Source organism: Streptomyces sp. NPDC058291 (assembly GCF_042880855.1).
Taxonomy (GTDB): domain Bacteria; phylum Actinomycetota; class Actinomycetes; order Streptomycetales; family Streptomycetaceae; genus Streptomyces.
In genome coordinates, this window is record NZ_JBHVYK010000003.1 from 118,344 (window position 1) to 173,685 (window position 55,342).

The following is a 55,342-nucleotide window of genomic DNA, read 5'->3' on the forward strand; positions in this document are numbered from 1 at the left end:
ACCGCCCCCCCCCCGGCCGGCCCCCCCCCCCCGGGTCTGGTGTGCCGGCCCCGGGCGGGGGGTGCACCGCCCCCCGACGGCGCCCCCTCGGCGAGCGATCCGGTGGGCGCAGGCCCTGACCGCAACCGGGGGCGTGCCGCGGGACCCTGGGTCAGGCGTCGATGATGACGGGGATGATGAGAGGCCTGCGGCGGTGAGTGCGGAACGCCCAGTTCGCGACGGCTCGGGCGAGGAGTTGTTCGAGTTGGTGCGCGTCCCCGACCCCTTCCTGCGCCGCCGTGGCCAGGGTCTTCTCGATGACGGGGATGACCGACTCGAAGGTCGCGTCGTCGTGGACGAAGCCACGGGCCAGGAAGTCGGGGGCCTCGGCGAGGGCGCCGGTGTCCGCGTCGACGATCGCCACCACCGTGACCACGCCCTCGGCGGCGAGGGTGAGGCGGTCCTTGAGGGAGGCCTCCGTGGCGCCGCCGACTTCCATGCCGTCCACATAGACGTAGCCGGCCGGGACCTTGCCGGTGATGGACGCGCGCCCGTCGACGAGGTCGACGACGACGCCGTCCTCGGCGATCACGACCCGCTCGGGGTCGACACCGGTACGGATGGCGAGGTCGCCGTTGGCCCGCAGGTGGCGCCATTCACCGTGGACGGGCATGACGTTGCGGGGCTTGACGATGTTGTAGCAGTAGACGAGTTCGCCGGCGCTGGCGTGACCCGAGACGTGCACCTTGGCGTTGCCCTTGTGGACCACATGGGCGCCCCATCGGGTCAGCCCGTTGATCACCCGGTAGATGGCGTTCTCGTTGCCGGGGATGAGGGAGCTGGCGAGCAGGACGGTGTCGCCCTTGCCGATGCGGATCATGTGGTCGCGGTTGGCCATCCGCGACAGCGCGGCCATCGGTTCGCCCTGCGAGCCGGTGCACACCAGTGTGATCTTGTGGTCGGGGAGCTTCTCCAGCTCCTTGGTGTTCACGACCAGACCGGAGGGGACCTTGAGATAGCCCAGGTCGCGGGCGATGCCCATGTTGCGGACCATCGACCGGCCGACGAAGGCGACCTTGCGGCCGTGCTGGTGGGCGGCGTCCAGGACCTGCTGGATGCGGTGCACATGGCTGGCGAAGCTGGAGACGATGACCCGGCGCGGCGCGGTGCGCATCACCTGCTCGATCGCCGGGTTCAGCTCACGCTCGGAGGTGGTGAAGCCGGGGACCTCGGCGTTGGTGGAGTCGGTGAGGAACAGGTCCACGCCCTCCTCGCCGAGGCGGGCGAAGGCGCGCAGGTCGGTGATGCGCTCGTCGAGGGGGAACTGGTCCATCTTGAAGTCGCCGGTGTGCAGCACCATGCCGGCGCCGGTGCGGATCGCGACCGCGAGACTGTCCGGGATGGAGTGGTTGACCGCCACGAACTCGCAGTCGAAGGGGCCGAAGCTGCGCCGGTCGCCCTCGCGTACCCGCACCGTGCGCGGCCGGATGCCGTGTTCCTTGAGCTTGGCCTCCAGGAACGCCAGCGTCAGCTTGGAGCCGACGACGGGGATGTCGCGCCGCTCGCGCAGCAGGTACGGCACGCCGCCGATGTGGTCCTCGTGCCCGTGGGTGAGCACCACGGCCACGACGTCGTCCAGACGGTCCCGGATCGAGGTGAAGTCCGGCAGGATCACGTCCACGCCGGGCTGGGTCTCCTCCGGGAACAGCACGCCGCAGTCGACGACGAGCAGTTTGCCTGCGTACTCGAAGACGGTCATGTTGCGGCCGATCTCACCCAGGCCGCCCAGGGCGACGACCCGCAACCCTCCAGCGGGAAGGGGCGGGGCGGGTTTGAGGTCGGGGTGCGGATGGCTCATACCCCTGACGGTACCGGAGAGCGGGACGGGTTGATCCATTGGCCCGGCGGAACGGGGTTTCGGCCGTGGACGCCGCGACGACCGGATCACCCCGACGGACGGCCCGGGCGGTGCGGCGAGGGCGTGGCGTCAGGACCGGCCGGCCCGCGCGGCGGCCTCCTCCAGGTCGGACACGGTCCCCGACATGATCGTCCGTACATGCCGGGTGATGTGCTGCACGGGCCAGTCCCACCACGCGACGGCGAGGAGCCGGGCGACGTCCGCCGCGTCGTAGCGGGTGCGGATCAGCCGGGCGGGGTTGCCGCCGACGATGCCGTAGTCGGGGACGTCGGCGGTGACCACGGCGCCGGCGGCGATGATCGCGCCGTGACCGATGCGTACGCCGGGCATGACCGTGGCGCCGTGGCCGAACCAGACGTCGTTGCCGACGACCGTGTCGCCCCGGCCGGGCAGGTCGGTGATCAGGTCGAAGTGCTCCGCCCAGGAGCCGCCCATGGTGGGGAAGGGGAAAGTGGAAGGGCCGTCCATGCGGTGGTTGGCGCCGTTCATGATGAACCGGGCGCCCGTCCCCAGCGCGCAGTACTTGCCGATGACCAGCCGCTCGGGCCCGTAGTGGTACAGGACGTTGCGCGTCTCGAACGCGGTCGGGTCGTCGGGATCGTCGTAGTAGGAGAAGTCGCCGACCTCGATCAGCGGCGACGTCACCAACGGCTTGAGCAGAACCACGCGCGGGTGCTCGGGCATCGGGTGGAGCACGGTGGGGTCAGCGGGAACGGGCGGCATCGCGGAGGCGGTTCCTCTCTGGGCCCTAGGGCGACAACTGTCGCGTTAAGATGCTGGCACGGCTTGCCGCCTTGATCAACCGGATACTCATGGCCGATGACAGACGAACCGGACACCACGGCGGACCGCCGTCCGGGCGGTCGCACCGCCCGCATCCGCGCCCAGGTCCTCGACGCGGTACGCGCCGAACTGGCTGAACGCGGTCATGAGGGACTCACGATGGAGGGTGTCGCGACACGGGCCGGAGTGCATCGCGCCACGGTGTACCGGCGCTGGCGCGATGTCGGCGGCCTGCTCGTCGACGTGATCGACGCGGCCGGCGAGATGGACTGGCAGCCGCCGGACACCGGCTCGCTCCGCGGCGACCTGACGGCCCTCAACCAGGAGATCCAGGAGTCCCTGCTGGTCCAGCCGTCTGTCGCGGTCGCGCTGATGGCCGCCTCGTTCCACTCGGAGCGGGCCGCACAGGCGCAGACCCGGCTGTGGACACACCGGTACGCCCAGTGCGAGATCCTCGTCGAGCGCGCCGTCGAGCGCGGTGAGGCGCCCTCACAGCACACGGACGCGCGAAGCCTCCTGATCGCCGCCACGGCGCCGCTCTACCACCAACTGGTGCTCCTGCGGCTCGATCCGGACCCGCGACTCCCCGAACGAGCCGCGGAAGCGGCCGTCCTGGCGCTGCGCGCGGGCGCCTTCTCCGTCCGCCGGGACGAGAGCGTGTGATCGAGGGCCCTTCCGCGGACGCGGCCACTGCCCGGGCACGTCCCGACCCGGCCGCCGGCGGCTGCGGGGGCATCCGCTCCGCGCCGCTGGGCTCGGACCGGGGGGCGCGGAGTCCCCGCAGACAGGAGTCCCCGGAGACGGTGGCCGACGTCGGGGCAGGGGTGAGTGGGGCGGGCCGGCGGCCGGGAGGCGGCACGAGCGTGCAGGGAAAGACAGCCGGGCCGGTCGACCGGGGCCCCAGTCGGCCGGCGGCCGGCGCAGGGGAAACGCGCGCCGGAGTCCGCGCGGCACCGCGCAGCCAACCTCCGGCCGGCCTCGCCCGGTCAGCGCCCCAGGGCGTTGGCCAGTTCCTTCTTGCTCATCGACGAACGGCCGTCGATGCCGCGCTTCTTCGCCTCCGCGTAGAGCTGGTCCTTCGTCGGTCCCTGAGCGCCGCGGTGCGACCGTTCACCGCCGCGCTGCGGAGCGGACTTCGGGTCCTGGGTGGACGTCTTGCTCGCCGTCTTCGACTCGCCGGAGCGCGCACGTTCCTTGTTCACCGTGCGGGCCGCGATCTCCTTCGCCCGGCCCTTGCCGGCACCGCGCTTCTCGGCGCCCTCCTTGATGTGCTCGTACTGACGCTCACGCTTCGCGTTGGAGCCCTGTGGCATGTCGTTCTCCTTTCAGCTGGGCGCGGCCGTCCCGCCGCGCCGGCTTTCCGGTTGACTTCCTGCGTACCCGCCGTCCGACGATCCTCACTCGGATGTCAGCCGCGTCGGTCCCATCTGAAGCGGGGGCGCCGGGGTCTGCGAGCAGACGGCCACCGAACGGATGAGGGAACGCTCACCGCGCGCCTGCGGTGAGACACGTCCAGCGAGGTCGAAAGAACGCCGCCCGTGCAAGGGTCACGGACGGGGATGCAGCGATGACCGCCGCGACACCGCCGCCCCCGCCCGCAGCACAACGGGAGCCTTCGAACGCGTCGAGGCCACGACGGGTACAGGGGTGCTCTTTTGCGTTTCGCCTGGCCGTGTGAAGCTGCTGGATCAAACGGACCACGAACGGCCCGCACGACGCACCGACGGACCGGTGCCGCCAGGGAGGATGAACGCCATGACTACCGCGACGCTCCAGTACGGTCTGGTCTGGACCGACCGCGACGGCGTGCCGCAGGCCTCCGCCGGCAGATACGACAAACCCGCCGCCAAGCGCCGGCGTAAGGCGCTGAAGGAGACCGGCTGCACCCGCGTCGAGATCGTGCCCGTCCGGCCCGGCGAACTTCCCGAACCAGCGGCCTGACCGGGCGATACTGGCCTGGTGAGCGAGAGCGAGCGGCAGACGGGCCGGCGCTTGGAGCGGGTGATCCTTGAGTTGCTGGAGCGCCGCGGCCCCGGCAGGACGATCTGTCCCTCGGACGCCGCGCGGGCGGCGTACGAGGGGGACGACGACGGTTGGCGCGAGCTCATGGAGCCCGCTCGCCGCGCGGCTCGCCGCCTGGTCGCGGCCGGCGAGGTGGAGATCACTCAGGCCGGCCGCCCCGTCGAGCCGACGACGGCCCGGGGTCCGATCCGTATCCGTCGCGTCCGCTGACGGAGCGCCTGTCCGCGGAACTCGGCCGACTGTGGGCGGCTCGCGGTGGCGCGGTGGCCTGACGGAACCCGAGACGGTTCGTTTCAGGCGCCGACGCCGTGATACCCGGTGGTTGTCTCGCTTTTCGCACCAGGAGGAGCCATGGCAACAGGAGAAACGGGATTCAGCGACGTCATGTACGACCTCGTGTCGGTGCAGTACCACTCGTTGAAGGCCGGGCACGACTACGGCCAGTACGTCCGCGACGCGGAGAACGCCGGTAAGAAGGAGATCGCCGAGTTCTTCCGCAACGTCATGGAGCAGGACTCGGAACGTGCGGCCCGGTGTCACCGGTTCCTGGCCGAGCTGTCCGGCACGGAGCACGCCGGCCCGGCCGCCGACTGAGTGACCACCGCCCCCTCGGCGGCGCTCCCCGAGGGGGCGGCGGCGCGCCGGCGGCCCGCCCAGCCTTGAGTCGGGTCATGGCCATGCCGATGGACGCGTTCCGACGGTGAGACCCTCGTCGTCGAGCTGGATCTTCCGGGCGTGGCCCCTGAGTCGATCGACCCGGACGCCGAGCGCAACGTGCTGACGGTCAGGGCGGAACGCCGTCCGAGCGCCGACCCGGACAGCGAGATCGTGATCGCGGAGCGGCCCACCGGCTCCTTCAGCCGTCAGCTCCTCCTCGGCGAGACCCTGGACACCGAACGCGTCGACGCCGCCTAGGAGGCCGGTGTGCCGCGGTTGCGCATCCCGGTCGCCGAGCAGGCCAAGCCTCGCAAGATCGCCATCGGCGGCGGCGACTCCAGCAAGGAGATCAGCGGCTGAATCCCTGCTCCCGGTCGGGCGGTAGCCCGGAGCCGCGGCTGAATCCCGATCTCGCTCACCTGACGCCGGCCGCGGCGAGGAGCTCCGCCGGAAAGGGACCGGATGCTGTGCGGGCTCTCCTCACGCCCGATCTCCTCCGGGCGCTCTGGCGTGACGTCTTGACGGGCGCGCGGTCCGTCAGTTAACTCACGGCGTGAAGTAAGTGCTGAGTGACCTATGTGAGCCGAGGGAAGGTCCATGCCGAGAACCGCTCTGCTCCTCTCCACGACCCTGCTCTCCACCGCCCTGCTCGCCGCCGTGCTGACGCCGACGGCGTCCCAGGCCGCCGACGACCCCGCGCCCGTTCCCGTCGACCGTTTCGAGGGGGAGGTCCCCTTCGCCTCCCAGCCCGCCGAGGGCATTTTCACCTGGGGCGGAGACGGCGACGACCCGCCCGCCCTGCAGCTGACCGCCCGCGCCGACGCCCCCGAGGGCGAGAAGGTGCTCACCGGCGCCTACGACATCAGCGGCTACGGCGGCTTCACGCACGACTTCGCGGCCGACCGGCCCGCCCACGACTGGTCCGCCCGCCGCGGCATCCGCCTGTGGTGGGAGGGCCAGGACTCCGGCAAGAAGATCCCCTTCGAGATCAAGGACGGCGGCGCGAACGGCGAGGCCTCCGAGCTGTGGACGACGTCGTTCACCGACGACTTCACCGGCTGGAAACAGGTCGAACTCCCCTTCACCGGCTTCGCCTACCGAACGGACTACCAGCCCGTCGGTGGCATCGACCACGTCCTCGGGCTCACTGGGATGTGGGGGTACGCCGTCACGCTCCCCGTCGGCGTCAAGGGCCGTTTCGCCATGGACGACGTCGAGCTGTACGGCAGGGCCGACCAGGCGCTGCGGGCGAAGGTGACCACCGACGCCGCCGTCTACCCGGTCCGCGAGGGCGGCACGGCCACCGTCTCGGTCACCGTCGCCACCACCGGCTCCGCCCCCCTCGACGAGCCGGTGACCGTCGCCTACGCGACCACCGGCGGCACCGCCGACCCCGGCCGGGACTACACGCCCGTCACCGGAACGCTCACCTTCCCGGCCGGAACGGCCTCGGGCGCGACCCGCACCGTCAAGGTCCGCACCCTCCGGGACACGACCGGCGAGCCGGCCGAGACCGTCCCGCTGCAGCTCACGGTCACCGGCGCCAAGGCCCCCGCCGAGACGCCGCAGGTCGTCGTCGACGCCAACGGACTGCCCTATCTGGACGCCAGGTCGCCGGTGCGCAAGCGGGTCGCCGACCTCCTGTCCCGCATGTCCCTGGAGGAGAAGGCGGGGCAGATGACCCAGGCGGAGCGCGGGGCCGTGGGGGAGGGGGCCGACGTCACCGCGTACCAGCTCGGCTCGCTGCTCTCCGGCGGCGGCTCGACGCCCACGCCCAACACCCCCGAAGCCTGGGCCGAGATGATCGACGGCTTCCAGCTCCGCGCGCTGGCCACGCGGTTGCAGATACCGCTGATCTACGGCGTCGACGCCGTGCACGGCCACAACAACCTGGTCGGCGCCACGATCATGCCGCACAACATCGGCATCGGCGCGACCCGTGATCCCCAACTCGCCCAGCGCACGGGCGCGGTGACGGCCAGTGAGGTCCGTGCCACGGGCGTCCCGTGGGACTTCGCCCCCTGCGTCTGCGTCTCGCGCGACGAACGCTGGGGCCGCTCCTACGAGTCCTTCGGCGAGGACCCGGCCCTCGTCGAGTCCATGGAGACCGTCATCCAGGGGCTTCAGGGCCGCGCCGACGGACGGGACCTGAAGAACGACGACAAGGTCCTCGCCACCGCCAAGCACTTCGTCGGCGACGGCGGCACCGAGTACGGCTCGTCCACGACGGGCACGTACACCATCGACCAGGGCGTCACCAAGGTCACCCGGCAGCAGCTGGAGGCCGTCCACCTGGCGCCGTACCGCACCGCCGTGGACCGGGGCATCGGCACCGTCATGCCGTCGTACTCCTCGCTCGACGTCCTCGGCGACGGACAGGGCCCGGTGAAGATGCACGCCCGTGCCGACATGATCAACGGCGTGCTGAAGGGACGCATGGGCTTCGACGGGTTCGTCATCAGCGACTGGAACGCCGTCGACCAGCTCCCCGGCGACTATCCGTCCCGCGTCCGCACGGCGGTGAACGCGGGCGTCGACATGATGATGGTCCCGTACGGCTACCAGGACTTCGCCTCCACCTTGATCGGCCAGGTGAACGCCGGGCAGGTGAGCCGGAAGCGGATCGACGACGCCGTCTCGCGCATCCTCACGCAGAAGTTCCGGCTGGGACTGTTCGAGCACCCCTACGCGCGGACGGACAACGCCTCGAAGATCGGCGGCGCAGCGCACCGGGCCGTCGCCCGCCAGGCGGCCGCCCAGTCGCAGGTCCTGCTGAAGAACAGCGGCGGGGTGCTCCCGTTGAGGAAGACGCAGAAGGTCTACGTCGCCGGGTCCAACGCCGACGACCTCGGCAACCAGACCGGCGGCTGGACGGTCACCTGGCAGGGCGCCTCCGGCACCCACACGCAGGGCACCACGATCCTCGACGCGATGCGCGAGGATGGTGACGTCACCTACTCCAAGGACGCCTCCGCACCCACGGCCGGCTACGACGTCGGCGTGGTCGTCGTCGGCGAGACCCCGTACGCGGAAGGGGTGGGGGACGTCGGCAACGGGCACTCGCTCCAGCTGTCAGCCGCCGACCGCGCCGCCGTCGACCGGGTGTGCGCGGCCATGAAGTGCGCGGTGCTCATCGTCTCCGGACGCCCCCTGCTGGTCGGCGACCGGCTCGGCGCGATCGACGCCCTGGTGGCGTCCTGGCTGCCGGGCACGGAGGGCGACGGCGTGGCCGACGTGCTGTACGGGAAACGGCCCTTCACCGGCCGGCTCCCGGTGACCTGGCCCCGGTCCGAGGCCCAGCTGCCGATCAACGTCGGCGACACGTCGTACGATCCGCAGTTCCCGTACGGCTGGGGCCTGACGACCCTGGCCAAGACGCCGACGGGCGGGGCGGCCACCCTGCGCGCGCTCGGCGTCGCGGCCGCGGCGGCCGAACGGGCGGGATCCGACCGGGCCGGCCGCGCGCTCGTCGCCCGGGCTCGGCTGATCGTCCAGCAGAAGGTGGGCGCGGACGTCACGGCGGCGGTCGCGAAACCGTTCGCCGACGCCGATCACCTCTCGCTCACCGGACGGTACGCCGAGGCCGTCCGCAAGCTGGCCGAGGCCTACCGGGCCGCCTGAGAAACCGCCGTCCGCACGACCGGTCGTGGGAGGCTTCGGGCCGTATCGCCTCGGACAGGGGCGCCGTACGGACCCGCAGCCTCCCACTCCATCGCTGACCGCTGCCGCGATGCGTCCGACAGATCGCAGCAGACGCAGGCGCAGACGCAGACGCAGACGCAGACGGTGGCGTCTCCGGGCCGCGAAGGCGCCTGCCCGGCGGGCGATCCGGGCCGGTCAGCCGGTCGTGGGCGGCGTCCCGCGGACCCCACACGGGAGCCCGAGGGCGTGATGAGGCCTCACGGCATCATCTCGTACACCCCCGACAGAGCCTCGACGCGCTGCCAGACGCGCTCCGAACGCGCCCCGTCGACGACCGGACGCCGGACCGCGCCGAGCGCCCAGACCTGCTGCTCCTCGGTCGCGGAGTCCTTGCCGTGCAGCTCGACGGCGTGCGCGGAGAAGTCCCGCACGAGGACGGCGAACAGCTCGTCGAGGACGTCCTCGTCGAGGCCCGCGAGGGCGGCCTGCTCCAAAACCAGCTGCCCGTGGACGACGAGCGCGAAGAGCTGGCCGACGGCGAGGAGCAGGTCGAGGTCCCGGCTCTGCTCCTCGTCGGGCGCGGCCGTGAGCACGAAGTCGCAGAGCGCGTCGGCCTGTTCCCGGAACCGGGCCACGTTGGACAGGTGGGCGTACGCGTCGAAGGCCGGCCGCCAGTCGTGGAAGCGCACCGAGCCGAGGCCGCGGGCCGGGCCCTGGCGGAAGAGGAAGACGTCGTCGGCCGCTTCGATGCGGGGCGCGACGGGCTCGTACGCGACCGGGTCGAGGAGGTGGTTGCGCATGAACTTGAGGATCAGCGCCAGGTTGACGTGGACCGTGCCCTCCAGCTTCGGCAGGCTGCGGATCTCGACGGCGGCCTGGGCGAAGTAGTTGTCCTTCTCGAAGCCCTTGGCGGCGATGACGTCCCACATCAGGTCGATGACCTTCTCGCCCTCGGTGGTCACCTTCATCTTCGTCATCGGGTTGAAGAGGAGGTAGCGGCGGTCGTCGGGGCCCGCGGTGCGGAAGTAGTCGACGGCGCGGTCGCTGAACAGCTTCATGCCGACGAGCCGGACGTAGGCGTCGGTCAACTCGCGCCGCACGTGCGGGAAGACGGTGACCGGACGGCCGTAGAGGATGCGGTTGTGCGCATGGGTGACGGCCTCGTACATCGCGTGCTCGCAGATGCCGATGGAGGCGGTGCACAGGTTGAACTTGCCCACGTTGACCGTGTTGAGGGCGGCGTCGAAGGCGGCGCGGCCGGTGTGCAGCACGTCCTCCGGGGTTACGGGATAGTCCTCCAGGCGGAACTCGCTGACGTACTTCGACGAGTCGACGACGTTCTTGACCAGGTGGTAGGCCGGGTGCCGGCTGTCGGCGGCGAAGAAGACGTACCCGTCGGGGCCCTCGACGTCGGTGCGGCGGCCGAAGACGGAGACGAGCCCGGCGGCGTTGCCGTTGCCGATGTAGTACTTGGAGCCGGTGGCCCGGAAGCCGCCCGCGCCGTCGGGCTCCAGGAGCATGTCGGTGGAGTAGATGTCGGCGCCGTGCGCCTTCTCGGACAGGCCGAAGCCGAACACCTCGCCCTGGTCGAGCAGTTCCGCCGCACGGGCGCGGGCGGCGGGGTTGTCGCTCTGCCAGACGGGGCCGAGGCCGAGGATGGTGACCTGCCACGCGTACCAGTAGTCCAGGCCGTAGAAGCCGAGGATCTCGTTGAGGGCGGCTATGCGCGCGGTGTCCCAGCGCTTGTCGTCCTCGCCCTCTGCGGCGGCCGAGGAGACCGTGAGGAAGGTCGCGAAGAGCCCCTCCTTGGCGGCGAAGGCGAGGAAGTCGCCGAGCCAGGCGCGGGTGCGGTAGTCCTCGATCAGCCGCCGCCTGCCCCGCTCCTCGAACCAGTCGACGGTGGCGCGCAGCAACCTGCGGGTCTCCGGGTCGAAGTGCGCGGGGTCGTACGTGCGCGGGTTGAAGAGCAGCGTGTCGGCCATGGGGGCCGCCTTTCGGCTGGGAGGGGTGGAAGGGGTGGAAGGGGGAACGGGTACAGATGCCGGCGCCTGCTCGGACACCGGACACGCGTGGACGCGGATCCGGGGGCCTGCCCGGCCGGTCAGCGACCGCTGCCGAATCCGGCGAGCGTGGCGAGGACGTCGTCGAGCCAGGCGATCATCATTCGCTCGTACGCGATGCCGCCACGCAGCACGACGTGCTGGAGCTCGCGCTCGGCGTCGAGCGGACCGTCCGCCGCGGGCTCCCCGAAATCGCGGACCTCGCCCGCGAGGTAGTGGGCCAGGCGGTCCGTGTGGGCCCGCCGGTGCCGCTCGACCTCAGTGATCAGGGCGGCCGGATCATCGAAGGCGGCGCCCCGGACCTTGACCGCCAGGTCGTGCCGCACGCTCTCGGGCTCGGTCGCCTCGTGGAGCCATGCGGAGAGCGCGGCCCGCCCCGGCCCGGCGACGGAGTACTCCTTCTTGTCAGGACGCCCGGACTGCGGGACGTCCCGGACGTCGACCCAGCCGTCGCTCGCCATGCGCTTGAGCACGCGGTAGATCTGCTGGTGGGTGGCGGTCCAGAAGTAGCCGATGGACCGCTCGAACCGCCGGGCCAGCTCATAGCCGGAGCCCGGCTTCTCCAGCAGGGAGACGAGGATCGCGTGCTCGAGCGCCATGCCCACGATCCTCCTATGCACCTCGTTGCATAGCAACGCCGCAGCCGTGAGACACGGCTCACCCGATTCCGGTCGCGCAGCTCACCGCCCAACTCCCCGGGAGGCCGGTTCCGAAGACGACGACGTCCACGCCGGCGCGCCGCGTTCCGCGCGATGTCACAGCATCTCGAAGTCCTCGTACTCGAACCCCGGAGCGACGATGCAGGACACCAGGACCGGCTCGTCACCGGCTGGTTGCGCGGTCTGCCAGACCCCGGCCGGAACGAGAGACTGCGGCTGCCGGCCACGCTCGACGTCGGGCCCCAGCACAGTGGTGGCCGCTTCCTGCGGAGCGGCTCCGCTGCCACCGAGCCGCAGTGTCAGCGCGCCGCCCCGGTGCCACAGCCACAGTTCGTCCGAACGCACCCGGTGCCAGCGGGACACCTCGCCGGGGTGGAGGAGGAAGTAGATGCCGGTGGCGAAGGGGCGTGGCCCGGCGTACCCGTCGGGAACGGCCGTCGGCCCGGTCCGCCACGTCTGGCGAAACCACCCGCCCTCGACATGCGGCTCCAGTCCAAGATGTGCCACCAGCTCGGAGATCTCACTCATGAGCAGACATGCTGACGCATGACCCCCTTGGGGGGCACCCCCTGTAGGGCTCCCCGTGCTCGCGGTCGTCGACATACGTCGCCCGCCTCGGGGAGCAAGTACGACGTGCGCATCAACGCGTGCTACAACCGCGGCGACTCCGACGTCACCGACTGGAAGATCTACAGGGTGTAGAGCCGTCCACGGCGCCACCCGTCCACGGCGCCACCCATCCACGGCGCCACCCGTCCACGGCGCCACCCGTCCACGGCGCCACCCGTCCACGGCACCACCCGTCCCCGGGCCGGACGCCGCCCGGGGTGGGGTGGACCTGCCTGAACAGGTTCGAAATTTCGGTAACTGTTCGGAAAGTAGCGGCTGCCGCGGGCACCTGAGGCGCGGTGGTATCGGCCGCTACGTCTGCGAAGTCGGCGCAGTTCCGGTAGCCGAGCATCGTTCACCCGCACGGTCGGGCCGTTCCATCGGCTTGACCTGCGGATTATCCGCCACCTGGCGGGCGAATGTTTCGGTGTGGTCAGCGAATCATGCGACAACTATTGACGCCGTTCACTCGTTCCCTATCATCCAGATTGCTCGAGTAGTCGATTGCCGTTCGATATGCCGAACTCGCCAGGGTCGCCGACGTGCGACCGGAACCGCTTACTCAAGGACGACGAGGTCCCTATGCGCAGACGAAGTTCCAGTCGCAGGCATCTGTCCGTGGTGTTCGCAGCCCTGGCGGCGATCCTGGTCGCGTTGGCGGCGACGCTCGTCGCCAACCCGGCTCAGGCGGCCACCAGCGGAGCCCTGCGCGGCGTCGGGTCCGGCCGGTGCCTCGACGTGCCGAACGCCGCCCAGACCGACGGCGCTTACCTGCAGATCTATGACTGCTCGGGCGGGACCAACCAGCAGTGGACGCTGACCGACAGCAACCAGTTGACGGTGTACGGCAACAAGTGCCTGGACGTTCCGGGTCACGCCACCGCGGCCGGTACCCGGGTGCAGATCTGGGCCTGTAGCGGCGGTGCGAACCAGCAGTGGCGGGTGAATGCCGACGGCACGATCGTCGGCGTGGAGTCCGGGTTGTGTCTGGACGTCGCGGGTTCCGGTTCGGCCAACGGCACGGCGGTGCAGATCTGGACGTGCAGCGGCGCCGGCAACCAGAAGTGGACCGGCCTGTCCGGCACGTCGACCCCGCCGGGCGGATCGTGTTCCCTTCCGTCGACCTACCACTGGACGTCGACGGGTGCGCTGGCGCAGCCGGCGAACGGCTGGGCCGCGCTGAAGGACTTCACCAACGTGACGTACAACGGCAAGCACGTGGTCTACGCGTCGAACGTGTCGGGATCGTCGTACGGCTCGATGGCGTTCAAGCCTTTCACCAATTGGTCGGACATGGCATCGGCCGGCCAGACCGGGATGAGCCAGTCCACGGTGGCGCCCACCCTGTTCTACTTCGCGCCCAAGAACATCTGGGTGCTGGCGTACCAGTGGGGCGCTTGGCCCTTCATCTACCGCACCTCCAGCGACCCCACCAACCCCAACGGCTGGTCCGCGCCGCAGCCGCTGTTCACCGGCGGCATCCCCAACGCCGCCCCGATCGACCAGACCCTGATCGCCGACGACCGGAACATGTACCTGTTCTTCGCCGGTGACAACGGCAGCATCTACCGGGCGAGCATGCCGATCGGCAACTTCCCGGGCAACTTCGGCTCGTCGTACACGACGGTCATGAGCGACACGGTGAAGAACCTCTTCGAAGCGCCGCAGGTCTACAAGGTCCAGGGCCAGAACCAGTACCTCATGATCGTCGAGGCTCGGGGCGCCGGCGAGCAGCGCTACTTCCGCTCGTTCACGGCCTCCAGTCTGAGCGGTTCGTGGACCCCGCAGGCCGCCAGCGAGAGCAACCCCTTCGCGGGGAAGGCCAACAGCGGCGCCACCTGGACCAACGACATCAGCCACGGTGACCTGGTCCGCAACAACCCTGACCAGACCATGACCGTCGACCCCTGCAATCTGCAGCTCCTCTACCAGGGCAAGTCCCCCACCGCGAGCGGTCCCTACGACCAACTGCCGTGGCGGCCGGGCGTCCTCACCCTGAAGCGCTGACGCCCTCCCCTCGCGGAACCCCGGCCGTCATCGGCCGGGGTTCCGTTCCGACGAGGGGCAGGCAGGGCTTACCCGAAGGAGGAGACGCCGGGTGGCACGGTGGCGCACAGGCAGGTGCGTTGCGACGGTCGATGGGTCCGAACGCTGCGGCGCCGCACCTGATGGAGCCTTCTGTGCGCAGTTCTCGTCTCGTTGACGCTTCTCTGGCCGGGGCCCTCGTCTCCGGTCTCGCCGTCACTGCCGGGGTCCCGGCTTCGGCCGTGTCCGCCGCACACGCCGGGGCGGATCGGTCCGCGCCGGCGGCTCGTGCGAAGGGCCGGACGCTCACGCTCCCCGCGCCACGCGGCCGGTACCCCACCGGCGAGTCGAGTTTCCGGCTCGTCGACGCCGCACGTGGAGAAGAACGCCGGATCGGCGCCGCCGGCGTCGGCCATCAGTTCTTCGGCCTGGGCGAGGACGCCTTGTGACTCGCGGCGGTCGTCGAGGCCGTTGAGCGACAGCACGTCGGATGCGAAGACCTCCTCGCCGACGAGGTCGAGGACCCGCGGGTCGGCTCCCAGGCACTGTTGGTGACCGGGCGGCCCGGACACCACGTCACCGCGACGCCGGAACTCCTCCAGTGCCTCCGGCACGGGAACGCGGGAGTGATCCATCAGTTGCCTCCTCCTGAGCTGCCGCGACGCAGTCAGCAAGCGCGCAGCCTGGGTGTGTGCCTACCGAAGCCGAGTTGCACGGGCGGGCCCGCACCGAAGCGCCCGGCCGGAGGCGAGGCCCCGGCCGGGTCGCCGTCCGCCACCGGAGTGAAGTGTCCGACCGGCGTGAGGTCGGCCCGGCGCGCGTGGCAGGTATCCGTGCGAGGTGGCCGAGCCGGCGGAGCGCTGGACCGGTCCGGCCGCCCTCCGGCCTCGGAGCGTCAAGGAGTGGAGAACGCATGGGACACGGCGGGAACGTCATCCAGGAGCTGACCACGGACCATCGGGAGGTGGACGAGCTCTTCGCGCAGATCGAAGCGCTGCCGGGGGCCGACCCGCAGCGACGCGAACTGGCGGACCGGCTCACCATGGAGCTGATCCGGCACTCGGTGGCTGAGGAGGAACACCTGTACCCGACGGTGCGCCGGTACGTCGACGGGGGAGACGACCTCGCCGACAAGGAGATCGCCGACCACGCCGAGGTCGAGCGCATGCTCAAGGAGCTCGAAGGCTGCCGGCCCGGGGACGGGACGTTCGACACGCTGATCCTGCGGCTGAAGAACTCCGTCACGGCCCATGTCAGCGACGAGGAGAACCGGCTCTTCCCGATGCTGGCCGACGTCTGTTCCCCCGACGCTCTGGAGGAGCTCGGGGAGAAGGTCCGCTCGGCCAAGCGGCACGCTCCCACACGCCCGCACCCGTCCGCGCCGGACACCCCGCCCGCGAACAAGATCCTCGCGCCGGGCGCCGGCATGGTGGACCGTCTGCGCGACATGCTGACCGGGCGCGGCAAGCAGGACTGACAGGAACAGGACTCACGGAAACAGCACTCAGCGGAACAGGACCGACGGAACGGGGCCGGCAGGGCGGGCTCGGCGCCGACGACCGTGTGACATCACGGTCCGGCGCGCCTATTGACCGCACATGGGCGAAGGTCGGCGTCGTCGGTGTGCGGCCCCGCTGCGGCGGCGTCCGACCGGGGCCGCCGGCCGTTGCCGGAGCGCCGGGAGGCTTCCACACGCCCTGCCCCGGCAACGGTGCGGGCCGGCCCTCGTCCTGGCCGGAGTCGTCCTGGGACGGCCCACACGCGCAGGACCACGCCGTGCGGGTCCGGCCTCTCTCCCGCCTGCGCCCGACAAGCAACCCGTCCGTGAGTCCTCCACCTGTAATCCTCTGTGAAGGATCAGGGGGAGAGGGAGAGGGAGGGGGAGGGGGAGGGCGGGGGTACTGGCGGCGGGACGCGACGGCCGCAGGGCCGGCCGGTATGCCGTCCGCGTCGCCCGGTCAGGCTGCGAGGCCGCGAGGATGAAGAATGGGTGACGGCACTCTCCTCACCCCGTTCACCGGAAGGCCCGCAGACCATGAGCGACCGACGCGACCGCTGGGCCGAACTGACCGGCGGAGAGGGGGGAGAGGAATACGCCCGACGGTTCGCCCGGCTCGCCGAGTCGGGCCACGACGTCCACGGCGAGGCCGCCTTCTGCGACGCGTCGGTGAGACCGGCCGCCCGGATCCTCGACGCGGGCTGCGGCACCGGGCGCGTCGCCATCCGGCTCGCCGAGCTGGGCCACGTGTGCACGGGCGTGGACGTCGACCACTCCATGCTCGCCGTCGCCCGCCGTGAAGCCCCGGCGCAGGAATGGCTCCACGGCGACCTGGCCCACCTGGACGACCTCGGACTGCACCCCGGCTTCGACCTGGCCCTCGCGGCCGGAAACGTCGTCCCCCTGCTGGCCCCCGGCACCGAACCGGCCGTCGTGCGGCAACTCGCCGCCGTGCTGCGCCCGGGCGGGCTGCTGGTCACCGGCATGGGACTGGACGCGGCACACCTGCCGCTGCCGGAACCGACGGTGACGCTGGAGGACTTCGACCACTGGTGCGCCGAGGCCGGACTGATCTTGCGGCAACGCTGTGCCGCCTGGTCCGGCGCCCCCTACCGGCCAGGCGGCGGCTACGCCGTCAGCGTCCACGCCCGCCCCGCCGCCTGACCACTGCCGACCATCGCTGTGCCCCGGGGCGGGCCCGATCCGAACGGTCGGCCGATCTGCGGGAAGCGACGACCGCTCGACGCGGGCGCGGGCGCGGGGGCGCGGGTGCGGACGGTGGTGCGGGAGAGGCGGGTCAGCGCAGTCCGGCGAACAAGTCGTTCTCGGGCACGGCCGCCCCGGTGGCGTCCTGGACCCGTACGAAGGTCTCGACGCCCATCAACTCGGTGAACCGCTCCTGGCCCATCTTGAGGAAGAAGATGTTCTCGCCCTGGCTGGCGTGCGCGGCGAGCGCATCGAATTTCTGGCGTCCGAACGCACTGGTGTCCACCCAGGTGGTGATCTCCTCGTCGGGGAGCCCGATCTCGGCCAACGCGGCGGCCTCCGCGGGATCCGGCTCCTGCCCGGGCGCACCGAACTCGCGCATGATCTCGCCGAACCGCTGCATCATCGAGCGGGGCATCGTGGTCCAGTACACCTTCGGGGTGAGTCCGGTCATCGCCAGTGCCGCCGTCGTGATGCGGTTGGCCTGGATGTGGTCGGGATGGCCGTAGAAGCCGTTCTCGTCGTAGGTGACGACCACGTCGGGCTGGTAGTGCCGCATGAGTTCCGCGAGTCTGGCCGCGCTCACCTCCGTGGGCGTCTGCCAGAACGATCCGGGGGCGTCGTTGGTCGGCCAGCCCATCATCCCGGAGTCGGGGTAGTCCAGCATCTCCAGGTGACTGATCCTCAGAACCTCGCAACTCGCCTCGAGTTCCTGACGACGCATCAAGGCGACGGCCGCCGGATCGTGCCCGGGATCGCCCGGCTTGACGCCCTCCGGTCCGTCACCGCACCCGCCGTCGGTACATGTCACGAGAACCGTGCGGATGCCCTCCGCCGCGTACCGGGCGAGGACACCTCCGGTTCCGGTGGCCTCGTCGTCGGGGTGGGCGTGTACCGCCATGAGCGTCAAGGGCCGGTCATTCATGAGACATCCTCCTGTGGGAAAGCGAAAGGGGCTCGGTCGCGATCCGCGGCGGGCGAACAAGCGGTCGCCTTCTCGAAGCACCGCGGTGCTCAAGCCCATCGACACCCTCCCATACGCGCGAGCGGGGGCCTGCGGAAGGTCGGACATGCCGACCCCCTCGATCCCCCCGGCGTCGGCCCGGCCCGGCGGCGCCCAGCCCGCGCGAGACGCGCCGGGCGTCTCGCGCTTGCGGTTGCAGCGTTCTGCGGCGACGGCGTCCGGGCGTCGCGGGTGTGCCGGGACGGGTCGAAGTTCTTGTGCGCCGACCCCACGGCCCGACCCGCCGCCGCGGCGGGCCTCGGCGAGTGCGGGGTCGGCGAGGACGGGCACCTGATCCGGGCGCTGCTCGCGCATCCCGCCCCCAGGGTCCGCGCCTGCGCGGTGGCGGGACTTCGGGCGCTGGAAGCGGTGCGCGTCGACGACGTGCCACCACTCCTCGACGACCCGTCGCCGGCAGTGGTCCGCCAGGCGGCCGTGGCCCTGCTGCCGTGGGCCGACGGCGTACCGGAAGAACTGCTGCGCGGGCTCCTGGCCGAGGACCGTCCACGTCACCAGCGGATTGCGGCGATCCGGCTGCTGCGGGCGGCCGGAGTGCACACCTGAAGCTCGTCGTCGACGGAACGGCGGGCGACGGTGGCCGCCCCCGCGCTGCTCTCCTTGCGAACACCAGCCCCGTGGAGGTGTGCGCTCGCGGCCTCGACCGAGGCAAGTGACCCGCGACTGAGGGTGTTGCTCGACGTCGCGCGCGACCGACCTGTGAGGAGTGTCAGAGGTGTGTGGCAGCATCCGCGGCATGACGAGCACCGAGACGAGCCGCGGATTGGACCTGTTCCGAGAGGGGGACTTTCCCTTCTACACGCTGACCTTCGTGCGGGACCTGCCCCCCGCCGAACTGCTCACCCGGATGCGGGTGGATCCGGAGACTTTGGCGCTTCGCGACGCCGCGGGCCTGTCGGACGACTTGGGCGACGACCTTTTCGACGACGAAGAACCGGTCGTGACCAGCGGCGTCGACGGCTCGTGGGCGTGGGCATGGGAGCAAGGCGGTATGCACGGACTCGACGAAAGAATGCTGAAGGGCGTCTCCGCGGGCACTGAGGCCGTCGTGCTCCACTACAACGAGAAGCCGATGCACTGGTTCAAGTACGCGGTCGGCGGCGAGGTCGTCGTCGACTTCCACACGCTCCAGGCGATCGAGCCGACCGGGCAGGACCCGGCAAGACTCGCGGACATCATGAGGCCCCTTGGGCTCGTCCCTGGCGAGGTCGCGCCTCTTCACAGCGTCCTGGCGCTGGCAGAGAACGCTTTTGACATCCGCCTGAGGCGCCTCGACGAGGTCGACGACGAGCGGTGGAGCGGCAGGCTGCTTCCGTTGCCGGAGTGAATGCCTCTCGCGGCGCCCGTGACGGAGGTGTTTCAGCGGGGGTCCCACGTGGTGACGCTGTCTGGCCGGTGCTTCGCACGGCCGGCCCTGGCGTCGCCGTCGGCGTGGCTGTCGCGTGTCGGGCGGGACGTGGCCTGTTGACCCTCACACCGTGTCAGGCGCTGAACTCGGAGACATCATGTTGGGCCGAAGCCCTGCCGGACGACTACCGGGCGGCGTGGGAACCGATCAAGGGCCGCCTCGACTTCTTCGAGGGGGGCGTCGCCGCGGGCAAGGGCATCTTGGAGATGGTCGGCGACGGCGTCGCCGCGTTCCGCGACGACCTGGTCAAGGACTCTCGCACCTATGCGGACGTCTATCAGGAGTCCATCAGCGGGGAACCCGGCACGACCGGGAAGTGACGCCCGCCGCCCCGTGCCGGTAAGCGCGGTCGCCGACCGCCCGGTGCGGCCGGTCCCGGTTTCGCGGCTTTGTTACTCACTTTCGGGTGATGGTCTGCACGGCGGCCCGGGTGTCGTGGTGTGGCGACCCGGGGTCAGGCCAACTGGGGCAAGGGGGAAGGCGCCTGGCGGCACGTCAACTGCAAGCCCTTCAGATAGATGGAGAATGCAGCCGAGGATCACGGAAACATGGACAACCGGTAACACAGTCCATCTTTCCTCCCCACTCCGGCACGATGTGGGCAGGGTGAGTCAGTGCGGCCGGCCCGGCCGCCACCCGCACACCGCACCTCCCGTCAGCGTCCGAGAAGGCCGTCCGGGGGAGGCTGCCCGCACCGTCAGGGGGACTCTTGTCCGCTTCTGTCACCGCCCGTCGTCTTACTGCCGCCGCGCTTGCGGCCGGGGCCATGGTCTCGACCGCGACGCTGCCGGCGTCCGCGGCCGACCACGACCGCGCGCACGGCCCGAGGGTGGAGATCTCAGCCGTCGTGTACGACTCCGCGGGACGCGACGACCACTCCAACCGCTCGCTGAACAAGGAGCGGGTGCAGCTCGTCAACCCCACTCGGCACTGGGTCGACCTCGACGGCTGGACCCTCGCGAACCGGGACGGCCACGCCTACACGTTCCACCACTACCGTCTGGCCGCCCGCACCACCGTCCGCATCCACACCGGCCAGGGCGATGACACCCGCGGCGACCTCTACCAGAACCGCCGCGACTACATGTGGGACAACCACGCTGACACCGCAACCCTGCGCGACAACCGCGGCCGCCTCATCGACGAGTCGACCTGGGGGCACCACCGCCACTGACGCGCACGTCGCACGGGCGGCGCGGAGCAGCTGACCGGCATACCCGACGGGTGCGGGTCCGGCCAGACAGAGCCCGGCGGAGTCGGACCGTCGCCGCGGTCGGATCGCGGCAGCGGCGGCGGAACGGCTACGCGATCCTATGACCCGTCGAAGGCGGCGACGGCTTCCGTGACGAAGGGCGGATCCGTCAGGAGTGACCTGCTCCGCTCCCCACTCCCTGCACGCCTCGGCCGTCCTCCGCTGTCGCGGTCGCCGGCGCGTGCCCTGTCGCGCCTCTTGGAGGTTCACGTGCCCATCGCCCCGGAGACGGCTTTCACCGTCGGCGGCGCAACCTACCGACTCACGGCCGACATGGTTCGGGCCGCCGCCGCTCGCCTGGCGCCCGCCGATTCAGCCGACCCGCATCCCAACCGCAGCTGGTACGCCCTCGTCGGCACCCATCTCTACTACGTGGTCGACCTGGTGGCCGAGGCCGCGGGGGCCGGGGAGGTGCCGGTGAAAGCGGCTCGTCTGTGTCTCGCCGAACTCGCTTTCCCGGTCTTCGCGCTGGGCTGGAACACGCTGCTGACCAAGGGGCATCCCGGTCACACCGGCTGACTCCGGTGCCGCACCCGATCACGAGGCGTGCAGGCGCTCCGGATGGGACCATGTGTCGTTACGGACGTGATCCCTCAGAGCCCCAGCCGCGTCGAAGAGGGGTGGCGCGCGGTTCGCGCTGACGGACGTGTCCGTCCTGACTGCTCGAAGCGGCCTACGCCGAACCGCGCCTGCGCCAGTTGTTCCCCTGGACGGGAATGGGAGAGCTGCACTTCAGCCGTTGCGCGGAGTGGCCGTGGGCATGGGACGTTCCGTACATCCAGCCTGCCATGGATGGCGCCTATCGGGTCTCCGGCCCCCTGCGCAGCGAGACCGTGGGCCCGCGACGGCTCACCAGGCTGTCGCGATGGTGGTCGGTGAAGGCCCCGCGCGCGGCGTCGAGTCGTCGCCGGACGACGGGGGCGGCGCCGTCGTCGCGGACGGCGGCCTCGTGCCGGCCGCCGCCCGCCCTGCCGGCCCTGTGCCTGGTGCCTGGTGCCTGGTGCCGGGGAGCGTTCAGGAGACAGCGGCTCGCGCGGTGCAGCTGACGGTGGCCGCGGGGACGCCGCCCGGGGCCGAGGTGGCGGCGATGAAGCCGAAGGCGGCGCTCGCAGCCGGTGCGAGGGCGCCGTTCCACGCGGCGTTGCCGACGGTGGCTCGGCCGTCGGCCGCCGTGGTCAGGGTGCCGTTCCAGACCTGGGTGAGGCGTGCGCCGTCGGCCGCTTCGACGGTCGCGGACCAGCCCGAGACCCGTGACGAGGAGGCGTTCGTCACCGTCACCTCGCCCTGGTAGCCGCCCTGCCAGGAGGAGACCACGCGGAAGGCGGCTCGGCAGGGCTGCTCACCGCCCGGCTCGCCGGGGCCGCCCGGGACGCCCCGGTCGAGGACGGCGGCCAGCGCCGGGTACCAGCGCGCGGCGATCTTCTCGTTCCCCGAGGCGGAGGGGTGAACGCCGTCGTAGGTGTCGGCGAGGGTGTCGAAGCCCGTCCACTGGTCGACGACCGTCACCGGGGAACGACTCGTGCTCACACCCCGGGCCCAGTCGGGGATCCGCGCGTTCAAGGCCGTCACCCGCTCGGCACAACCGGCGCAGTTGGCAGGGTTCATCGGGATGAGCTGCGCGACGAGGATCCTCATGTCCGGGTTGGACGTCCGCATCTGCGTCACCAGCTTGCTGTAGGCGGCGAGGATGCGGTCGGGGGCGATGCTGCTCCAGACGTCGTTCGTGCCGAAGTGCATGACAACGATGTCCGGTTGGGTGGCGGCGAGCCGCGCGGGAAGCAGATCCTGGTCCGCCACGTTGGTGACGAGTTCACCGCCGTGGCCTTCGTTGTCCCCGTCGTGCGCCTGGGCGCAGCCCTGTTGGTTGAGGGTGCCGACGAAGTCGATGTCCGTGTGACCGGAGCTCAACAGGCGGTTCCACAGCAGCGCCCGCCAGCAGCCCGGTGAGCCTGTGATCGAGTCGCCCAACGGCATGATGCGGACCGGGGCCGCGGCGGTTGCGGCGACGGCCGAGGGCGCGAACGCCACGCCGAAGCAGAGCAGAAGCGAGAGCAGAAGAATCCGTGGAGACGGCAGACGTCTGATGCTGTGCATGGTGGTTCCTTCCCTGGGCGATGCCGGAATCGGGGGCGAGGAGTCGTTCGCCGTTGCCCGCTCGGCCCGCGTCAGGGGGTGTAGACGGCCGGGCGGGGCGGTGTCGGCATGTTGCCTCCGATGAAGAAGCTGGGGTGCGGGGGCTGGTTGTAGGCGGTGTTCTGCCAGGCGAGCGCGGTGCGGTACTGGGTGTCGTGGAGCAGCGTGGTGATGCGGGTGTTGGTCTGGTAGGGGGTGCTGTAGATGCGCAGGGCGCGGTTGTCGGTGGTGGGCCAGACGACTTCCTCCCGCCAGTCGCCGAGGATGTCTCCGGACAGGGACGGGGTGGATTTGGTGCCGTTGTCGGAGTGGACGCCCGAGGCCGTCAGGAGGCGGGTGTCGCCGGAGGTGCCGTACTTGTCGATGTGGGTGCCGTCGAGCAGTTCGCGCAGGGTGTCGCCGTCCCACCACGACAGGAAGTTGACGCTGGACGGCTCCCGGCCGAGGGAGACCCCGGTCACGGAACGCAGGGTGGTGTCGGAGGCGGACCAGGCCTCGGCGCCCGGGCTGCCGGCGTAGACGTCGGCGGCGACGCCCCGGCCGTTGTCGGATCCGCCTGCCGTCTGCCACAGGATCTGGCCGGTGCGCGCGTCGGCCATCCAGGAGCCGGGCTTGCCGGAGTCCTCGGACACCTTGAACTCCTCCAGGCCTGCCCGGGCGGGGTCGAGGTCTCCGACGTGCATGGCGTCGCCGTGGCCCATCCTCGTCGTCCACAGGCCGGAGCCGTTGTCGTCGACGGTCATGGCTCCGTAGACGATCTCGTCCTTGCCGTCGTCGTCGACGTCGGCGACGGACAGGCTGTGGTTGCCCTGGCCGTCGTAGCCCTTGCCGCTGTTGGTGGAGGAGTTCGTGTCGAAGGTCCAGCGGCGCGTGAACTGCCCGTTCCGCCAGTCCCAGGCGGCGATGACCGTGCGGGTGTAGTAGCCGCGCGCCATGATCAGTGAGGGGCGGGAGCCGTCGAGGTACGCGGTTCCGGCGAGGAAGCGGTCGACGCGGTTGCCGTAGGAGTCGCCCCACGACGAGACCGTGCCGCGGGCAGGGACGTAGTCGACGCTCTGCATGGCCTTGCCGCTCTGGCCGTTGAACATCGTCAGGTACTCGGGGCCGGACAGCACGTAGCCGGAGGAGTTGCGGTAGTCGGCGGAGGAACTGCCGATCACCGTGCCGGCGCCGTCCCGCGTGCCGTCGGCGGTCTTCATCGCCACTTCGGCCTTGCCGTCACCGTCGTAGTCGTACACCTGGAACTGCGTGTAGTGGGCGCCCGAGCGGATGTTGCGGCCCAGGTCGACGCGCCACAGGCGGGTGCCGTCGAGCTTGAGGCCGTCGATGATCGTGTTCCCGGTGTAGCCGGACTGGGAGTTGTCCTTGGCGTTGGTGGGATACCACTTCAGGACCAGGTCGAGCCTGCCGTCGCCGTCCAGGTCGCCGACCGAGGCGTCGTTGGCCTCGTAGGTGTAGGCGACGCCGTCGGGGGTCGTGCCGCCGGCCGGCGGTGTGATCGGCACGTTCAGGTAGCCGGAACGCAGCTGCAACGCGGTTTCGGAAGAGGCCTGTTCGGCGCCGTTGACCACGGCGCGCACCGTGTAGTCGGCCGATTCCGAGGCTCCGGCGTCGAAGTAGTTCGTCGATGTGTTGAGGGGGGACGAGGTGAGTCTGACGCCGCCCCGGTAGACGTTGAATCCCACGTCGTTCGGGTCGGTGGCCAGCCATCGCCACGACACAAGGTTGCCGCTGCTGGAGTGGGTGCTGGTCAGGCCCCGGTCGAGACGCTCGACCTGGCGTGCGGTGGCCGCGTTCGCGGTCTGCGGCAGTCCGGTGAGGGCAGCGGCCGCCAGCGCGGTGGCGGCCGCTGCCCTGCCGATCAGCCGGTGGGGTGACCAGCGGCCACGTCGCTTGCGTGACGGCGCGTGGGGGTGCCCGGCGGAGTCGGTCACGATGACCTCCGGTGTGTGGGGGAATGAGTGAGCACAGCCCTTGAGGGGAGGGCGGGGGAGTGGCGTGCTCAGTCGGGCGTGGGAACGCTCCCACGGATGCGAGCGTAGGAAGGAGGTGATGCGTCGTCAAGGATTCTGTCCGCGTTGATGGTCGGCCCTGTTGGGATCCGTGACTTCGGCCTTCACGGCCGATTGGCAGCCCCGTGGGCGGCGGGAAAACTGCCTGAGGCGTCTTGGGCGACGTGTGAATCGCGGGGCGGCCGACCCGGTGGTGAAGGCGGCCGTGCCGAGCCGCGCGGGCGGTCGGCGCACCGCACGTGACTGGGTTGCATGGCGCCGGTCGAAACTGACCTCCAGGCGGGTGTTCCGCTCCTCTGTGAGCCGCACCAGCCGCTCCCCGGCGGCGAGTTCGTAGGCGCCGTACGGCGGTTGGGGCGGCCCTCGGCGGGCGCTGTCCAGTGACTCGGCCGGCGCCACCGACAGCTGGTCTCAGTCGCTGAGTGCGACGCGCACGGCGGTGGCCATCACGTCGATGGCGGCTTTTCCTTCCGCTACCGGGCCGGTGTGGGTGAAGTAGTGATCGACTGCCCGGAAGACACGGTGGGCGACCGGAACCCCCGCGGCTTCCAGGGCCTTGGCGTAGGCGTCGCCCTCGTCGCGCAGGCGGTCGTTCTCGGCGGTGATGACCAGGGCGGGAGGGAGTCCGGCCAGATCGTCCGCCAGTGCGGGAGAGACGAGGGGGTCGCCGCGGTCGGCGGGGTCAGGGGTGTAGGCGGCCGTGAAGACCCGCATGAGCTGGGGGCCGAGCAGTGGCTTGGCGATGAGGGACCGTTTGGTGGCCGGGTCGGCGAGCTGGTCGAGCGGCGCGGAGTCGAGGATCTGGAGCCGGGGCGAGAACGTGCCGCTGTCGCGGGCCATGCGGCAGACCGCAGCCGTCAGGTTGCCCCCGGCGCTGTGTCCGCCCACGGCGAGGCGCGAGCCGTCCCAGCCGTGGGCGGAGCCGTTCTCGGCGACCCACGCGGTGACGTCGTACGCCTGGGTGACGGCCACCGGAAACGGGCGTTGCGGGGCGATGGCGTAGTCGACGTTGATCACGACGCAGCCGGCCGTGGCGGCTATGTAACGGCAGATGTGGTCGTCCTGTTCGGGACGGCCGACCACGAATCCGCCGCCGTGGAAGTTGACGTACACGGGAGCGGGGGTTCCGGCGGTTCCGGCGTCAGTCGGCGGGCGGTAGACGGTGCAGGGCACCGCGCCGGCGCCGGTCTCCACCAGGAGGGCCTCGGTGCGCTTCGGGACGTCCGTGAAGCGCAGGTCCTTGTGGACGCGCGTCATCATCCGCCCGAGCAGCAGCTGGATTCCTCTGGCCTGGATTCGGGGACTCAATGGCATGGCTCGGACCAATCACTACAGGTTTAAAGTAACAGGTTTCCTGATGATGGCCGCTTGCTTCTCTTCGCGCAATGGGCAGACGGGAGCGGCTCCCGGCAGCGGTGGTCGGGGGCCGGTGATCCGGCCCTCGTCGGCAACCGCGAGAAGCGACGCCCGCACCACCACCATCCCAGCCTGCTCACGCCAGGAACGAGCGGTCGTCGCCGGGGTCGGTCGCCGGCCTGTGACGCGGTCCCAGGGGGCGTGAACGGCGGGTGGGCCGTTCGTGGTGCGGGCGCCGTCGACGACGTGGCAGCCATGGTGCCGGGCGGCGGTGCCGCCGGCGTGGTCGGGCAGGATGCGCAGGCGCGCGCCCACGGGGACGTCGGGCACGACGCGGAAGCCGTCGCGGGCGGTGAGGGCGCCGTGTTTCTGGCCTGCGCCCGTCATGTCCAGGCCGGGAACGAGGGCGCCGGTCACCGAACCGTGCGGATCCTGCGGGACGCGCCCGTGCGTGACGCCTCCCGCTGCGGTCGCCGACCGTATGCCGTTCAGCGCGCGGCCACCGCGTCCTGCTTCTGCTCCTCCTCGGACGCGGCTCGTCCCGGCAGCTTCGCCCCCTCGATGTCGACGTCCGGGGTGATGCGGTCGATCCAACGGGGCAGACCCCAGGCGCGGTGGCCGAGCAGGGCCATGACCGCCGGAACGAGGGTCATGCGGACCACGAAAGCGTCGACGAGGACGCCGAAGGCCAGTGCGAAACCGATGGACTTGATGATCGGGTCGTGGTTGAAGACGAAGCCGCCGAAGACCGCGATCATGATCAGCGCTGCGGCGCTGACGACCCTGCCGCTGCGCGCCACGCCCTGGGTGACGGCCTCGGCGGCGTCGCCGGTGTGCTCGTAGTGCTCGCGCATCCTGCTGACGAGGAACACCTCGTAGTCCATGGCGAGTCCGAACAGGACGCCGATCAGGAGGACGGGCAGGAAGCTGGTGACCGGGCCGGCCGAGGGAATGTCGAGGAGGCCTTTGAGATGCCCGTCCTGGAAGACCCGGACCGTGACGCCCAGGGACGCGGCGACGGAGAGCAGGAAGCCGAGGGCGGCCTTGAGGGGCACGAGCAGCGACCGGAAGGCGATGGTCAGCAGGACCAGGGCCAGGATGACGATGATGACGACGAACAGCGGCAGGGCGTCGGACAGTTTGCCCGCCACATCGATCGCGGCGGCCGTGGCGCCCGCGATGTAGAGGGCGCCTCCCGCCTTGTCGATGGCGGGCGCGTTCTCCCGCAGCCGGTGCACCAGGTCGTTGGTGGCCTGGGCGTCGGGTCCGGTCTTCGGGACGACGGCGATGACGGCGAGGGTCGAGCCCGTGTTGGTGACCGGTTCGGCGACGGCGGCCACTCCGCGCTCGCCCGCCAGAGTCGTGCGCAGTTCGGTCACCGTCGATGTGCGCTCGGCGGCCGGGATGCCTTCCAGGTCGACCACCGCAGTCAGTGTGGCGTTGAAACCGGGCCCGAAGCCTTCCGTCAGCAGGTCGTAGCTCTTGTGCTGGGTGCTGTCGACGGGCTGTGAGGCGTTGCCGGGCAGGCCCAGACGCAGGTCGCGCGCGGGAACGGCGAGCGCGAGCAGACCGATCACACCGGCCAGGAGCACGAGCAGCGGCTTGCGGGTGACCGCGCGGCCCCACGCAAGACCCCAGGAGCCGGGGGTGGGATCACGCCGCTCGGTGCGCCCGGTTCGCCGTGCGCGGGGGCGCATGCGTTCGCCGAACAGGCCGAGGACGGCGGGTACGAGACTGACGGCGATGAGCACGGCGAGCAGCACGGTGGCCGCCGCGGACAGGCCCATGACGGTCAGGAACGGTATCCCGGTCACCGCGAGCGCCGCCAGAGCGATGATCACGGTCGCCCCCGCGAAGACGACGGCCCCGCCGGCGGTGGCCACGGCCCGGGCGATCGAGTCCTCCACGTCCTGTTCGGGATCGGCGAGCTGCTCGCGGTGGCGGGAGATGATGAACAGCGCGTAGTCGATGCCCACGGCCAGCCCGATCATCAGGGCGAGCACGGTGGCGGTGCTGGTCATCTCGACGTAGCGGGACGTGAACTCGACGCCCAGGACGCCGATCGCGACGCCGACCAAAGCGGTCAGCAGCGGCAGTCCGGCGGCCATGAGGGAGCCGAGGGTCAGGGCCAGGATGACGAAGGCGAGCACCACGCCCACCAGCTCGGCCGGTCCGCCGACCTCGGTCTTGGGTTCCATCGCCGAGCCGCCGAACTCGACCGCGAGACCGGCGTCGCGGGCCTGGGCCATCGCGACTGACAGGGCCTCCTTCGACTCCTGCGACACGTCGCCGGCCTGCTGGCGGAAGCGGACGTCCGCGTAGCCGATCCGCAGGTCCTGCGAGAGCGCCCTGTCCTTGAGCGGGTCGGAGACGTCCGCGACGCCGGAGACCTGGGCGGCCTTCTTCAGGCTCGCCTCGACGGCCGCCGCCGCCTTCGGCTCCGTCAGCGTGCTGCCCTCGGGCGCCGCGAGGACGACCCGGGCCACCCCTCCCGCGGCCTCGGGGAACTCACCCTTCAGCAGGTCCTGCGCCTTCTGCGACTCGATCCCCGGCACCGAGAACTCGGTGGTCGCCTTGCCGTGCAGGGTGATCCCGAGGCCGCCGACGACGGCGAGCAGAAGCAGCCATGCCGCGATGACGCGGCCGCGCCGACGCAGCGCCCATCGCACCCAGGTGTACAGACGTGAGGCCATGCTCGACTTCCCTCTCCTCGGCGAGGGCCGATGGTCCGACCCCGACTCAATACACCCTAAGGCATTTTTGCAGTCGACTGTAAAGTCGCTATGGATGGTAGGGTTGCGGCCATGAAGACCGAGGGCCTGCGGGAACGTTCCAAGGCGCGCCGCAGGGAGGCGATCCTCCGGGCGGCGTACGAACTGTTCGCCGACCACGGCTTCGAAGCGGCGACCATCGCCGACATCGCGGCGGCCGCCGAGGTGTCGCCTCGCACCGTCACGCTCTACTTCCCCTCGAAGCTGGAGCTGGCGACATCCCACTTCGACGCGCTCGCGGACCGGCTGGGCACGGCGTTGCGCGATCGGCCGGACGGGCAGACGACTCTCGACGCACTCGAGACGTGGCTGCGCGGCGAGACCGCCCACCGCAGTGACCTGGACGACCTCCACGACCGCATGCTCGACCTCAACCCGCAGCTCAGGGCCGTCACCAACGCCCGCCTCGCGGAGGTCATCCAGGAGGGCGCCCGCATCCTGGCAGAGGAGCGGGGAGACGCTCCGGACGACTTCGGCCCCCGCATGGCGGCCGCGGCGGCGGCGGCGGTCGTCAGCGAGGTCTGTCATCGCATGCAGGAGTCCGACATCGAGACGGCGATGGCCTTCCTGCGCGCCGGCGTCGCCACCCTCGACGCCGGATAGAGCCGACCGGCTCAGGCGCCGGGCTTCCGCGGACCGGGTGCTCCGGCGTACCGCCCAGCCGATAGGGCCGCAACGGCTCCCTATACCATCACGAGCGCCCATCGCGGCGCTCCACGGAGAATCAACCGATCCCATCCCACGCAGTACCACCCGATCGGCCGAACGTTTCCGCACCGGGCATGCGCCGTTCCTCCGTTCGGCCCACTCTGAACAGGACAGCATCTGCCACTGCGTTCCCGTGATCACTGCTCCATCGGGAGGCGTCATGGTCCTGATAGCTCTGCTCCTGCCAGTGACGCTCCTGCTCATGCTTTTCGGGTTGGACGCCTTCGAGGACTATCTCTTCCCCCGCGACCAGCCGCCCCTCCACAGCGACCGCACCATCGCGCCGCAGGGAAACGGGCCAGAGGCCGATGCCTTCGAAGCACGCCACACCATCGATGTCGACGCGCCGCCCGCAGGTGAGGCCTCCGCCCCTGTCGAGAAGGAGAGTGCGGCGCCCTGACGCGGAAACCGCGCACGCGTCACGGCAGCCGGGTCACCGGCGACCACGACGAGGGCCCCGGACCCGGAAAGGTCCGGGGCCCTCGCGCGTCCCCTGCCCGAGGCTGTTCGATCCAGATCGGGCGGACGGGGTGTTCCGCTCCAGGCGGGCTTCCAGGGTGGCGGCGAAGTCCTCGGCGCGGGACAGCTGGACCCGCAGCTTCTCCACCTGCTCGGTGGCGGCCTGGTGGTAGGTCCGTACACGTTCGAGGAGGGCTTGGCGCTCGTCGGCGTCCAGACCCGTGTGACGGGATCAGTGGGCCAGCGCCCCCGGGCCGCAACCACCAGTCCCGCCCATCTCCCGGCGCAGCGGATGAGCCTTCACAGGATCTCCCGGTCACCTGGCGGACACAGATGGTTCACCACGCAGGCAAGGGTAACCCGGGAGACGGCTGTCACCGGCTCTGCACAGCGCCGGTTGCGGCGGCGCAGGGGCACCCATGCTGGAGGAGGAACCCCCGTGAACAGCGAATCGACCATTCCCTCGTGCGAGTCGCGTTTTCCGGCCGCGACGGCGAGCATCGCGGCCGCCCGGCACTGGGTGCGCGACTGCGTGGAGGGTTTCGGCGGCCCGCTGCGTCGGCATCCGATCAGCCAGACCGCCGAACTGCTCGTCTCCGAACTGATCACCAACGCCATCCGTCATGGCGCGGGCCCACCTCTGATCCGGCTCACCTGGAACGGCCGGCTGCTGCGCATCGCGGTCAGCGATGACAGCGAACGCTGGCCGCGCATGCGTGCCACCAAGAGCACCGAGCCCGGCGGCTTCGGCATGCAGCTCCTCGAACGGCTCGCCCACCGGTGGGGCGTCACCCCGTGCCACCCCGGCAAAACGGTATGGGTCGAACTCAGCCTCGCCCCCTGAACTCGCCCTGCCATCCAGGCGTGCCGGTGATGAGGCGAGCGCCCCGGCCGCCCGTCCACGGCCAGGGCGTCGTCATCCTGGCCGTCCCCTTCGGGGTGGCGGGGTAGCTGTCCGGCCTGTTCGGGTCGGTCCCCGCCGAGCCCGTGGTCATCGACACCTCCCACCACTACCCCCACCTCAGCGGGCGGATCGAGGCCGTGGACAACGGAGCGATCGAGAGCGTGGGGAACGCCGGGCAACTGGGACGGCCCGTGGCCAAGGCGTGGAACGCCGCGCTGGCCGAAACCCAGCGGACACGGGGCCGTTCCGGCCGGAACGCCCGGCCGCGTCGCGAGCCCCGTCGCCGGCGATTCCGAGGCGGCACGGCGTGTGGCCATGCAGCTCGTGGACGACCCAGGCTTCGACCCCTACGACGCCGGCGCCCTGGCCGACTCCTGGCGCCAGCAGCCGAACAGTTGACGTTCGGCTCCGTCACGGGCATACCCCTGCGGTCGACGGACGGGACCGTCCCGACCAGGAGAGGGCCGTCCGGGCCGCACCCGTGGGTTTACGCCCGGACGGTGTCGGTCGGCGTCGGTCGGTCAGACGCGGGCCCATTGCTGGTTGGCCGCGCCGCCACAGTCCCAGATCTGGACCTTGGCGCCGTTGGTCGTCGCGCCGCCGCTGACGTCGAGGCACTTACCGGAGCCGACGGCGGTGACGGTGCCGTCGGTGTTGAGTCGGAACTGCTGATTGGACTGGCCGTTGCAGTCCCAGATGTTCACGGCGGTGCCGTTGGCGGTGTCGCCGCCGACGACGTCCAGGCACTTGGCGCCGCCGTAGACGCGCAGCTCGCCCGCGCTGGTGCTGGTGAAGCGCTGGTTGGCCGCACCGTGGCAGTCCCAGATCTCGGCGAGCGTTCCGTTGGTCCGGGAGCCGCCGGTGACGTCCAGGCAGCGGCCGGATCCCTTGCCCTTCAGCGAGTAGGTGCTGTTGCCGGGCGGTGTGCCGCCGCCGGAGACGATGTACATCGCGGCGCCGTGGGCGGGGACGGAGGCGCTGATGGAGCCGCTGGTCGTGCTGGTGGTGTGCGCCCACAGGTCGCGTACCGAGTAACTGGACGCCGACCCGAGACCGATCTGCGCGGCGGAAGTGGAGACGGTGGCCGCGCCGCCGCCGCGGTTGAGAAGCACCACGGCGACCGAGCCGCCTGCCATCGGCTTGGTCCACACCTCGGTGTTGCCGTTGTCGACGAGGCGGTTGCCCTGGCGGCCGCCCCAGTCCTGGTTGACCCCGATGACCTCGGTGTTGGTCAGGATCGACTTGGTGGCGGCACTCATGGAGCGCAGGTCGTCGCCCGCGAGCAAAGGCGCGTTCAGCAGGGCCCACAGGCTGAAGTGGGCGCGGGACTCGGTGTCGGACAGGCCGTTCCCCACCTCCAGCATGTCCGGGTCGTTCCAGGCGCCGGGGCGGGACAGGCCCGCCCAGCCGGGCTGGGCGTCCAGGATGCCCATGACGGAGTTCCAGTTGGCCTGGATGTCGCCGGTGGTGCGCCAGGAGTTGCCGGTGGCGGGACCCCAGTTGCCGACTTGGTCGTTGCCCCAGTTGCAGATGGCGAACAGGATGGGGCGGCCGCTCCTGGCGAGAGCGTCGCGCATGGCGGTGTAGCGGTCCTGCCCGCTGCGGCCCTGGTGGTCACCGCAGTTGTCGTACTTGAGATAGTCGATGCCCCAGGACGCCCACAGGTTCGCGTCCCGCTGCTCGTTGCCGAGGCTGGCGGGGAAGCCGGCGCAGGTGGTCAGCCCGGCCGACGAGTAGATGCCGAGCTTCAGCCCTTTGCCGTGCACATAGTCGGCGACGGCCTTCATCCCGTCGGGGAATTTCACGGGGTCCGCGACCAGGTTGCCACCGGAGTCGCGATTCCGCGTCGACCAGCAGTCGTCGATGTTGACGTACTGGTAGCCGGCCGCGGCCATGCCGCTGGACACCATGGCGTCGGCGGTCTGCCGGATCAGACGGTCGCTCACATCGCAGCCGAAGCTGTTCCAGTCGTTCCAGCCCAACTGCGGCGTACGGGCGAGGCCGTTGTCGACGGCCAGGGCCTGGGGTGCGGATAAGAGAGCAAGAGGTACCGCGGCGGCGACCACAGCCGCACAGAGCACCGCGCGAACGAGTCTGAGCATGGTTTCTCCTTGGTCGGTCCTGCGTGTTCGAGGCGTCGAGCAGGGGCCCGGGACTCGGTCCCGTTGTGCGTCGGTGGCCGACGTCGTTCCCGACGGTGTTGCCGCCTGCGCTGACCGCCGGTCGAACCGGGCGGTCGGGGCCGAAGGGTCACCGCGTCAGCTCGGCAGCTGCGGGTGGCTCCTTTCGGCCTGCCGGGCACCCGGGCCCCACGGAAGCCCGGGCAGGCCGAAGTGCCGCACAGGCACAGGAACTTCAGTCACTTTCTGCCGTGCGGGAACTCGGCCGGCAGTCGGCCTTCCGGACACGGAAGCCGTTGGACGCGCAACCCGCTGGACCGGGCCCGCGATCCCGCGATCCTCGTGTTCCGGAAGTCGGGCGGACGCACCCTGTCGTAGGCGTCGCCCGAGGGGTCGAAGCCCGTCGACTGGTCGACCACGGCCACGGGGGAGCGGCTTGTGCTGGTCGCTCGGGGCCGGTCAGGGGGCGGTCAGCTCCTGAAGCGAGGCCCCATCGGTGCTCTCCGCGGTGCTGGCGTCATACCGAGGCGTGCGTCGGTCACGATGGCCTCCGATGCGTGGGGGTGCCGAGTGAACTGCCCCTGAAGGGGACGTGTTCCTTGACTCGGACGAGCACGGGAACGCTGCCAGGGAGCGTAGGAAGGCGCTGAACAGCCGTCAAGGATTCTGTCGGAACTTGGTGTTCGGCCATGCTCGAATTCGTGAGTTCCGCCGTGCGCGCGTGACTGCGTCCGCGGATCCGCACGCTGACCGGGGGTGGGCGGCGATCAGGGTCGCGGTGTCGGGCGCAGCGCACGCCACGGGGCGCGTGCCGTCTCGGGGCGAATGCCTCTGATACGCGGGTCTCGATGTCAAGCCACCGACCATGCTGAGAGACTCATGAGAACAAATGTGTCGAGGAGGCCGGCTGGGCCGATCTAGGGTCGGCGTCATGGTCTCCATGAAGCTCTTCGACTCCGAGCGTCGCGTCATCCAGGCTGCGGAACGGCTTGCTGCTGCCCTCGGGAGCGATCCGAACCACACCGTAGCCGCAGCGGCGATGGACACGGCCGGCAGGATCCATGAGGCGGTCAATGTCTACCACTTCACCGGCGGACCGTGCGCCGAGCTCGTCGTACTGGGTGTCGCCGCAGCAGCGGGAGCCGGCCCGCTCGTCACCATCGCTGCCGCGGGAGATCGGGGCCGCGGCCTGATCCCGCCATGCGGCCGCTGTCGCCAAGCGCTTCTCGATCTCCATCCCGACGTCTTCGTCGCCGTACCGACCGACGACGGGCCGACACTGCGCCCGATTCGGAAGCTCTTGCCGGACACCTACTTCTTCCCCGATGCGGATGCGCGTCGAATCGTTCGGTTCAACAAGCGCTACTACGAGGACATCGCCACCGCGCGGAAGACCTCCACCGTCCGTTATGAAGATCCGATCGCGCCGGGTCCCGCAATCTTCCTTTTCGAGGACGACGAGGCCCACCGCACGTTGAAAGGCACCGTCACCGGCGTCGAACGCCACCGGCTCGATCGCCTCACCGCCGAACAGGCTCGGCTCGATGGTTTCACGAGCATCGACCAGCTCAAGGAGGGCCTCCAGGGCCACTATCCCGGCCTGCCCTCTGATGCTGAAGTCGACTTTGTCACGTTTACGGTCGAAGGTCCGGACGCCGTGGAGTAATGCAGCGTAGATACTCCATGCCCGATGCGATCGCAGTGCGGACGCCTTGCGACCCCATGCACGGCCGCGGCCCCGGCCACCTGCCTTCCCGGACCTGTCCGGCGGCCGGTGCCTGTGTCGTCTTCCGAGGTACGCGCGTCAGGCCGGGGGCGGCGCGGTCGATCCGCGTGGGGTCAGGGCCGGGGTCGGCACCTGGTGGGACTCGACCTCCTCCCCGGCCAGGACCGCGAAGAGCGTGCGTGCGACCTCGGCGCCGAAGCCGTGGACGTCGTGGCTCATGGCCGACAGGGTCGGGTGCGTGAGCCGGCACAGCTGGGAGTCGTCCCAGGCCAGCAGTGACAGATCGTGAGGTACCGACAGGCCCATCTCGGCCGCGACCGCGGCTCCCGCCACGGCCATGATGTCGTTGTCGTACAGGATCGCGGTCGGTCGCCGGGCGGACAACAGCAGGGCTCTGGTCGCGCGGGCGCCCTCCTCGCCCGCGAAACCGGTGGCGATCTGCTGGGCCTCCTCCAGGCCGAGCTCGGCCATCGTCGACTCGAACGAGGCGGACCGGATGCCGCTGTGGCCGAGGGAGAGCGGGCCGCCCACGCGGGCGATCCGGCGGTGTCCGAGCGCCGCCAGGTAGCGGACGGCCTGGGCGACGGCGGTGGCGTCGTCGGTCCACACGGAAACGAGGCCGCCGGTCAGCGAGGGGTGTCCGACGGCCACCGCCGGCAGCCCGAGGTCCTTGAGGGCCGGGACGCGGGCGTCGTCCTCGTGGAAGTCCACGAGGATGGAGCCGGCCACCTGCCGGCCTCGCCACCACCTTGCCTGCAGCGCCGTCTCCTCGTCGAGGTCACGGACCAGACGCAGCAGCAGCGAGCAGGAGTGCTCGGTGAGCACGCTCTCGATCCCGGAGATGAACTCCATGTAGAACGGTTCGAGCCCGAGAAGGCGCGCCGGACGGCAGATCGCGAGGCCCACGGCGTCCACCCGCCGGTTCGACAGGCTGCGCGCGGACAGGTCCGGCTCCCAGCCCAGTTCCCGCGCGGCGGCGAAGATGCGCTCGCGTGTCGCCTCGGATAGACCTGGCCGCTGGTTGAAGGCGAGCGAGACGGCGCCCTTGGACACGCCGGCCCGGGCGGCGACGTCCTTGATGGTGATCCGGGCCGGTGGGGCGCTCACGACCCCTCCACGCAGAAGATCGCTTCCCGCACCCGCTGAGCCGACACGCCGGACACGCCGCTGACCGTGATCCGGGCCCGCTCGCCGGGCAGGAGAGTGAGGAGGCCGCGGTCGGCTGCGGCGTCCGGGCCGAGCCTGTCGGCCTGGAGCAGCAGGTCTCGTACCAGTGTGTGCGCTGTCACCACGACGTCGACCCTATCCCCGGCGGCGGTGACGGGCTGCACCGCCACCTCGAAGCGCGGCTCGGGGTAGTCGGTGTCCTTGTCGCGGGCGGGGAAGTGGAAGGCGCGCAGGCCGTCCGCCTCGGCGAGCAGGTACTCCTTGGGAGAGGAGGGGGTGGGCAGCAGGTCGTCCGGGACGGCGAGCCGGGTCACGCTTCTCGTGTCGGCGCGGACGGGGAGGCGGGTCTGCGCCAGCGTCGCGCCGTCGGTGGTCAGGCGTCGAAGGAGGATCTCGGCGCTCCAGCCGTCGGCGGACTGGTTGACCAGGGCCACGCTCAGGCCGTCGCCTTCGGGCTGGACGGTCAGCAGGCGGTCGGCGTAGACACGACGCAGCTCGTGGTAGAGCGGCTTGAGCCGTCCGTCCCCGTCGATCGCCGCCCAGGAGCTGACCGGCCAGCAGTCGTTGAGCTGCCAGACGATCGTGCCCGCGCACCGCGGCCAGTGGGATCGCCAGTGCTCGATTCCGGCGGCCACCGCGCGCGCCTGGACGACTTGGGTGAGGTAGTGCCAGCGGTCGAAGTCGCCGTCGGGCAGCGTGAAGTGGTGGGCGACGCCGCGGTTGAGCTTGCCGTTGCCGTCCTCGGCCTTTTGGTGGTGCAGCATGCCGGGGGAGTCGGGGGCCAGTTCCTCGTCGGGCAGCGCGCGGCGCAGCGTCGAGACGGCGGGGGGCGCCTGCCAGCCGAACTCCGCGACGAAGCGCGGCACACTCGCCCGGTACCCGCTGTAGTCGAGGCGGTTCCACACCTCCCAGGAGTGGTGGGTGCCGTGCGCCGGGTCGTTCGGGTGGTGGTCCCAGGAGCCGGACCAGGGGCTGCCGGCGCTGTAGGGCCGGGTGGGGTCCAGTTCGGCCACGATCCGGGGGAGCAGGCCGAGGTAGTAGCCCTCCCCCCAGGAGTCGCCCGCCAGCTCGGGCTCCCAGCCCCAGTCCCGGAAGCCCCACAGGTTCTCGTTGTTGCCGTTCCACAGGACCAGGGAGGGGTGCGGCATGAGCCGTACGACGTTCTCGCGGGCCTCCGCCTCCACCTCGTCGCGCAGCGGTTGCTCCTCGGAGTAGGCCGCGCAGGCGAACAGGAAGTCCTGCCACACCATCAGTCCCAGCTCGTCGCAGGCGTCGTAGAAGGCGTCGCTCTCGTAGAGGCCGCCGCCCCAGACGCGTACGAGGTCGATGTTGGCCGCCGCGGCCTGTTCGAGGCGGCGCCGGCAGGACTCGGAGGTGACGCGGGACGGCAGGACGTCGTCGGGGATCCAGTTGACGCCCCGCGCGAAGATCCGGACGCCGTTGACCACGAAGGTGAAGCCCGTGCCGTGCTCGTCCTCGGACCGGTCCAGGCGGACTGTGCGGAAGCCGATCCGGCGGCGCCAGGCGTCGAGCGGCACGGGCTCCGAGGTCTCGTCGGTGGCGTCCAGAAGCAGCAACTCAACGTCGTGCAGCGGTTGTTGGCCGTATCCGCGTGGCCACCACAGCTCGGGGCGGGGTACGTCCAGGACGGCGGTTCCCCGGTCGCCGTCCAGGACGGCGGTCGCTTCCACGCCGGCCACCGTGGCCCGAGCCGTCAGGATGCGGTCCGCGCCGGACTCGGTGCGCTCCACCTCGATGTGCAGTTCCACCCGGCCGGCGCCGTCCGTGACCGTCACCAGGGGCCGGACCCGGGCCAGGCGGGCGGTGGACCAGTTCTCCAGCCGGACCGGCTTCCAGATGCCGGCGGTCACGACCGTGGGCCCCCAGTCCCAGCCGAAGCTGCAGGCCATCTTGCGGATGTACTGGGAGGGTTCGGGATAGACGTTGGGCCGCTCACCGACGAGTTCGCTCACCGCTGCGGCCTCGGTGTAGGCGGAGGCGAACCGCACGCTGAGTTCACCGCCTCGTCCGGTGACGTCGAAGCGGTAGGAGCGGTGCATGTTGCGCGTGCGCCCGAGGACGTCGCCGTCCAGGGCGATCTCGGCCGCGGTGTCCAGCCCGTCGAAGACCAGATCGGTGCGCTCGTGCGCGGAAGTCCCCGGGTGCAGGGGGCGGGTGTAGGTCCAGGCGCGGCGGCCGACCCAGGCCACCTCGTGCTCGTTCGTGCCGAGGAACGGGTCGGGGATCAGTCCGGCGGCGAGCAGGTCGGTGTGGACGCATCCCGGGACCTGAGCGGGCAGCGGCGACCCGTCGTGGTGCAGGCTCCAGCCCTCGGGAAGAGGGGTGACGTCCTTCATGTGCGGCTCCCATCGAAGCGACTCCGGGCCTGTCGGTGATCGGCCGAGCACAAAGTAGCGGGTAGTTCTGGCCGCTGTCCATAAACCGGTTCAGCTCCAGAAAGGAGGGCACTGCATCCGGGAAGTTGCCCTAGTGCACCGCTCTTGTCCTGGACTGATGGGCCTCCGGGTAACGATTCCGCATCGCAGGCGGACGGGAAGCTGTACCGGTTTATCTGGGACTGCCATAGTGCCGTCGTTCCCACTCGCAGTCCGGAGCCGTAACCCTGAAGGGAGTTGGGCACATGGGGAAGAAGTCGCTTTCTGGCGTGCTGATCACCGCCGCGATGCTGGCCGTCGCGGGGTGCAGCGGTGGAGCCGGGACGACGGGCGAGACCGCGAACGCTCCTGCTGATCCGGGGAAGGTGTCCGGCGAGATCAAGGTCCTCACGCACCGGACCGACCTGGTGCAGAACGGCACGATGGCCAAGTACGCGGCCGAGTTCAACAAGGTCTACCCCAAGGTGAAGGTCAAGTTCGAGGCCATCACCGACTACGAGGGCGAAGTCAAGATCCGTATGAACACCGACCAGTACGGTGACGTCCTGATGATCCCGAACGCCATAGCCAAGGACGACTACCCGAAGTTCTTCGCCTCCCTGGGAAGTGAGACGCAGCTCGGCGCGAAGTACCGGTTCATCGACAAGAGCGCGGTCGGCGGCAAGGTCTACGGTGTGGCCACCGTCGGCAACGCGAACGGATTCGTCTACAACAAGGCCGTCTGGAAGAAGGCCGGCGTCACCGACTGGCCCACCACGCCCGACCGGTTCCTCGAGGACCTCAGGGAGATCAAGGCCAAGACCGACGCGGTGCCCTACTACACGAACTTCAAGGACGCCTGGCCGCTGACCTCTCCCTGGACCGGCATCCTCGGATCCGTCTCCTGCGACGCGCAGGCCAGCAACAAACTCGTCACCGCCGACCCATGGGCCAAGGGCAGCGACCTGAGCGTCGCCGACACCCTCCTGTACGACGTCGTCCACGCCAAGCTGTCGGAGAAGGACCCGAGCACCACCAACTGGGAGGCGTCCAAGGGCATGATCGCCAAGGGCGACATCGCGACGATGCTGCTCGGCTCATGGGCGATCACGCAGATGCAGGACGCCGCCGAAAAGGCCGGCGCCGACCCGGACGACATCGGCTTCATGCCGTTCCCCGCCCAGGTCGGCGGGAAGTTCTGCTCCGTCGTCTCGGCCGACTACCTGCAGGCGGTGAGCATCCACTCCGACCACAAGGCGGCCGCTCGCGCATGGGTCGACTGGTTCACCGACAAGTCCGGCTTCGCGCAGAACGAGGGCTCCGTGCCGACGCTGAAGGCCAGTGCCCTGCCGTCGACGCTGAAGCCGTACACCGACGCCGGAGTCAAGCTCGTCGAGGTGTCGCAGAGCAGGACGGGCCAGGTCAACGCCATCGACAAGGCCGCCGAGATCGGCCTCAACACGCCTGACTACCGGCAGAAGCTGATCGACATGGCCCGCGGAGCGCAGAAGGGCGACCTCGACGACTACCTGAGGGACCTCGGCAAGCGGTGGAACGAGGCGGCGAAGACCGCCGGCTCCTGACCGGTGCAGCAACGGGCCACCGCCGACGGCACATTCGGCGGCGGCCCGGTCCTCTTCGCCGCCTCGCGCCGACCCGCACCAGAAAGGCCGTCATGACGGACACGACGAGCAAAGTCTCCCGACGCGGTCCACGACCCGCCGCCCGGGTGTCGCGCACCCCGGCCGGCGGCGCTCCCGGCCGTGGCGCAGCCCCGCGTTCCCGGCGAACGCACCCCCTGCGGCGGCTGACGCCCTGGCTGTTCCTCGCCGGCCCGCTGATCCTGCTGATCACGTTCACCTACGTCCCCGTGGGCAACATGATCTTCTACAGTTTCACCGACTGGGACGGCGTGAGTCCGGACCGGCGGATGGTCGGTCTTGACAACTACCAACAGATCTTCACGCGGCCCGAGCTGTTCCGCGTGTTCTTCGTGAGCTTCTACTACCTGGCCGCCTCGTTCGTGCAGATCACGATCGCCCTCTACTTCGCCACGGTGCTCAGCTTCGACCTGCGGCTGCGCAACCTCTTCAAGGGCATCCTCTTCTTTCCCTACCTGATCAACGGAGTGGCGATCGGCTTCGTCTTCCTCTACTTCTTCCAGGACGGCGGCACGCTGGACTCCGTGCTGTCCTGGTTCGGGGCGGGCGGCGGCCACGCCTGGCTGGGCAGCCCCGAGTCGGCGAACACCTCCCTGGCGGGCGTGTCGGTGTGGCGCTTCACGGGCCTGAACTTCGTCCTCTTCCTCGGCGCCATCCAGTCGATCCCGGCAGAGCTGTACGAAGCCGCGCAACTCGACGGCGCCACCCGCCGCCAGCAGTTCCGGCACATCATCGCGCCCAGCATCAGGCCCGTGCTCAGCCTCAGCGTCATCCTCGCGGTCTCTGGCTCGCTCGCCGTCTTCGAGATCCCCTGGATCATGACGGGCGGCGCGACCGGCACCCAGACCTTCGTCATCCAGACCATCAAACTGGCGTTCCAGTTCAACAAGACGGGCCTCGCGTCCGCCGCCGCCGTCGTACTCCTCCTGATCATCGTGCTGATCACCTGGGTCCAGCGCCGATTGGTGCCCGACGAGAGGACGGACCTCGTATGACCATCCCCGCACCGCCCACCGCCCGGCGCCCGTGGATCGGCAGCGCACTCGTCTACCTGTCCCTGGTCGTCGCGTCCCTCGTCGTGCTGCTGCCTCTGGGCGTCGTCTTCCTCACGTCTCTGAAGACGTCCAGGGAGATGACCGAGACGGGCGCGCTCTCTCTCCCGCACGACTTCCTCAACTTCGACAACTACGTGACCGCCTTCCAGGACGGCCACATGCTCACCGCCTTCGGCAACACGGCATTCATCCTGCTGTTCTCCATCAGCGGCACGGTGATCATCGGCTCGCTCACGGCCTACGCCATCGACCGGTTCGAGTTCCGCCTGAAGAAGCTCGTCGTCGCCCTCTTCCTCATCGCCACCCTCGTCCCCGGGGTGACCACGCAGGTCGCCACCTTCCAGGTCGTCAACAGCTTCGGGCTGTTCGACACGCGGTGGGCGCCGATCCTGCTGTACATGGGGACCGACATCGTCTCCGTCTACATCTTCCTGCAGTTCATGCGCGGCATCCCCGTGTCCCTGGACGAGGCGGCGCGCCTGGACGGCGCCAACGCCTTCACCATCTACTGGCGGATCATCTTCCCCCTGCTCAAGCCGGCCATCGCCACCGTGGTGATCATCAAGGGCATCACGGTCTACAACGACTTCTACATCCCCTTCCTCTACATGCCCTCGGAGGAGCTGGGGACCATCTCCACCGCGCTGTTCCGCTTCAAGGGGCCTTTCGGCGCGCACTGGGAGAACATCTCCGCGGGAGCGGTGCTGGTCATCGTGCCGACGCTGGCCGCCTTCCTCTTCCTCCAGCGGTACATCTACAACGGTTTCGCCCGGGGTGCGACGAAGTGACGGACCCCGGGCGGTGCGGTGCCGGCCAACCGGTGAGCGTCCAGGCCGAAGTGAGGCCCCTCGGCGGCGAAGGGGGCCGGCCGGGTCGCCGGGGCGTTCCCGTGGACGGCGACCTCACGGGCGGCGTACGAGCCGCTGCCGTCGAGGCGGCACGCCGAGGGCTCGCGCGCGCATCGCTGCAGCGCCGCGCTGTCGCGGGGAGGGACCCGAGGGCCGCCGCAACGTTCGCGGACAGGTCGGCCACCGGGTCCAGCACCAACCGGTGACCGGCCCACGGGGCGAACTCCTCCCGCAGACGGCGCACCGCCTCCCACGTCGGCTCAGGGAAGCCCTCGATCCCCCGGGACCGGTTACCCGACCCCCTGTGCGAGCCTTCCGCGCCGGAGGGGCGTGGCCGAACTCTTCGCGGAACCGTGGCGGGCCCGTTCGCCCCAGGGGTCGGGCCGGCCCGGTCGACGAGGTGGCTAACGCGCCACACGGTGGCGGAGGTAGACGACTTTCGAGCCGAAGGTCCGGGTCTCGACGAGTTCGAGATCCACCCGCTGTTCGCGCCGGGGGAAGAACGGGATCCCACCGCCGACCAGCACCGGGTAGACCCTGGCCCGGTACTCGTCGATCAGACCTGACGCGGCCGCCTCGGCGGCGAGAGTCGCGCCGCCGATCGCGATGTTGCCGTCCCCCGGTTCGGATCGCAACCGCTCGATCTCCTCCGTGAGACTGCCGGTGGCCAGACGGGCATTGCCCTGTACCGTCGACAGCGTGGTGGAGAACACCACCTTGGGGAGTTGCTTCCAGACGGCGGCGAACTCGGACGTCGAGAAGCCGAGCGACGGATCCTGCTCGGCGGTCTCCCAGTACAGCATGCTCTCGTACAGCCGTCGCCCCAACAGATGGACGCCCGCCTCGCGCACCTCGTCGGTGGCGAAGCGAAAGAGCTCCTCGTCGGGCGGTGTCCAGTCGAAGCCGCCGTCCGGCCCGACGATGTAGCCGTCGAGCGAGACGCTCATCGAATAGGTCACGCTGCGCATCAGCAGTCCTCCTCGGATAACGGGTTCGACAGTACGACTGCCGGAGGCGGCAGGACTCATCGCGCCCCTGAGCCGCTCCGGGGCACCGTGTGCGGGGCCTGGGGCCCTGCACGCGGACCGCGGGTGCACTCAGTCCTCACCCAGTCGGGCCCACGAGGCGCAGCCAGCGGTATTGACAGGCACCACTGAAGGCGGATGGTGAACCGGCCATCGGGCATTTCGCGCAGCCGGCCGCGGCCGGCCAGTCTGACCGGCTTCCCGCGTAACGGCTCCAGCTTGGCCCGCACGCTGACGCCCACTCCCAACACTTCGCCGACCTGTCGGGCCATAACCGGTCCGGCGGCCTGTCGCACCACGGCAAGGATGCGCTGACAGTCCGGTGGGAGCGCGGCGTCCTCCATGGCCGGTGTGCGGTGTGGGACCAGCATCACCGCCTGCCCGCCCACCTGCCCGAGCGTCGGCGAGGCCGAGGCGCGCTCGTCGGCGAGCTGATCGCTCATCCGCTCAAGCACCCTCTCGGCGACGGCGAGTGTTCGAGCCGCAACGGAGGATCACCGGCGGTACTTGAGAAGATCGCCGCCCCGGGAAGGGGACGGGGCGGAACGCGCCTGTCCGCTCGGCCAAGGACGACGCGACGACGGCATCGGTGATGCGTCGTAAACTGATCGGTTTTGATTCCGTCATGGGCGAGTTAACCTCACGGTATGACCAGCGAGGCGAAGGCGAGTCCCCGACAGCGACTGCTGGAGGCGGCGGCCAGAGTCAGCCACCAATACGGCGTCGGCGTCGGCGTCGACACGCTGTGCAGGGCGGCGGGGGTGTCGAAGCGTTCGATGTACCAGCTGTTCGAGAGCAAGGGCGACCTGTTGGCGGCGAGCCTGGAGCGGCAAGCCGATTCCTACGTGGCCCAGCTCCTGCCCATGGTTGACGACGGGCGTTCACCCCGCGAGCGCATCCTGCACGTCTTCGGCCGGCTGGAGGAGGAGGCGGGTGAACCCGACTTCCAGGGCTGTCGTTACCTGGCTGCTCAGATCGAACTGAAAGAGCAGAGCCACCCCGCGAGCCGAATGGCCCGCCGGGTCAAGGGAAATCTCACAGCCTTCTTCCGTGCCGAGGCCGAACAGGGCGGGGCGAGCGACTCCGATCTGCTGGCCCGGCAGCTCAGCCTGGTCTTCGACGGCGCCAGTGCCCGTGCGGGGGTCGGAGCGGACAGGCTGACAGGGCTCGTCACGCCCACGGTGACCACCCTGCTCGACGCGGCAGGCATGCGCAGGCGCTGACGTATGCCTTCCCGAGCGCGGGCGCCATGGCCATGCCCTCCCCGCGCTCGATGGCCCACACCCCCGACTCCCGGCAACCGGAGGGGGCTTGAGGGCCGCGAGGGCGATGAGAGCACACGGCGTGTCAGGAAGTCCGTCGCCTCGTTGACGTCGGCACCCAAACGACCGGTGCATGCTGTGTCCAGAGCCTCATGCATCCGGACCGAATCGCTTCCGGGTGACATCGACACGCTTGGCGGTCGGGCGTGCCGCGGCTGACGCCGGACCACAGCGAGCGCACCAGGACCTCGCCGTCGGCCGGCTGTGCGATCGCTGGTCGCCGACTCCTTCGAGAGCGCGCCCCCGGTGACGCTGCTGGCGGTGAAGGTGCCGTAGTAGGCCTTGAGCGCAACGCGGCGACCGGCGTGCGATGACCCTCGCGCCGCATTCCTGTGTGCTGCGCTGCGGAGATGCCCACCTCGCCCTTGCGGAGGGAAACCGATCGGTTTATGATGATGGAAACCGGTCGGTTTACCTCTGAGGTCAAAGGATGGGACGCGCTGAACATCCCTCCGGACGGGCCGTACCCGGATCACCTGTCCGCAGCAGTTCACACAAAGGGAAGCCGAAGAGATGCCAAGCACAGGGCCGCACCCCACGATTCACCTCCCGGGTGTCACCAGCCACACCCTCCAGCCGCGCAAAGGGCACCGCAGCGGTGAGGGAACGCTCCGCTACCTCAGAGCGGGCGCCGGTGCTCCCGTCGTTCTGCTGCACACCGTGCGCACGCAGGCAGAGCACTTCCGCTCCCTCATCCCCCTGATCTCGGACCACTACACGGTGTACGCCCTCGATCTGCCGGGGATGGGCTATTCCGAGATCGTGCCCGGTGCGTCGTACGACGAGCCGGCGATGCGCGCGGGCGTCAAGCGGTTCCTCACCGAGCTCGACCTCCACGACGTGACGCTGGCCGGAGAGTCCATGGGAGCGGTGCTCGCCCTGACCACCGCGGCCGATCTGCCGCAGCGGGTACGGCGCGTGGTCGCGGTGAACACCTACGACTTCCCGGGCGGGATCGCCCGGTCCAGTCTCCTCGCCCGTGTGGTGGTCAGCGGTGTTCTCGCCCCAGGGGTGGGGCCGGTGATCGCCGGGGTGGAGCCCAGAGCCGCCCTTCGCAGGATCCTGCGGGGCGGGCTGGGGGACAAGACCGCTTTGCGGACGGACTACCTGGACGAGCTGCTTCAGGTGGGCGGACGTCCCGGCTACCCGACCGTTGCCAGGGCCGTGTACCAGAGTCTGCCCAGCCTCATCGCGGCCCGCTCGCGCTACCCAGAGGTCAAGGCCCCCGTCCACCTCATCTACGGGGAGAAGGACTGGTCCCGCCTCTCAGATCGGGAAGCCGACCGGCAGCTGCTGCCTGCCGCCGCTTTCACTCAGGTGCCGGGAGCAGGCCACTTCATCGCCCTGGAACGGCCCGACGTGCTGGCCGACCTGTTGAACGCGGTGGCGTGAGCGCCCGATGCCCAGGCACGCAATCGACATCAGATGACCTGGATCGAGACCGAGACCGAGACCGAGACCGAGACCGAGACCGAGACCCAGACCGAGACCGAGACCGAGACCCAGACCGAGACCGAGACCCAGACCGAGACCGAGTGCGAGTGCGACGTTCCGACTCGGCACGCTCGGTGTCCGGCAGGGCGGGACGGGTTCCCCACCCCACTGGAATACCAGTGCACAGAGGCCCGGGAGGATGACACAGTCACTGCCGTGACCTTGATGAACCTGCTCGTCGACTTCGCGCGAACCGGCTGCATCGGCCCTCTTCGCTGCGGAATGCCCCTGACCGAAGCCGAGGACCTTCTCGGCCCGGGACGCCCGCACCCCGCCATTCGCCTGAAGGGGCCGGACATCGACGGCTACCCGTACGCCTGGGACGGACTCGAGTTGGCCGTCACCCAGCGGGCGGTCAGCGGCATCTGGATCAACCTTTGGCCCGGTTCGACCGCCAAGCTTCCCTCTCTCGTCCTGCCCGAATCGGAGTCGTTCGAGGCCACTGTGCTCCGTGAGGAACTGGTCACGGCCCTGGACGCCGCAGGTTGCGAGCACTTCGTCAACGACACCCTCACGTTCGGAAGGCAGTCCAGCATCCGCACCCGGCCCGCCGACGTCTGCGCGGTCTTCAGTCTCCCGGGCCGGGACAACCGTGTGTCTCACCGAGACCGTCACTACCTCAGCGTGATGCACAAGCGCGCGGCTTGACATGGCTGCAGGGCAGCAGGGCGGTGATGCCCGTCAGCGATTCCACAGAATGATCGGGTTGACGTGCCCTTCCACGACACCCATCTCCAGGGCAGGATCAAAACCGCGATGACGGCGTCTCTATCGTCGATGTCTGCGAAGAGCGTAGGGAGGCTGGGTCGAGCGGGTGGGGAAACCCTGTGGCCCGCGCCGTCTCGCGCGGTCAGAATGGCTGGATGCGCCGTCTCGTCGTCATTGACGCTCCGTCCAATCTCGGCCTCCGGCCGCCGACCGAGGGCAGCGTCCCCGGGTGCTACAAGCTGGCGGGCGCGCTGCGGGAGCAGCGGCTGGTGCAGCGGCTCGGGGCGTACGAAGGCGGAGTCGTCGTTCCGCCCCGCTACGATCGCGGCGACTGGCGGGAGGGCGACGGCGTGTTCAACGCCGAGGCGATCGCCACGTACACCTGCCAGCTCGCCGACCGCATCGAGCACCACGTCCGGGCAGGGGACTTCCCGGTCGTCCTGGGCGGGGACTGTTCCATCCAGCTGGGCGCCTCGCTCGCGCTTCGCCGCATCGGACGGTACGGACTCGCCGTCATCGACGGGTCCGCGGACTTCCGCCACCCCGGCAACTCCGACCGCATCGGTGCCGCGGGCGGCGAAGAGCTGGCCATCGCCACCGGCCGCGGCCAGGCGGACCTGACCAACCTCGAAGGGCTACAGCCGTATGTGAGGGACGAGGATGTACGTGTCTTCGGCATCCGGGACTACGACGGAGAGCGGGCCGAGCTCACCGCATTGAAGATCATGAACGCGACGGTCGGGGAGATCCGCGAGTGGGGCGTCGAGGAGTTGGCGGGCGCGGTTCTGCAGACTCTCGAAGTGCCCGTGACCGAGGGATTCTGGGTGCATCTGGACGCGGACGTGTTGGACCCGTCGGTCATGCCCGCCGTCGACAGTCCCGACCCCGACGGCCTCCTGCCCGACGAACTCGCCGCGCTGCTACACACCTTGGTGCAGTCGGAACGCTGCGTAGGCGTCAACCTCACCATCTACGACCCCGACCTCGACCCCGACGGCTCCGGTGCGGCTCTCCTCGCCGACCTCCTCGAGATGGCCTTCACTCAACCCTGACCAGACCATGCAGGGCAGCCCCTCGCGGAAGCAGGAGCCTGGCGCGATGGAAGGTGTGGAGTTGCGAGACGTCACATTCGTCAACGGATCGGTGAGGCTGGCGGGTTCATTAGTGGTGCCGCAGCGCGCCGGGTCGGCCTGTCCGGGTGTGGTGCTGGTCGGCGGGTCCGGTCCGACCGACCGGGACAACGGCACGTTCTTCCCTCCGCTGCGCCGGCACTTGGTTGACGCCGGGATCGCTGTGCTTTCCTACGACAAGCGAGGCGTCGGCGAATCATCCGGCGACTGGCGCGCCGCCACCCTGACCGATCTGGCGACCGACGCGGTCGCGGCACTCGGCTTTCTTCGGTCTCAACCCGAGGTGCGGTCCGGCACTGTGGGGCTTTTCGGTCACAGTGAGGGTGGCTGGGTGGTTCTTCGCGCGGCGACAGCACGGGAGGACATGCCTTGGGTCATCACCAACAGCTGCCCCGGAACGAGCCCAGCGGTGCAGGAACGCTACGCCCTGGCCCGCCACCTGCGGGAGATCCGTATGGACAGCCAGTGCGACATCGATCGCACTCTGGACCTGTACGACGGGCTCATCGAGGCAGGCCGACGTGACGCAGACTTCGCGACGGCGGTGCAACTCGTGGAAGACGCCGGCAGACCACCGGGGCTGGCGTTCTACTGGGGCGACGTCGATGACCGCCTCTGGGGATTCCTCAAACGCAAACAGGACCACGATCCGACCGGCGATCTTCTCGGACTACGCTGCCCGCACCTGGCGTTTTTCGGCAGCGAAGATCGATTGGTTCCGGTCGCCGACAGCCTCCGCGTCTTCGGCGCATCCGTGTGCCATGCGGCGCGCCCCCGTCGCGCGACGCTGACGGTGGAGGTTCTGCCGGGAGCGGATCATCGTTTGCAGCTGCCGAACGCCACTGAGCCGGCGCCGGGATACCTTGACAAGCTGACACGTTGGATTCGCCGGAACTGACCTCGGCGCGACCACGGTTCGAGCCGCCATACAGACGAACCTGCCGAGGCGGCTGCGTCCCTGCCCGCGTCGCCCATGCCGCATGGACAACTCCGTCGGCGGAGGGACGGAGGGACGGAGGGACGGGGGGACGGAGGGGCGGAGGTCGCCGGGGAGCGGGCGGTGCCGAGCGTGGGGTTCGGTGGCCGGTGGATCGGTCACATAGCGGGGCCCGGGCCAGTGCGGGCCGGACCAGGCCGGGGAGCCTCGGCTGGCCTGTCAGGGGCAGGTGATGACCTGGCCGGCCCAGGACAGGCCTCCGCCGAAGCCGAACAGCAGCACGGGGGCGCCGGCGGGGACCTCGCCTCCCTCGACGAGCTTGGAGAGCGCGAGCGGGACAGAGGCGGCGGAGGTGTCGCCGGAATCGACGACGTCCCGGGCGATCACGATGTCATCGCGCAACTCGAGGCGTCGGGTCAGTGCCTCGATGATCCGCAGATCGGCCTGGTGGGTGCCGAGTGCGGCGAGGTCGGTGGTGGCGATGCCGGCACGGTGGCAGGCGTCCTCGGCGATGGCGGGCAGTTCGCTGGTGGCCCAGCGGAAGACCGCCTGGCCTTCCTGGGCGAACTTGGGCTGCCAGGCGTTCTGCAGTCGCACCGCGTTCCCCCGAGTCGGGTCTGAGTCCTGGGCGACGGCCAGGTGTCCGCGGCCGTCGCCCGGCTGAAGGAGGCCGGATCGGTCCAGACGGCGCCCGATCCCGCCGACCGGCGGAGGGTGTTGGTACGCCAGGCTGCCGAGGTGTCCGAGCGCGTGGCGCAGGTCCGAGCCACAGGCATCGAGGAGGCGCTCGCCGCGGCAGTCGGATCCGACGACCCTCAGCGTCTGAGGGAGGTCCACGAAGCGCTGGAGGTGCTCGCCCGCAACCTCATGTCGACGGTTCGGGAGCCGCGCCCGTAACGGGGTGTGGCCGGTCGCGACACCGCCCGCCGCTGACGAGCAGCAGGCCGGCGATTCGATCAGGTGTGGATCTGCAGTACCCCTGGCGCTGATGCCCCTGAGCGTACTGGCGGCGAGCCCGTGACGCAGGCGCCGTCGGAGTCGCGGGCACTGGGTGATGACCAGACTCGCCCGGGTGCTGGAGCTGGGCCAGGACATTTCCGACACCGACGCTTCCCCGGCGCGGCGCTGCGGTCCACACTGGAGGCAGCACTACTTCCCACCGGAGGCCGTCATGCTCCTCGTCGGCGTTATCTTGCTGGTAGTCGGCTTCGTCACCGGCATATCGATCCTGTGGACGATCGGGATCATCCTCGCGGTCATCGGCGCCATCCTGTGGATCATGGGTTCCATGGGACACGCGGTCGCCGGCCGTCGGCATTACTGGTGACGCTGCCCAGCAGGCGGGCCGGCACCCGTCAGGCGGGCATGTTGACGCACGCGCCTGCGGCGTCTGGAGGGACAGACGTCCGTACGGCGCGTCGTGCCCCGCCGCGGCGAACGCCAGAGCAGTCCCGTACGGTCAGGCGGCAGTCCAGTCGCGCAGTTGCCGGGCGATCCGGGCGATGCCGAGCGCTCCCGCAGCCGTGTCGCTTACCAGCGCGACGGCAGCCTTGGGCGGGTAGTCGAGGGTGTGTGCGTTGAGGGCGAGGTAGGCCTCGGTGGCGTGCCAGGCGAAGGCCTCGTTCGAGTGTTCCAGGCACGGCAGCTTCGCCAGGGTGTGCAGCAGGGCGGCGGCCCTGAGGTGAAGCGAGCCGTAGATGTCCCGCTCCATCGCCCGGGCGTTGACCCGGGCGACGGCCGCATACAGCGGTCCGTAGTCGTCTACCGGGGGATCACCGTCGAGCAGTTCGGCGGCGTGCAGGAGGAACGTGACGTCGAGGGGATGGCGAGGTTCCAGCTCGCTCACGCGGCGTGGCCCCGCTCCTGCTGCTCAAGCTCCCGCAGCGCCTCCTGCTCCACCGCCCGCTGGTCCGCGCTGACGTCGATGCTGCTGGGCTCGGCCGCGAAAGCCGCGCCGCTGCGCGCCATGGACGCTGTGAAGCCCTCCAGGAACCGCTGCTCGACCGCGGTCGCCCGGTCGTAGGCGGCCGAGAGGATGTACTCCTGCATGCTGACCCCAGCCTGCTTGGCGGCCGCCGCGATGGCCGCCCGCTGCCCGGGGTCGGGGAAGCGTAGATTCATCGCTTTGGCGTCCGACATGGTACCCACGGTACCAGTGGTACCGTCCGGACGCCATCGCAGGCAACGTCCGCTTCCCTGGGTCGCGTAGTGGGTCTCATCGGCTATCTGCTGAGACCGGGCTCCGCGTCGGTGGTGCGGAGCCCGGCATCGGTGGTGCGGCCGGCGTCGCCCTCATCGCCGGCCCTCGAACGACTCGGCGATGCGCGGTGGCCTGTCGGTCGTCACACCTCCTCGTCGGGCCATCCGAGGAGCCGGGCGCCGATCACCGCGGTCTGCAGGGTGTAGCGGTGAACTGGATCACCGGGGTCGGCGCCGGTGATCTTGTGGATGCGCTCCAGGCGGTAGGTGAGGGCGCGCACGCTCAGGTTCAGCCGCCGGGCCGCCTCGGCGGCGACGCAGCCGGAGTCGAAGTACGCCGTCAGAGTCTCGATGAGGGGCTGGGCGCCGCCTCGTGCGCTCAGCAGCGGGCCGAGGGTGTTGCCGACGAGGTCGGCCATGGCCTGGCGATCGCGGGTCAGGACCGGGTAGACGAGGAGGTCGACGGCGCGCAGCACCGGCTCGCGGATCTGGAGCCGGTGTGCCAGGTCGAGGGCGTTGAGCGCCTCTTCGTAGGAGTGGACGACTCCTCCTGCACCGGGGTGCGGGCGTCCGATGGCGACCTGGCAGCCCTCGGTGGCCGTGGAGGCCTGCTTGGCGAAGAAGTCCAGCACGTCGTCCTGGTCTCCGGGCGCGATGCAGATCAGTCGGCCGTCCTTGGTCGTGAGCAGAATGCGTCGCTCGCCGAACCGTGCGACCACGGCGCTCTCCACCTGCCGGGCGGCCGAGTCGGTCTCCTCGACCGGCTTGCGGCCCTGGGCGACGGCGACGGCGTGGGCGCGCGAGAGCAGCAAGCCGAAGCGTTCCGCCCGTTCGGACAATCGACCCAGGTCGCTGCGCCCGTAGAGCAGGTCGTCGATGAACTCCCGCCGCACCGCCTTGTCCTGACGCGCGGCCAGCAGTTGCGCCCGTTCGTGCCCTTCGGCGAAGGCGTCGAGTGCCTGCTCGACGGCGGCGAGCGCGCGATCACCCGCCGCTGCGGAGAGGACGGGCCAGTGGTCACGGGCGACGGCAAGGTGTCGATGGACGACGGCTCGCAGGCCGAAGCCGGCTTCGGCGGCGCGCTCCCCACGGGTTCGCAGAGATTCCAACTCGTCGCGGGTGAGTCGGCGACCGGTCGCACACACCTCTGTCAGTAACTGGACATATCCTTCCAGATACTCGTCGGGCACTTCCCGCCCCGTCACACATCCTCCTGTGTTCTTGACGCCTTGCCGACCATGTCTGACGCACACCGCACAAGACTCGCAGATCAGGGCTGGGGGAGGGGTTCGGCGCCAAAGGGGGCCCAGGCGGCACAGGCCACGGTGAGACTCGTGGGAGTCGCCTGTGGGACAGGTGGCGCTGGATGTCCAGAGAGCAATGCTCAAGGCCCTTGACGCGGACTCGGGGTGGACACGAGGGCCATGCGTTCCCGGGTGATCGATTGATGGCCTCGATTGCTCGTGCCCCCGGGCTCCTCGACCGCTGGGTGAGCGCGATCCGAGCGCGATAAGCCCTGCTGGTGGAGGGGGAGGTCGGTATTGGGCGGTGGCGTCGGCGCGGGTGGCCCGGTGGCGAATCCACGGGGGTGCGCCACGAGCCCGACCGCGGTCGTCATGTGGCTATGTCGGTTCCAGTCGCTCCGCTCGACGTACAGTTTTGCGATGTGCACGGGGTCCCCTTCGGTGATCCAGGGCGGCGGTTCCTGCACCGCGGCGCGACCAGCCATGGGCGTGGTCGAAGACACCTGAAACTCTCCGCGGCAGGGACGGCGTCTCGCTGACGCGACGATGGCGTCGCTCACCGGCCGTGGGGCCGGGGGCCATGTAACCGCCGCCCTGGCGTGAGAAGTTGACCGCCTGCGTGGAGCCCGGCCATGTGTGAGTACGGCAATGACGACCGACGAGAACTGCTCGCATCCGGCAATGACATCGGCGGCCGAAGCAGCGAGGATCTTCGTATTGACCGCAAGACCACGGAGGCACCTGCCATGAGGCCCATCAGACAGCACCGCGCCGCCCTGCTCGTCACGGCCACCGCGCTGACTCCGGCCCTGCTCTTCGCGGGACCGGCGTTCGCCGCAGGTACGACGGCCACCGTCTCGGGGACGACCGCGACGGCGTCGACGACGGCCGATACGCCGGTGGACGAGATGTCCGAGGACGACCTTCGCGTCGCGATCGCGCGCATCCTGGCTGACAAGGACTCCGGTAGGCGTGTCACCCGCGAAGCCGGCCAGGCCCTCGACGGCTCGGTGGAGGATATGCGCGCCTTCCTCAAGACCGGTTACCGCCTCGCGCAGGCTGAGGACGACGGCGTCGCGATCGCGCGTATCCTGGCCGACAAGAACTCGGGTAAGGCGGTGCTGCGGGAGGCCGGCAAGGCTCTCGACATCGGTACCCCGGAGGCTTTGCGGGCCTTCCTGGAGACGGGCTACCGCCTGGCCCGGGCCGAGGACGACCGCGTCGCCGTCTTCCGTATCCTGGCCGACCCGACCATCAGCGCGGCCCTCCGGTCTGCGGCGCAGCAGGTCGTGGACGGAACGCCCGAGCAACTGCGGTACTTCCTGGAGGTCGGCCGGTACGAGGTGGACCGCTAGAGTCGGCCGCGAAGGTGGACTCGTTCGTCGACGATCACGTCCTGTGGGACGGGGGGATCTGACGAACGGCCAGTGGGCCCGGCTTGAGCCTCTCCTGTCTCGGGGCATCGCGCCGGGGCGTGCGCAGGTGTGGACGCGGCGGCAGCTCATGGACGGTATGCGGTCGCCGGACCGAATGGGAGGGACGGGACCAGTGGCCGTGGCGGCGATGTGCCTGAGCGTCATGGATCTTGGGACCGGGGCCCAGCGGCACGCGCTCGAGTGCGGGATCAACCGCCTCCATCGCCAACGGGCCGTCGCCACCCATGACGACGAACTCGCCGTCCTGGGTCACAGCGGGCCATAGTGGTTCCGGGGTTCTTGGGTGAACCGGCCGGGCCGAGCGGCTGTCGTCTCCCCTGCCCCGCGAACACCCACAAGGATGCCGTCCGTGAGACGACGCCCACCGCGACGCCTGCCTCAGGCGTAGGCGTAGGAGGCGGACGAATACTCCGAGTACTCTCCGCCCCCTTCCCCTTTCGTCATGACCACGACGCGATCACAGCGCGCACAGCGGACGGGGCGGCCGCCGTCACGGCCTCGCACGGTGATCCAGGCGCCGTCACGGCCGGTGAGCACCTCGCGGAGCCGGGCGAGGTCGTGCTGCCCGTCGTCGACCGCCGTCTTGGCGAAGTCGAGAAAGGTGATGACGCGCTCGCAGTGCGAGCACTGCGCATCGATCACCTTCAAAGGCCCCCCGATGGCTTCTTCGGACACCTCGAGGTGTTCGGCCAGCTCCTGCGTCTCGCCCTCGTCCATGGTCCTCAAGCGCGGTGAGGTGTCGAGCGGGAGTCTCGCCAGGACATCCGGCGCCACGGGATAGGTCCTGGTAGCTTCCGGCCTATGGGCGAGCAACTGCAGCGCCTCCTCGTACGTGAGCATCACGCCACCGTTTCTCTCATCGGTCAGGACAACCACTCCCTTCAGCAAGCCAGACCTGGGAACGGTCGGCAAACCTGGCAAGGCAGCCGTGTTACAGCCGCCCCCGACCAGCCCCTCCCACCTCCAGCGAGCTTCATCGCCGGGGAGCGGCTGGGGCCGGGAAGCGATGTTCCGCCGGGTGCGCCAGCCGTCGGCGGCCTCGTTCCGGACGGTTCGGCGCAGGCCGTAGGCGCTGGCCATGGTGGGTATGCAGACCCTGGAGGACACCGACGCCACGGCCAAGCCCGTGCACCTCGCCGGCCCTTCGGAGGTCCTGTGCGTACGCGTCCTGCCTGCCTTCCCCCTCGTCCCCGACGGCGTTCAGCTGCGCGTCGCCCAGGGCCTGCCCGAACCGCTCATCGAGGAGATGCGCACCGGCCGTGGACGCGCCGATCTGCAGCGGCATGATCCAGTTCGTGAAACCGGCGAACAGCGGCGTCGCGAACATCAGCAGCATGATCGTGCCGTGCATCGTGAACGCCTGGTTGAACTGCTCGTTCGACATGATCTGCAGGCCCGGACGGGCCAGCTCGGCGCGCATGAGGAGCGCCATGACGCCGCCGATGCAGAAGAACGCGAACGACGTCACCAGGTACAACGTACCGATGGTCTTGTGGTCGGTGGTCGTCAGCGACTTGATGCTCTTGAAATCTCTCACGCGCTGTCTGTGTACGGTCCCGGCCCAGGCGTCACACATCGACCGCGCGACGAGAATCACGGGAAGGGGTGTGACGATCGAGCGGATGCCGGACACGAACAGAACATGAGCAACGACGAAACCTTCGCCGCTGCCTATCGCGAGCACTACTGGGCGGTCAGCCGCTACGTTGCGCGGCGACTGGACGGGCGGCCCGACGAGGTCGAGGAAGTGGTGGCGGACGTCTTCACCGTTGCCTGGCGACGCCGCGGCGACCTGCCGCAGTCTCCGCTGCCC

General features: G+C 70.1%; 50 protein-coding genes and 5 pseudogenes (1 of these 55 running past the window's edge). 31 read left to right on the forward strand and 24 right to left on the reverse strand.

Features of this window, described 5'->3' with window-relative positions; translation table 11 throughout:
- Positions 1-151: 151 nt before the first annotated feature.
- Both ACFVYK_RS02730 and ACFVYK_RS02735 read right to left on the reverse strand, forming a co-directional pair.
- Complete coding sequence (locus ACFVYK_RS02730; RefSeq protein WP_389767719.1) at positions 152-1,837, reverse strand: ribonuclease J; 1,686 nt, start codon at positions 1,835-1,837, stop codon at positions 152-154.
- 129 nt (positions 1,838-1,966) lie between these two features.
- A complete protein-coding gene (locus ACFVYK_RS02735; RefSeq protein ID WP_389767721.1) occupies positions 1,967-2,620 on the reverse strand; it encodes a CatB-related O-acetyltransferase in 654 nt (217 codons plus the stop codon).
- A 96-nt stretch (positions 2,621-2,716) separates the two neighbouring features.
- Here ACFVYK_RS02735 and ACFVYK_RS02740 point away from each other — a divergent pair, with 96 nt between their 5' ends.
- Positions 2,717-3,343 (forward strand): TetR/AcrR family transcriptional regulator, encoded by a 627-nt coding sequence (locus tag ACFVYK_RS02740; RefSeq protein WP_389767723.1) that lies wholly within the window; start codon positions 2,717-2,719, stop codon positions 3,341-3,343.
- A 323-nt stretch (positions 3,344-3,666) separates the two neighbouring features.
- On the opposite strand, the gene ACFVYK_RS02745 is transcribed toward ACFVYK_RS02740, so the two are convergent.
- A complete protein-coding gene (locus tag ACFVYK_RS02745; protein WP_389767725.1) occupies positions 3,667-3,993 on the reverse strand; it encodes a plasmid stabilization protein in 327 nt (108 codons plus the stop codon).
- Positions 3,994-4,435: 442 nt separating this feature from the next.
- On the opposite strand from ACFVYK_RS02745, the gene ACFVYK_RS02750 reads away from it, so the two are divergent.
- The 5 genes and pseudogenes from ACFVYK_RS02750 (at position 4,436) to ACFVYK_RS02770 (ending at position 8,980) form a co-directional block, all read left to right on the forward strand.
- Entirely contained in the window at positions 4,436-4,621 is a 186-nt protein-coding gene (locus tag ACFVYK_RS02750) for a hypothetical protein (RefSeq protein WP_389767727.1), read from the forward strand.
- 18 nt (positions 4,622-4,639) lie between these two features.
- Entirely contained in the window at positions 4,640-4,912 is a 273-nt protein-coding gene (locus tag ACFVYK_RS02755; RefSeq protein ID WP_389767729.1) for a DUF3253 domain-containing protein, read from the forward strand.
- A 141-nt stretch (positions 4,913-5,053) separates the two neighbouring features.
- Complete coding sequence (locus tag ACFVYK_RS02760) at positions 5,054-5,296, forward strand: acyl carrier protein (protein WP_389767731.1); 243 nt, start codon at positions 5,054-5,056, stop codon at positions 5,294-5,296.
- Positions 5,293-5,719, forward strand: a pseudogene (locus ACFVYK_RS02765) (Hsp20/alpha crystallin family protein). The gene ACFVYK_RS02760 and the pseudogene ACFVYK_RS02765 overlap by 4 nt, the downstream one beginning before the upstream one ends.
- Before the next feature lie 237 nt (positions 5,720-5,956).
- Positions 5,957-8,980 (forward strand): glycoside hydrolase family 3 N-terminal domain-containing protein, encoded by a 3,024-nt coding sequence (locus ACFVYK_RS02770; protein ID WP_389767733.1) that lies wholly within the window; start codon positions 5,957-5,959, stop codon positions 8,978-8,980.
- Between the two features lie 278 nt (positions 8,981-9,258).
- Here the strand turns inward: ACFVYK_RS02770 and ACFVYK_RS02775 are convergent, their stop codons facing one another.
- From ACFVYK_RS02775 to ACFVYK_RS02785, 3 genes are all read right to left on the reverse strand, one after another.
- Positions 9,259-10,983: an acyl-CoA dehydrogenase family protein gene (locus tag ACFVYK_RS02775; protein ID WP_389767735.1), complete on the reverse strand. Its 1,725-nt coding sequence runs from the start codon at positions 10,981-10,983 to the stop codon at positions 9,259-9,261.
- Between the two features lie 119 nt (positions 10,984-11,102).
- Complete coding sequence (locus ACFVYK_RS02780; protein ID WP_389767737.1) at positions 11,103-11,660, reverse strand: PadR family transcriptional regulator; 558 nt, start codon at positions 11,658-11,660, stop codon at positions 11,103-11,105.
- Positions 11,661-11,816: 156 nt separating this feature from the next.
- A complete protein-coding gene (locus ACFVYK_RS02785) occupies positions 11,817-12,248 on the reverse strand; it encodes a cupin domain-containing protein (RefSeq protein ID WP_389767739.1) in 432 nt (143 codons plus the stop codon).
- Positions 12,249-12,911: 663 nt separating this feature from the next.
- On the opposite strand from ACFVYK_RS02785, the gene ACFVYK_RS02790 reads away from it, so the two are divergent.
- Positions 12,912-14,336 (forward strand): non-reducing end alpha-L-arabinofuranosidase family hydrolase, encoded by a 1,425-nt coding sequence (locus ACFVYK_RS02790; protein WP_389767741.1) that lies wholly within the window; start codon positions 12,912-12,914, stop codon positions 14,334-14,336.
- Between the two features lie 386 nt (positions 14,337-14,722).
- Here ACFVYK_RS02790 and ACFVYK_RS02795 read toward each other — a convergent pair.
- Positions 14,723-14,989: pseudogene (locus tag ACFVYK_RS02795) on the reverse strand (ornithine decarboxylase); the annotation flags it as partial.
- 278 nt (positions 14,990-15,267) lie between these two features.
- Here ACFVYK_RS02795 and ACFVYK_RS02800 point away from each other — a divergent pair.
- Positions 15,268-15,831 carry a hemerythrin domain-containing protein gene (locus tag ACFVYK_RS02800; RefSeq protein WP_389767743.1) on the forward strand — a complete coding sequence of 188 codons (564 nt, stop codon included), beginning with the start codon at positions 15,268-15,270 and terminating at the stop codon, positions 15,829-15,831.
- Positions 15,832-16,389: 558 nt separating this feature from the next.
- The gene (locus tag ACFVYK_RS02805; RefSeq protein WP_389767745.1) at positions 16,390-17,016 is read left to right on the forward strand and encodes a class I SAM-dependent methyltransferase; all 627 of its coding nucleotides are present in this window, start codon (positions 16,390-16,392) and stop codon (positions 17,014-17,016) included.
- A 133-nt stretch (positions 17,017-17,149) separates the two neighbouring features.
- Here ACFVYK_RS02805 and ACFVYK_RS02810 read toward each other — a convergent pair whose 3' ends face one another.
- A complete protein-coding gene (locus ACFVYK_RS02810; protein ID WP_389767747.1) occupies positions 17,150-17,983 on the reverse strand; it encodes a PIG-L family deacetylase in 834 nt (277 codons plus the stop codon).
- A gap of 294 nt (positions 17,984-18,277) precedes the next feature.
- On the opposite strand from ACFVYK_RS02810, the gene ACFVYK_RS02815 reads away from it, so the two are divergent.
- From ACFVYK_RS02815 to ACFVYK_RS02840, 6 genes are all read left to right on the forward strand, one after another.
- Complete coding sequence (locus ACFVYK_RS02815) at positions 18,278-18,625, forward strand: hypothetical protein (protein ID WP_389767749.1); 348 nt, start codon at positions 18,278-18,280, stop codon at positions 18,623-18,625.
- 190 nt (positions 18,626-18,815) lie between these two features.
- The gene (locus tag ACFVYK_RS02820) at positions 18,816-19,406 is read left to right on the forward strand and encodes a DUF6461 domain-containing protein (RefSeq protein ID WP_389767751.1); all 591 of its coding nucleotides are present in this window, start codon (positions 18,816-18,818) and stop codon (positions 19,404-19,406) included.
- A gap of 137 nt (positions 19,407-19,543) precedes the next feature.
- Positions 19,544-19,807 carry a DUF1048 domain-containing protein gene (locus ACFVYK_RS02825; RefSeq protein ID WP_389767753.1) on the forward strand — a complete coding sequence of 88 codons (264 nt, stop codon included), beginning with the start codon at positions 19,544-19,546 and terminating at the stop codon, positions 19,805-19,807.
- A gap of 446 nt (positions 19,808-20,253) precedes the next feature.
- Complete coding sequence (locus ACFVYK_RS02830; protein ID WP_389767834.1) at positions 20,254-20,661, forward strand: lamin tail domain-containing protein; 408 nt, start codon at positions 20,254-20,256, stop codon at positions 20,659-20,661.
- Positions 20,662-20,949: 288 nt separating this feature from the next.
- Positions 20,950-21,258, forward strand: coding sequence for a hypothetical protein (locus ACFVYK_RS02835; protein ID WP_389767755.1), 309 nt, complete (start codon positions 20,950-20,952; stop codon positions 21,256-21,258).
- A gap of 197 nt (positions 21,259-21,455) precedes the next feature.
- Positions 21,456-21,785 carry a DUF6193 family natural product biosynthesis protein gene (locus tag ACFVYK_RS02840; protein WP_389767757.1) on the forward strand — a complete coding sequence of 110 codons (330 nt, stop codon included), beginning with the start codon at positions 21,456-21,458 and terminating at the stop codon, positions 21,783-21,785.
- Here ACFVYK_RS02840 and ACFVYK_RS02845 read toward each other — a convergent pair.
- The 5 genes from ACFVYK_RS02845 to ACFVYK_RS02865 all read right to left on the reverse strand — a co-directional run bounded on the left by ACFVYK_RS02845 (position 21,754) and on the right by ACFVYK_RS02865 (position 28,933).
- Positions 21,754-22,833, reverse strand: a complete 1,080-nt coding sequence (locus tag ACFVYK_RS02845) for a GDSL-type esterase/lipase family protein (RefSeq protein WP_389767759.1) — start codon at positions 22,831-22,833, stop codon at positions 21,754-21,756. The two genes, ACFVYK_RS02840 and ACFVYK_RS02845, sit on opposite strands and share 32 nt — an antisense overlap.
- A gap of 71 nt (positions 22,834-22,904) precedes the next feature.
- On the reverse strand, positions 22,905-24,806 hold the full coding sequence (locus tag ACFVYK_RS02850; protein WP_389767761.1) for a rhamnogalacturonan lyase: 1,902 nt from the start codon (positions 24,804-24,806) through the stop codon (positions 22,905-22,907).
- Positions 24,807-25,295: 489 nt separating this feature from the next.
- Positions 25,296-26,198, reverse strand: coding sequence for an alpha/beta hydrolase (locus ACFVYK_RS02855; RefSeq protein ID WP_389767763.1), 903 nt, complete (start codon positions 26,196-26,198; stop codon positions 25,296-25,298).
- A gap of 15 nt (positions 26,199-26,213) precedes the next feature.
- Positions 26,214-26,834, reverse strand: a complete 621-nt coding sequence (locus tag ACFVYK_RS02860) for a hypothetical protein (protein WP_389767765.1) — start codon at positions 26,832-26,834, stop codon at positions 26,214-26,216.
- Positions 26,729-28,933, reverse strand: a complete 2,205-nt coding sequence (locus ACFVYK_RS02865; protein WP_389767767.1) for an MMPL family transporter — start codon at positions 28,931-28,933, stop codon at positions 26,729-26,731. The genes ACFVYK_RS02860 and ACFVYK_RS02865 overlap by 106 nt, the downstream gene beginning before the upstream one ends.
- A gap of 111 nt (positions 28,934-29,044) precedes the next feature.
- Here ACFVYK_RS02865 and ACFVYK_RS02870 point away from each other — a divergent pair, with 111 nt between their 5' ends.
- Both ACFVYK_RS02870 and ACFVYK_RS02875 read left to right on the forward strand, forming a co-directional pair.
- Positions 29,045-29,614, forward strand: coding sequence for a TetR/AcrR family transcriptional regulator (locus ACFVYK_RS02870; RefSeq protein ID WP_389767769.1), 570 nt, complete (start codon positions 29,045-29,047; stop codon positions 29,612-29,614).
- A gap of 265 nt (positions 29,615-29,879) precedes the next feature.
- Entirely contained in the window at positions 29,880-30,119 is a 240-nt protein-coding gene (locus ACFVYK_RS02875) for a hypothetical protein (RefSeq protein ID WP_389767771.1), read from the forward strand.
- Between the two features lie 33 nt (positions 30,120-30,152).
- Here the strand turns inward: ACFVYK_RS02875 and ACFVYK_RS02880 are convergent.
- Positions 30,153-30,395: pseudogene (locus ACFVYK_RS02880) on the reverse strand (hypothetical protein); the annotation flags it as partial.
- A gap of 222 nt (positions 30,396-30,617) precedes the next feature.
- On the opposite strand from ACFVYK_RS02880, the gene ACFVYK_RS02885 reads away from it, so the two are divergent.
- On the forward strand, positions 30,618-31,022 hold the full coding sequence (locus ACFVYK_RS02885; RefSeq protein WP_389767773.1) for an ATP-binding protein: 405 nt from the start codon (positions 30,618-30,620) through the stop codon (positions 31,020-31,022).
- 581 nt (positions 31,023-31,603) lie between these two features.
- On the opposite strand, the gene ACFVYK_RS02890 is transcribed toward ACFVYK_RS02885, so the two are convergent.
- Complete coding sequence (locus ACFVYK_RS02890; protein ID WP_389767775.1) at positions 31,604-33,184, reverse strand: ricin-type beta-trefoil lectin domain protein; 1,581 nt, start codon at positions 33,182-33,184, stop codon at positions 31,604-31,606.
- Between the two features lie 949 nt (positions 33,185-34,133).
- On the opposite strand from ACFVYK_RS02890, the gene ACFVYK_RS02895 reads away from it, so the two are divergent.
- Positions 34,134-34,868, forward strand: a complete 735-nt coding sequence (locus tag ACFVYK_RS02895; protein WP_389767777.1) for an ASCH domain-containing protein — start codon at positions 34,134-34,136, stop codon at positions 34,866-34,868.
- 138 nt (positions 34,869-35,006) lie between these two features.
- Here ACFVYK_RS02895 and ACFVYK_RS02900 read toward each other — a convergent pair whose 3' ends face one another.
- Together ACFVYK_RS02900 and ACFVYK_RS02905 are read right to left on the reverse strand one after the other, a co-directional pair.
- The gene (locus ACFVYK_RS02900; RefSeq protein ID WP_389767779.1) at positions 35,007-36,035 is read right to left on the reverse strand and encodes a LacI family DNA-binding transcriptional regulator; all 1,029 of its coding nucleotides are present in this window, start codon (positions 36,033-36,035) and stop codon (positions 35,007-35,009) included.
- Positions 36,032-38,452, reverse strand: a complete 2,421-nt coding sequence (locus tag ACFVYK_RS02905) for a glycoside hydrolase family 2 protein (protein WP_389767781.1) — start codon at positions 38,450-38,452, stop codon at positions 36,032-36,034. Before ACFVYK_RS02905 ends, ACFVYK_RS02900 begins: the two co-directional genes overlap by 4 nt.
- Positions 38,453-38,736: 284 nt before the next feature.
- On the opposite strand from ACFVYK_RS02905, the gene ACFVYK_RS02910 reads away from it, so the two are divergent.
- The 3 genes from ACFVYK_RS02910 to ACFVYK_RS02920 all read left to right on the forward strand — a co-directional run bounded on the left by ACFVYK_RS02910 (position 38,737) and on the right by ACFVYK_RS02920 (position 41,974).
- Positions 38,737-40,053, forward strand: coding sequence for an ABC transporter substrate-binding protein (locus tag ACFVYK_RS02910; protein WP_389767783.1), 1,317 nt, complete (start codon positions 38,737-38,739; stop codon positions 40,051-40,053).
- Between the two features lie 92 nt (positions 40,054-40,145).
- The gene (locus tag ACFVYK_RS02915) at positions 40,146-41,126 is read left to right on the forward strand and encodes a carbohydrate ABC transporter permease (protein WP_389767785.1); all 981 of its coding nucleotides are present in this window, start codon (positions 40,146-40,148) and stop codon (positions 41,124-41,126) included.
- A complete protein-coding gene (locus ACFVYK_RS02920; protein ID WP_389767787.1) occupies positions 41,123-41,974 on the forward strand; it encodes a carbohydrate ABC transporter permease in 852 nt (283 codons plus the stop codon). Before ACFVYK_RS02915 ends, ACFVYK_RS02920 begins: the two co-directional genes overlap by 4 nt.
- Positions 41,975-42,438: 464 nt before the next feature.
- Here the strand turns inward: ACFVYK_RS02920 and ACFVYK_RS02925 are convergent, their stop codons facing one another.
- Complete coding sequence (locus tag ACFVYK_RS02925; protein WP_389767789.1) at positions 42,439-43,002, reverse strand: dihydrofolate reductase family protein; 564 nt, start codon at positions 43,000-43,002, stop codon at positions 42,439-42,441.
- Between the two features lie 704 nt (positions 43,003-43,706).
- On the opposite strand from ACFVYK_RS02925, the gene ACFVYK_RS02930 reads away from it, so the two are divergent.
- The 5 genes from ACFVYK_RS02930 (at position 43,707) to ACFVYK_RS02950 (ending at position 48,611) form a co-directional block, all read left to right on the forward strand.
- On the forward strand, positions 43,707-44,282 hold the full coding sequence (locus ACFVYK_RS02930; RefSeq protein ID WP_389767791.1) for a TetR/AcrR family transcriptional regulator: 576 nt from the start codon (positions 43,707-43,709) through the stop codon (positions 44,280-44,282).
- Between the two features lie 612 nt (positions 44,283-44,894).
- Complete coding sequence (locus tag ACFVYK_RS02935) at positions 44,895-45,773, forward strand: alpha/beta fold hydrolase (RefSeq protein WP_389767793.1); 879 nt, start codon at positions 44,895-44,897, stop codon at positions 45,771-45,773.
- A gap of 258 nt (positions 45,774-46,031) precedes the next feature.
- Positions 46,032-46,523, forward strand: coding sequence for a hypothetical protein (locus ACFVYK_RS02940; RefSeq protein WP_389767795.1), 492 nt, complete (start codon positions 46,032-46,034; stop codon positions 46,521-46,523).
- A gap of 215 nt (positions 46,524-46,738) precedes the next feature.
- Complete coding sequence (locus tag ACFVYK_RS02945) at positions 46,739-47,635, forward strand: arginase family protein (RefSeq protein WP_389767797.1); 897 nt, start codon at positions 46,739-46,741, stop codon at positions 47,633-47,635.
- Between the two features lie 46 nt (positions 47,636-47,681).
- The gene (locus tag ACFVYK_RS02950; RefSeq protein ID WP_389767799.1) at positions 47,682-48,611 is read left to right on the forward strand and encodes an alpha/beta hydrolase family protein; all 930 of its coding nucleotides are present in this window, start codon (positions 47,682-47,684) and stop codon (positions 48,609-48,611) included.
- Positions 48,612-48,869: 258 nt separating this feature from the next.
- Here ACFVYK_RS02950 and ACFVYK_RS02955 read toward each other — a convergent pair.
- Positions 48,870-49,310, reverse strand: a pseudogene (locus tag ACFVYK_RS02955) (3-oxoacyl-[acyl-carrier-protein] synthase III C-terminal domain-containing protein); the annotation flags it as partial.
- A gap of 78 nt (positions 49,311-49,388) precedes the next feature.
- On the opposite strand from ACFVYK_RS02955, the gene ACFVYK_RS02960 reads away from it, so the two are divergent.
- Together ACFVYK_RS02960 and ACFVYK_RS02965 are read left to right on the forward strand one after the other, a co-directional pair.
- A complete protein-coding gene (locus ACFVYK_RS02960; RefSeq protein WP_389767840.1) occupies positions 49,389-49,547 on the forward strand; it encodes a hypothetical protein in 159 nt (52 codons plus the stop codon).
- Positions 49,548-49,821: 274 nt separating this feature from the next.
- Complete coding sequence (locus ACFVYK_RS02965; RefSeq protein WP_389767836.1) at positions 49,822-49,977, forward strand: DUF6131 family protein; 156 nt, start codon at positions 49,822-49,824, stop codon at positions 49,975-49,977.
- 132 nt (positions 49,978-50,109) lie between these two features.
- Here the strand turns inward: ACFVYK_RS02965 and ACFVYK_RS02970 are convergent, their stop codons facing one another.
- The 3 genes from ACFVYK_RS02970 to ACFVYK_RS02980 form a co-directional block, all read right to left on the reverse strand.
- Positions 50,110-50,496, reverse strand: a complete 387-nt coding sequence (locus tag ACFVYK_RS02970) for a fic family toxin-antitoxin system, toxin component (RefSeq protein WP_389767801.1) — start codon at positions 50,494-50,496, stop codon at positions 50,110-50,112.
- The gene (locus ACFVYK_RS02975) at positions 50,493-50,789 is read right to left on the reverse strand and encodes a hypothetical protein (protein WP_389767803.1); all 297 of its coding nucleotides are present in this window, start codon (positions 50,787-50,789) and stop codon (positions 50,493-50,495) included. The genes ACFVYK_RS02970 and ACFVYK_RS02975 overlap by 4 nt, the downstream gene beginning before the upstream one ends.
- A gap of 203 nt (positions 50,790-50,992) precedes the next feature.
- Positions 50,993-52,054: a PucR family transcriptional regulator gene (locus ACFVYK_RS02980; protein ID WP_389767805.1), complete on the reverse strand. Its 1,062-nt coding sequence runs from the start codon at positions 52,052-52,054 to the stop codon at positions 50,993-50,995.
- Between the two features lie 794 nt (positions 52,055-52,848).
- On the opposite strand from ACFVYK_RS02980, the gene ACFVYK_RS02985 reads away from it, so the two are divergent.
- Complete coding sequence (locus ACFVYK_RS02985) at positions 52,849-53,448, forward strand: ALF repeat-containing protein (RefSeq protein WP_389767838.1); 600 nt, start codon at positions 52,849-52,851, stop codon at positions 53,446-53,448.
- A gap of 459 nt (positions 53,449-53,907) precedes the next feature.
- On the opposite strand, the gene ACFVYK_RS02990 is transcribed toward ACFVYK_RS02985, so the two are convergent.
- Together ACFVYK_RS02990 and ACFVYK_RS02995 are read right to left on the reverse strand one after the other, a co-directional pair.
- On the reverse strand, positions 53,908-54,369 hold the full coding sequence (locus ACFVYK_RS02990) for a hypothetical protein (protein ID WP_389767806.1): 462 nt from the start codon (positions 54,367-54,369) through the stop codon (positions 53,908-53,910).
- Between the two features lie 424 nt (positions 54,370-54,793).
- Positions 54,794-55,105, reverse strand: a pseudogene (locus tag ACFVYK_RS02995) (cbb3-type cytochrome c oxidase subunit I); the annotation flags it as partial.
- A gap of 66 nt (positions 55,106-55,171) precedes the next feature.
- Here ACFVYK_RS02995 and ACFVYK_RS03000 point away from each other — a divergent pair.
- A protein-coding gene (locus tag ACFVYK_RS03000; RefSeq protein ID WP_389767808.1) for an RNA polymerase sigma factor crosses the window boundary here: on the forward strand, positions 55,172-55,342 show its beginning. 381 nt of this gene lie beyond the right edge of the window; the window shows 171 of its 552 coding nt (coding positions 1-171); the start codon lies at positions 55,172-55,174; the stop codon falls past the right edge of the window.

What these genes read in the sequence shown, in the direction of transcription:
- ACFVYK_RS02840 (WP_389767757.1), top strand. Translation starts at nt 21,456, where the DNA reads ATGGGAGAGCTGCACTTCAGCCGTTGCGCGGAGTGGCCGTGGGCATGG.
- ACFVYK_RS02990 (WP_389767806.1), bottom strand. Translation starts at nt 54,369, where the DNA reads ATGCTCACGTACGAGGAGGCGCTGCAGTTGCTCGCCCATAGGCCGGAA.
- ACFVYK_RS02730 (WP_389767719.1), bottom strand. Translation starts at nt 1,837, where the DNA reads ATGAGCCATCCGCACCCCGACCTCAAACCCGCCCCGCCCCTTCCCGCT.
- ACFVYK_RS02950 (WP_389767799.1), top strand. Translation starts at nt 47,682, where the DNA reads ATGGAAGGTGTGGAGTTGCGAGACGTCACATTCGTCAACGGATCGGTG.
- ACFVYK_RS02800 (WP_389767743.1), top strand. Translation starts at nt 15,268, where the DNA reads ATGGGACACGGCGGGAACGTCATCCAGGAGCTGACCACGGACCATCGG.
- ACFVYK_RS02870 (WP_389767769.1), top strand. Translation starts at nt 29,045, where the DNA reads ATGAAGACCGAGGGCCTGCGGGAACGTTCCAAGGCGCGCCGCAGGGAG.
- ACFVYK_RS02935 (WP_389767793.1), top strand. Translation starts at nt 44,895, where the DNA reads ATGCCAAGCACAGGGCCGCACCCCACGATTCACCTCCCGGGTGTCACC.
- ACFVYK_RS02775 (WP_389767735.1), bottom strand. Translation starts at nt 10,983, where the DNA reads ATGGCCGACACGCTGCTCTTCAACCCGCGCACGTACGACCCCGCGCAC.
- ACFVYK_RS02845 (WP_389767759.1), bottom strand. Translation starts at nt 22,833, where the DNA reads ATGCACAGCATCAGACGTCTGCCGTCTCCACGGATTCTTCTGCTCTCG.
- ACFVYK_RS02790 (WP_389767741.1), top strand. Translation starts at nt 12,912, where the DNA reads ATGCGCAGACGAAGTTCCAGTCGCAGGCATCTGTCCGTGGTGTTCGCA.
- ACFVYK_RS02920 (WP_389767787.1), top strand. Translation starts at nt 41,123, where the DNA reads ATGACCATCCCCGCACCGCCCACCGCCCGGCGCCCGTGGATCGGCAGC.
- ACFVYK_RS02770 (WP_389767733.1), top strand. Translation starts at nt 5,957, where the DNA reads ATGCCGAGAACCGCTCTGCTCCTCTCCACGACCCTGCTCTCCACCGCC.
- ACFVYK_RS02930 (WP_389767791.1), top strand. Translation starts at nt 43,707, where the DNA reads ATGACCAGCGAGGCGAAGGCGAGTCCCCGACAGCGACTGCTGGAGGCG.
- ACFVYK_RS02830 (WP_389767834.1), top strand. Translation starts at nt 20,254, where the DNA reads ATGGTCTCGACCGCGACGCTGCCGGCGTCCGCGGCCGACCACGACCGC.
- ACFVYK_RS02780 (WP_389767737.1), bottom strand. Translation starts at nt 11,660, where the DNA reads ATGGCGCTCGAGCACGCGATCCTCGTCTCCCTGCTGGAGAAGCCGGGC.
- ACFVYK_RS02745 (WP_389767725.1), bottom strand. Translation starts at nt 3,993, where the DNA reads ATGCCACAGGGCTCCAACGCGAAGCGTGAGCGTCAGTACGAGCACATC.
- ACFVYK_RS02750 (WP_389767727.1), top strand. Translation starts at nt 4,436, where the DNA reads ATGACTACCGCGACGCTCCAGTACGGTCTGGTCTGGACCGACCGCGAC.
- ACFVYK_RS02735 (WP_389767721.1), bottom strand. Translation starts at nt 2,620, where the DNA reads ATGCCGCCCGTTCCCGCTGACCCCACCGTGCTCCACCCGATGCCCGAG.
- ACFVYK_RS02925 (WP_389767789.1), bottom strand. Translation starts at nt 43,002, where the DNA reads ATGCGCAGCGTGACCTATTCGATGAGCGTCTCGCTCGACGGCTACATC.
- ACFVYK_RS02910 (WP_389767783.1), top strand. Translation starts at nt 38,737, where the DNA reads ATGGGGAAGAAGTCGCTTTCTGGCGTGCTGATCACCGCCGCGATGCTG.
- ACFVYK_RS02740 (WP_389767723.1), top strand. Translation starts at nt 2,717, where the DNA reads ATGACAGACGAACCGGACACCACGGCGGACCGCCGTCCGGGCGGTCGC.
- ACFVYK_RS02805 (WP_389767745.1), top strand. Translation starts at nt 16,390, where the DNA reads ATGAGCGACCGACGCGACCGCTGGGCCGAACTGACCGGCGGAGAGGGG.
- ACFVYK_RS02965 (WP_389767836.1), top strand. Translation starts at nt 49,822, where the DNA reads ATGCTCCTCGTCGGCGTTATCTTGCTGGTAGTCGGCTTCGTCACCGGC.
- ACFVYK_RS02865 (WP_389767767.1), bottom strand. Translation starts at nt 28,933, where the DNA reads ATGGCCTCACGTCTGTACACCTGGGTGCGATGGGCGCTGCGTCGGCGC.
- ACFVYK_RS02875 (WP_389767771.1), top strand. Translation starts at nt 29,880, where the DNA reads ATGGTCCTGATAGCTCTGCTCCTGCCAGTGACGCTCCTGCTCATGCTT.
- ACFVYK_RS02915 (WP_389767785.1), top strand. Translation starts at nt 40,146, where the DNA reads ATGACGGACACGACGAGCAAAGTCTCCCGACGCGGTCCACGACCCGCC.
- ACFVYK_RS02890 (WP_389767775.1), bottom strand. Translation starts at nt 33,184, where the DNA reads ATGCTCAGACTCGTTCGCGCGGTGCTCTGTGCGGCTGTGGTCGCCGCC.
- ACFVYK_RS02945 (WP_389767797.1), top strand. Translation starts at nt 46,739, where the DNA reads ATGCGCCGTCTCGTCGTCATTGACGCTCCGTCCAATCTCGGCCTCCGG.
- ACFVYK_RS02785 (WP_389767739.1), bottom strand. Translation starts at nt 12,248, where the DNA reads ATGAGTGAGATCTCCGAGCTGGTGGCACATCTTGGACTGGAGCCGCAT.
- ACFVYK_RS02905 (WP_389767781.1), bottom strand. Translation starts at nt 38,452, where the DNA reads ATGAAGGACGTCACCCCTCTTCCCGAGGGCTGGAGCCTGCACCACGAC.
- ACFVYK_RS02760 (WP_389767731.1), top strand. Translation starts at nt 5,054, where the DNA reads ATGGCAACAGGAGAAACGGGATTCAGCGACGTCATGTACGACCTCGTG.
- ACFVYK_RS02810 (WP_389767747.1), bottom strand. Translation starts at nt 17,983, where the DNA reads ATGAATGACCGGCCCTTGACGCTCATGGCGGTACACGCCCACCCCGAC.
- ACFVYK_RS02820 (WP_389767751.1), top strand. Translation starts at nt 18,816, where the DNA reads ATGACGAGCACCGAGACGAGCCGCGGATTGGACCTGTTCCGAGAGGGG.
- ACFVYK_RS02895 (WP_389767777.1), top strand. Translation starts at nt 34,134, where the DNA reads ATGGTCTCCATGAAGCTCTTCGACTCCGAGCGTCGCGTCATCCAGGCT.
- ACFVYK_RS02975 (WP_389767803.1), bottom strand. Translation starts at nt 50,789, where the DNA reads ATGTCGGACGCCAAAGCGATGAATCTACGCTTCCCCGACCCCGGGCAG.
- ACFVYK_RS02855 (WP_389767763.1), bottom strand. Translation starts at nt 26,198, where the DNA reads ATGCCATTGAGTCCCCGAATCCAGGCCAGAGGAATCCAGCTGCTGCTC.